Origin of the sequence: Halosegnis rubeus, from assembly GCF_009184545.1 — an archaeon.
GTDB classification, from domain to species: Archaea; Halobacteriota; Halobacteria; order Halobacteriales; family Haloarculaceae; genus Halosegnis; species Halosegnis rubeus.
In genome coordinates this window covers 662,348-714,775 of the sequence record NZ_QJOW01000001.1, presented here as the reverse complement: position 1 = coordinate 714,775, position 52,428 = coordinate 662,348, and the positions used below count along the sequence as shown (strand labels likewise).

Below are 52,428 nucleotides of genomic sequence, written 5' to 3'. Positions count from 1 at the left end.
CCGCTTGTCGACGACGAGGACGACCCCGTCTGCGGTGCGGACGCCGATGCTGGCGGAGCCGCGTTTGACTGCCTCACGTGCGTACTCGACTTGATAGAGGCGGCCGTCCGGCGAGAAGATGGTGATTCCCCGGTCGTACGCCTGCTGTTGAGATTGACCCTGCATAGTTACTCGCAATCGAGGTCGGTCGCGCCCACGTGGCCGTCGCCGACCCGCGCATCGACCCGCGGCGGACGGACGACCGCCCGACGGTCCACACCGTCGAGGGCGACCTGTCTCGTTGTCTGGTGTACCTGCGGACGTTGTATATACCTTTCCTCACAGGCTCGTACCGTCCCCGAGACGCCGGTCACGCGAACCCCGACCGGGTGGCCGTCGACGTCCGTCACGCAGGCGAGGGCTGCTCTGCCCCGCTCTACTTCGCCGCGGCGCACGCGGACGACCGCGTGGCCACGGCCGCCATCGAACTCGAAGCCGTACACCGTGAGGTCGGCGTCTGCACTCCCGGTGTCGCCGAGCAGGTTCTGGGCCGCATACCAGAGGTCACGCTGGAACGCGCCGCGGGACAGCTCCGCGTCAGGCCATCCCTCGACCGCGACGGCGAGATACCGCCACCGCTGGCGGAGGTGCTTCGGGAGGTGTTTCATATCCGACGGTCGGCGGGCGAGGGCTTCAATCTCCGGTCTCGGCTGTGAGCCTTACCGGCGTCGAAACCCCGAACACCGTGGGCACACGAGAGTGAGCTATGACCCGCGTCTCGGCCGGCGCGCGCATCCACGTCGGCTTCCAGAACCTCTCGCTGTCCCACGACCGGCTCTACGGCGGCGTCGGCTTCGCGCTCGACCGACCGCGAATCACCGTCGAGGCGACACCGGCAGACAGCGTCCGGTGTGCGGACACCCTGGTCGCCGAGTACGCGACTGCGGTGTGTGACCTACTCGACGTGTCTGGTGTCGACCTCACCGTCGAGGAGCGACTTCCTCGTCACGTCGGTCTCGGCTCTGGAACGCAGATTGCGCTCGCAACGCTGACGGCCGTGTCGGAGGCGTACGACCGCGAACCGCGCGTTCGCGAGCGCGCACCGTCGCTCGGGCGCGGCGGTCGGTCGGGCGTCGGGGTCGCCGCCTTCGAGCGCGGGGGCTTCGTCGTCGACGCCGGCCACCCGACCACGCGGTTCACGACTGACACGCCAGAAGACGGCTCCTGGACGGTACCGGTGGTGGTCGTGCGTCACGACCTGCCAGAGGCGTGGCGCGTCCTCCTGGTCTACCCGGACGCCGACGCCGGACGGTCGGGCGAGACGGAAGACGCCTCGATGCGCGCAGCGGTGGAGCGGGCCGACCCCGCCCTCGCCGACGAACTCGCCGGCATTCTCACTCGGCGACTCCTTCCCGCCGTTGCTGGGGGGGCGTGTGAACCGTTCGGAGAGGCCGTGACCGCCTTCGACCGGCGCAACGGGACGTGGTACACCGACGCGCAGGGAGGCGTCTATCGACCACCTGCGGGCGCTCTCGTCGACGAACTCGAAGCCAGCGCGGCGCTCAGCGGCGTCGGCCAGTCGTCGTGGGGCCCCGCAGTGTACGGTATCACCGACGCGAGCCGCGAACGTGCGGCCCGGGAAGCCGGAGAGGCGGCACTCGATGCCGTCGGCGTTGCGGGCAGCGTCGAGACGGTCGGTCTCGCCAACACCGGCGTACGAATCGGGTGAGTCGCGTAGGTTTATCAGTAGACGAACTGTACGCAACCCCATGAGACGTACCACGTTCGGCATCCGCCGGCTCGACACTACCATCGGCGGGGGTGCGCCGGCCGGCAGTCTCGTGTTACTCTCCGGCGAGGCAGGAGCGGGCGCACGGGAGTTCGCCTACACGGCAGCGGCGATGAACGCGCTCCAGTCGGTCGACGAGGACCTGTTCGACCTCTACTACGGCGACGTGACGCCGGGGGCAGAGCCGGCACCGAACGTCCACTACATCTCCTTCACTGCCGAGGGGCCGCGGCTCCGCCGCGAGATGGCGTTCGTGCTCGACGAGGAGATCACCGACGCCGCGACCGAGAACATCACCTTCCACGACCTCTCGACCGAGTACTTCCGCGTCTCGCCGGTCCCCCACGACTGGTACTCGAACCGGACAGCGAGCATCACGAGCCTCGGTGGGGACGAGGACCGCTCGACCGTACCCGAGGCGCTCGGCGACGTGTTGTCAGACCACGCGACCGATAACTTGGTCATCATCGACTCGCTGACCGACCTCATCAGCGCCGCCGGCGAAGATATGTCGTGGGCCGCCATCCCGAAACTGCTGAAGGGTATCACACGGGCCACCTACGAGTGGGGTGGGTTGGTGCTCGTGTTGTTGAACCACGAGACGCTGTCGAGTGAACGCCACGGTCAGCTGGTCGACGCCGCGGACGGGTCGTTTCTCTTCGAGTGGGAGTCGGGTGGCTCGACCCGGGCACGGACGCTCGTCGTCCGGCAGTTCCGCGGCATTCTCTCGGCCATCGAAGACGAGGACATCGTCCAGTTCGAAACGGAAATCGGCGATGCGGGCTTCGATATCAGCGACGTGCGCAAGATTCGGTAGCCGTCGCCACGGCGTGTCGGTTAGCCAAATCCTTTTTGATGGTGGGTTCTAAAAATAGTCGAGATGGCCACAGAGTCCGAAAGTAGCCGACTTTCCATCCGACTCCCCCCCGACCTCGAGTCGTGGCTGGAGGAGTTGGCCGACGAACGCGGGATGGACCGCGACCGGCTGCTGGAGCGACTGCTGGAGGCGAACCAACGTGCCCTCAAGCAGGGCGACGGCGGCGAACTCTCCGTCCGGGTCGACGAGTTGGAGTCCGAGTTCGACGAGAAAATCGACGATATCCGTTCGCGCGTCCTCCAGCTCAAGCGGCAGACGGAGGCGAAAGCGCCGGCCGACCACGAACACGACGAGTTCGACCAGTTCGACACGCTCGAAGACCAGCTCACACAGATTACACAGACGGTCTCGACGCTGGAAGCGGACATCGAGGAGCTCGCGAACGCCGTCGAGACCCACGACGAAGCGCTGGAGACGACACAACAACGGCTCCGCCGCGTCGCGGCCGCAGTCGTCCGTCTCCAACAGCAGGCAGGCCGTGACGACGACGACCGGCTGACGAAGCTACGCGATATCGCCGCCCAGCGCGGCTTCGAGACGGCGACCTGCCGCGCCTGCGGGAACTCCGTCAACATCAGTCTGCTCTCGGAGGCGGTCTGTCCACACTGTTCGACCGAGTTCGGCGACATCACGGGCAGTAACGGCTTCTTTTCGACGCCCAAGCTGGTCGCCGGGAGCAGCGACCAGTGAGTGACGACGCCGACGCTGACGACGAGGGATTCGACGTGGAGTTCGAGAACGCCGACGAGTTCGACGAGCAGTTCGACATCGACCCCGACGACGAGGCAGACCTCGACGTGGATGTCGAGGCGGAGCCGTTCCGGAGCAACGACCACACACCGGAGACGACACCGGCGGACGAAGAGGATCCACTCGCCGCGTTCGACACGCCCGGCGATGAGCCGCTTGGCGACGACGTGTTCGACGAGATGGACACCGGCTCCGAGTTCGACGACGCGGACGTGTTCGACCTCATCGAGGAAGAGCCCGAGTCGGACACGGACGGCGACCTGCTCGAGTTACAGGAGGTAGAGGCGGTCGACGACGGAGCAATCGTTCCGAAGAGCCAGTACTGCGAGCAGTGTGAACACTTCAGCGCGCCTCCCGAGATGGCGTGTGAAAACGCCGGCACGACGATCCACGAGCTGACCGACCTCGACCACGTGCGTGTGACGAACTGTCCGGTGGTGACCGAGCGGACGCAGATGCGGTCGCGCGACAGCGAGTGACGTGTCCGGGCACTTTTCGGCGTCCGTACCCCACGTCGGCGTATGCAGTTTTGTGACGAGTGCGGCTCGATGATGCACGTTGTCGAGCAAAGCTCGACAGGCAGTCGGAATCCACTGGATTCCGACGACGCTGACGGCGACCGGATGGTCTGTTCGTCGTGCGACCACGCGACCGCGAAGGACGCGTCGCTGGCCGACGACTACACCTCCACGGAGGCACAAGACGACAGCGACGTCATCGAGACGACCGAAGACGCCAACTTCGAGGGAAAGCCGACTGACGACACCGTCCGGTGTGACGAGTGTGGCCACGGGGTCGCGTGGTACACCATCAAACAGACCGGCAGCGCCGACGAACCGCCGACGCGCTTTTTTAAATGCAAAGAGTGTGGCCACCGCTGGCGCGAGTACAGCTAAAGATCGCGTGCAACCATCTCCCCCCAGCGCGTGAAGCCGTACCGGTCGTAAAACCCCTTCGCACGCTCGTTTTCTCCATCCACGTCGAGCACGAGTCTGTCCAGCGGGAGCGACTGCTCGCGGGCGCAGGCGAGTCCTCGCTCCATCAGGTCGTCGGCGACGCCCGTCCCGCGGTATTCGGGGACGACGTACACCTCGTTGAGGACGGCGGCGTCCCAGACGAATACGAGCCGTTCAGGGATCAAGAACAGGTAGCCGACGAGGTCGCCGTCGCGCTCGGCGACGAACAGACACTCCTCGTCGTCGGTACACCGGCGGACCCACGCGAGCCAGTCCGTGCGGTAATCGCCGGTGAGCTTCGCGTCGTAGGCTGCGGCCTTCGTCTCGTCGTCGGTGTCGCCCATGGCTGTCTCGAAGGCGCGCTTGAGTCGCCACAGCGCGTCGGCGTCGTCCGAGTCGTAGGGTCGAATCACACCGAATGGGGACTACGCGCTCGCTTCAGTGTCCCGGAGTCCGAGCCACGTCGCGAGACAGCCGGCGAGCGCGAGCGTGACGTGCCAGCCGCGGAAGACGACAGGGAAGATGCGCTCGGTTCCCGGCTCTTCTGCTCCCCGCGAAGGGTCGACGCCGCTGGCGACGTGGACCGTCTCGGTCGACCCGCGCTGACCGACGTTCACGCCGCCGCACGTTTCCGGTTCGGGGAACTCGACGAAACTCTGGAACAGGCCCCGACCGGTCTCGTAGCCGACGCGCCCGTCGACGGCGACGAACTGGTCGACGAGCGGGTAGAGCGGATTCACGCCGAGCGCGGTGAACATGTCGAGACCGATTCCGGCCGCGACGTACGCGAACAGCCCGGTCCAGAGTCGCGGGACGTCACCGGGGGCGAGTCGAACGCGGAGCCAGTCTGACCGTGCCGTCCCGTGCCAGAAGACGAGCGCGAGCAGTCCCGGCGCGAGCAGGCTGTGCAACATCGCCCGGTGGGTCGACGCCACGACGAGAGAAGTGAACGTATCGAGGTCGGGGAGGATACAGGCAGCGACGATCACAACGACAGCACGCCGGTCGAACCGTACACCGAGGAGTGCAGCGCCACACAGCAGACCGAACGCGACGTGGACGACGGTCGACGGCATCAGCTCTCACCCCGTGTCTGGTCCACGAGTCGAAGCCCGACCACGGCGACGGCGACGAGCGCGACCAGTAGCTCCCACCCGGCGTTAACGAGGACGGCACGCATCGTTCGGCCGTCGCCGGTGACGAACGGCGAGGGGACGACGTAGCCGCCGGCGACAGTTCCTCGGCCGGCCTTCGGGAGGAGTTCACCGCCGCCAAACTGCAGCTCGAAGAATGTGAAGCGTAGCCCCTCCGTCGTGCTGTACGCGAGCTGGCCGTAGACGGCGAAAAAGCGGTCGTGGAGCGGCCACAGCACGGCGGCGCTCTCGACGTTGAACAGGTCGAACGCCACGGCGACCGTGTACGCGAGCACCATCGCCCACGCGAGGCGTGTCTCGTCGTTACCGAGCCGTTCACGAAGACCGACGCGGCGGCTGGTGAGAAGCCCACCGGCGATGAATGGAAGCCAGACGTTGTGGAGGGCGGCGTTGTGGAGTCCGGGGTGGAGTACCGCGAGCACGGCATCGACATCCGGCAGCGCGGCGGCGACGGCGACGAGAGCGACCACACGGAGCGAGAAACGGTCGAGCACCGCCGCCGCCACCAGCAGTCCGGTCGCGACGGTGACGAGCGTGGTCACCATTGCCACGGCTGGGTGCGGAACCGCAATAAGCGTCCGGACGGAGAGGGAGGCATGGACGACACGACGCGCCAACGGCTCGCCACCCACATCGCCGGCGAGGTGACGATGAGCGACGAGCCGGGTGCGACCCTACGCAAGTGGCGCGAGGAGTTCGACGTGACCGGCTCGACGCTCGCCGACGAACTCGACGTGTCGCCGTCGGTCGTCTCCGACTACGAGTCCGGGCGGCGCGACTCCCCTGGCGTCGGCATCGTGCGCCGGTTCGTCGACGGCCTGCTCGATATCGACGCGGCGCGGGGCGGGGACAGACTCCGCCAGTTCGCTCGCGTGCTCTCTGCCGGGTTCGACTCCGATATCGTCCACGACCTCCGGGAGTATCCGACGACCGTCCCGCTGCGGCGGTTCTACTCGGCCATCGGCGCGACCGAGGTCGTGGGGGGAAGCGACCACACCGTCGCCGGCCACACCGTCATCAACTCCATCGCGGCCATCTCCCGGCTGTCGAGCGAGGAGTTCTATCGCCTCTACGGCCAGTCCACGAACCGAGCGCTCGTCTTCTCGGACGTGACGCGCGGCGAGGGACCGCTGGTCGCACAGCGGGTCGTCACGCCGACGCCGACGGCGGTCGTGCTCCACGGGCTGTCGGAGGAGGAACTGTGGGAGCACGCGCCGGCGCTGGCAAAGACCGACGGCTACTCGCTCGCGGTGACCGACGAACCGCTCGATGACGTGTTGGACACCCTCCGCGGGCTTCCCTAGGGTTTGTGCGTGAAGATGACGGCGTCGCCCTCGTGGGTGGTGACACACAGATCGAGTTCGAGTGAGAGTTCGAGGCTGTTGTACTCGTCCGTACAGACCACTGCGTCGTCGAACGGCTCGTCGCAGGCCGGACAGGCCATCGCGACGGTGTTTCGGTAGCTGTCGATGCCGTCGGCCGATTCGATCGGCGTGACCGACGAGATGAACTCCTCGTACTCTGCGTCGTCCATATCCGGCGATACAACCGAGGGAGTATAGTTCTACGCCTTGTGCTCACTCGACGTAGCGGTACTTGCGCTCGCCCATCCGTCCCCAGCCGTCGAAGACGAACTCCGCGTCCGGTGCCGTGAACTCCTCGTAATCGCGGTCCTTGGAGTGGTCGTGGGCGTCGTGGACCGTCTCGTACTCGGCGAAATCGAGGTCGTAGCGCGCCTCGACCTGCTCGTCGATGTTGAGCTGTGTGATTTCCTCTTTCCACCCCTCCTGGACGGTCTCGTGGTGAACCTCCGCCTGCGCGCCGGAGCCGTAGGAAGCGACGAACAACCGCTCGTCGGTCATGTCACGCCCCGCCTCGTGGGCGCGCTTGAGGGCCGCCAGCCGCGCGACGTGGACCGAGCCGGTGTACCAGTTCCCGACGTGGCGAGCGATGTCGAGCGTCGGGTCGATAGTCGCCTCGTACCACTCCTGATACCGAGTCGTCTCTTTCAGTTCGTCGGTGTAGTCGCTGACGGCATCGAGGAACGTCTCCTCGTCGTCGAACTCGGCTTCGCGGGGCTGCATGCCGATCTGTTCGGCCAACGCCTCCTCGATCTCCGTGTCGCGGGTGATGTGCCGGTACGCGAGCAGGGCGGCCTTCCGGACCATCCCCGGGAACGGGGTGTGGAACGGCGCGTACACAAAGTCGTCGGGGTGTATCTCGCCCGCGACGGACTCGTAATCCTCTACGGCCTCGCGCATCCGCGCGAGATACACCTGCACGGAGCGCTTGCCGTCGACGCTCGGGAACTGCTGGTTCGGCTTCAGGAAGTCCGTCTCGTCGGCACTGCCGTACCCCTGCTCGTCCGACAGCGTCACCAGCGACGGGTCCTCGGAGATGAGCATGGCGACCGCACCGGCACCCTGTGTCGCCTCGCCGGGGTCACCGCGCGCGTAGAGTGCCGTGTCCGTCGCGACGACGATGGCCGCCCGCCCGCGATTCCGACCCGCCCGAATCCAGTTGTACGCGTCGTCGATTGCCTGCGTCCCTGCGACACAGGCGAACTTCCGTTCGCCCTTGTTGGCGTGGTGGAAGTCGCCGTCGAAGGTCTGTTCGAGACAGCCTGCGATGTACGTCGAAATCGGCTTGGAGTTGTCGAACGACGACTCCGTCGCCACGTCGATACGCCCGATATCGTCGGGTTCGAGGTCGTTACGCTCCATCAGCCGCTTCGAGGCGTTCGCGCCCATCGTGACGATATCCTCGTACGTGTCCGGGAACGAGGACTCGTACAGCCCCAGTCCCTTGGTGTACTTGCCGGGGTCGTCGCCCTTCTCAGGCGCGAACGTCTCCGCTAAGTCGAGTTTGAGCTTGCCGGTCCAGATTTCCGCCGCGTCGATTCCGACATCGATCATACCTCTCGCTCGGAGAGCAGGTATAAGGGTCTGACGACGGCGAGTTCGTCAGTAGTCGAAAATGTATTCTTCCTCTTCTTCCTCTTCTTCCTCTTCTTCCTCTTCTTCCGTTGACGTAGACTCCGGCGTCGGAGTCGCTGTCGATGTCTCGCCGGGGACGTACGTATCCGGCGTGAGCGTCGGGACAACCTCCTCAATCGTCGATATCGACGCGAGCACGTCACCGCTGTCGGTGATGAATCGGACCGAGATGCTCGATTCCAACTGTTCAGGTGGGAACTCAGTCAAGGTAGCGAGGTCCCCGCGCCACACGTTGCCCGCGCTGAACGTCTCGTCCGTCTGTTCGGGCAGTTCTACCCCGTTTAGCGTTCCACTGGTGAGCTGAATCTCGGTCGTTGTGTTGGCCCGGACTAACAGTTGTAGTTCGTCAGCCTGTACGCTATCTCCACCCATGTGGGTGAGCGTAAGCTCGCCTCCCTCGATTTCGGCGTTGACGTTCGCCTCGGCGTCGAGACCTTGATCGACGACGTTCGTGACGACCGCGCCACCGGCGACTACCCCGACCGTGACGAACACCCCCATGAGGAGGATTGGACCGATGGTCGAGGACTGTGCACGAGAGTTCATACCCTCGCTATGCCTGCTCACTTTGATCAAGCCCTGCCGTGATCTCTTCTCTGTACCGATTCCCGTTGGACTCGAACTCGATAACGAGAGTTACTGTTCTACCTTCCAGATTGACGGGCGCTCCACCCGAGTCTTGGAATTCGTTCAGCTTGAGGACGACACCGCTATCCGAATCGATATCTCCTTTCTGATCGAACTCGACGGACTGACCGAGCTCGACAGGATTCTGGACGATTTTCCCAGCATTGTTATTACCGTCGAAGTACGCAACAATCCCGTAGCTATCGTCACCTTTGTTGACGTAGTCGGAGACATCTAATCGGCTCGCAGCGCTGGCACTGACGTCGGTGTTTAGTGAAACTATCTCGTCAATCTGCGTGTTTCCCCGGGTGTTTACTATGCCGATTTTCGCCGCTGCGTACTCACCGTCGTAACTGTCATCTATCTCAAGATCAATCGCAGTCGGCGCGGTGTTCGCATCACCGTCGTCGGTTTCGAGGAAGGTGTTGATGGTGCCGTCACTCGGGTTGAACTCCCGTGATAATGTCACCGTATCGCCATCAACCGCCGTTCCGGTGACGGTCACGATGTAGTCCTCTTTATTTGCGTAGTTGCCGCTATCCGGCTGAACCTCCAGGTTCGATCTGGAGAATGTCGTTTGTCCACCGAGGTCACCGGCGGAGAATGTCCCGGATTTCCCACTCCCATCGATTGGCTCGACGGTGATGTCAACGCTTTCCAATCCGCTATCGGTGTCAGTGACCTCCAAGTCACTGATAGTAAGCTTCGACCTGTCCGTTTGGCTGATATCAAGCTCGAACGTCGGAATGATCGGTCCAGAGCCGCCACTTCCGGGGTCACCACCACCGCCACCACCGCCGCCTCCACCACCACCGCCGCCACCCGGAATCGGTGCGATAGCGGCGAGCCCGCTCGGCGGCGTCGAATCCATCCCGACCTCCGTACAGACGATGTCGTAGTCGCCGGCGAGGTCGATTGTTACCTCGCCGCTCGCGACCGAGAGGCTGTCAACGCCGGGCGCACCTTCGAGGTCAGACACCGAATCGTAGCCGAGGGCTTCTGCCCACGTCGGTGCCTCCGCACTCGTCGGGAGCGTGACTACGGGGTCGGTGACGGTCTGGCTACTCGTCGTCCCGCTGTAGAGGTCAACGGAAATCGACTCGGTGCCCGACTGTTGGGTGTCACCGAACAGCGCGACGAGATTCACGACGCCGTTCTCATTATTGTTGGTAGTGCTAGGGCCGTCCTCACCGAACAGCAGTCGGGCACGCGTCTGAACGCGTTCGGTCCCGTCGTCGAACTCGTTGAACACAAACGTGTTCTCGTACTTCGTCGTCGGCGCGTTGTTGTAGTAGCTGTAGTTGGGCGTGTAGCTCGCGCGAACCGTCTGATCGGGACCGGGACAGACGTTGCCGTCGCTGTTGGTCACCGTGATATCGCCGCGGTCGGTCGTCGCGAACCGACCGTTCGCCGACGGAGCGTTGAGTGCGAAGATGCGGACGGGGAAGTTCTCGCCGAGTTGGATTGAGGATGCGCCGTTCTCGCCCGCGTTGGCGGCACGGACGATGGTGTTGCGCGTGTCGGCGATGTCGCGCTGGACTGCCTGATTGTGGTCGAGCTCGACCTGCTGGTTCTGCTGTGGGACGATGACTGCCTGATAGGAAGCGAAGGCGATAATCGCGAATGCGAACAGGATGATAACGCCGACCTGGACCGACTGGCCCCGTGTATCATCCCGGAACATACAGATGGTACTGGTTCGCGATACGGACGTATAAGCGTCGTGGGGTCAGTCGTCGGGGAACGGCGACCGGCTCAGGCTTCCTCGACGAGCTCGGGGTCCGAGAGCGCGTCCTGCAGGGAGTCGAGGCCGTTGACCCACTCGGCGACGTAGCCGTACTCGAGGTCGGCGGCGATGCTGCTCACGTCGGTGTCGGTGCCGTCGATGACGAGCGTGCCGGCCTGGGCACAGTAGTTGAACGCGGTGTCGAACTCCTCGTCGGCCTCGGCGTCGACGGCTGCTTGGATGTTGGCCGCGACGGTTCCCTCCTCTGGGGTGCCGCTGACGACGAACGCCTCGGCGGAGGCGGCGACGCAGTGGAGCGCCATCTGGACGGAGTCGACGAGCATCGCCTTGTCCTCATCGTCGATAGCCACGTCGTCGAGGACGACGGCGGCGAACGCTTCGAGCTCGTCGAGCGCCTCGTCCTCGTCGAGCAGGTCATCGCGGTAGGCCGTGATGATCTTCGCGACGGCGATGGCCGCGTCGTCCTGCAGGTTCAACAGGAGCCGGGCGGAGTCCTCGTTTTCGGGGTCGATATCCTCGTCTTCGAGTCGGGTGAGCCAGTTGTTCCACCGCTCCTCGCTGTAGAACTCCTCTGGTAACTCTCTGTCGCCCTCGGCGCTCTCGTCGGTGCTCATGTCTCCGCAGTCACACAGCCAGCGGTATAAGCGTTTCAAGCTACGGTCGCCAGAACGATGGAAAGACCCATACCACAGACTCCGAAGTATGGGTATGATTGCTGTCGTCGGCGGTGGTATCGCCGGGCTCGCCGCGGCGTACCGCCTCCAGCAGGCCGGCCACGACCCGACCGTCTTCGAGGCGTCCGACACCGTCGGCGGGTTGGCGGCCACCTACGAGACCGAGGGCGACCCCATCGAGGCGTACTATCACCACCTCTCTGCCACGGAGGAGACGATCGTCGAGTTGGCCGAAGAACTCGGCGTCGACGACCGACTGGACTGGCTGTGGGGCCACGACTCCTACTACGTCGACGGCGTCGTCCATCCCCTGAACACGGCGTGGGAGATCGCCGCCTACCCGCACCTGAGCTTCCACGACAAGTTCCGGCTCGGCATGCTCACGCTCGGGGTTGACGTACGTGGCGGCATTCCCAGTTTCGACAGCTACGACGACCTCGAAGCCTACGAGCACGTTCCCATCAAGGAGTTCCTGCTCGAACACACGACGCAGGGGGTCTACGATTTCTTCTTCGAACCACTCCTGCGTGCGAAGTTCGGCTCGCGCAAAGAGGACGTGTCTGCGGCGTGGCTGCTCGGCCGCATCCAGTTCCGCGGTGAGCGCGACCTGCTGAAAGGCGAGAAGCTCGGCTACTTCGACGGGAGCTTCGCCGTGCTCGTGGACGCGCTCGTGGAGGCGGTCGGCCGCGAGAACGTCGAGACCGGCGCGCGGGTCCAGGATATCGACTTCGGCGAGTCCGTCCAGTCACTCACCATCGAGCAGGGCGGGACGGCGACCGAACACGCCGTCGACGACGTGGTCGTCACGACGATGCCCCACCTGCTCGAACGCTGGACCGGCTACGAGTGTGACATCGAGTTCCAGGGATCGGTGTGTGCCGTCGTCGGGATGGACGAACCGGTGACGGACACCTACTGGCTCAACATCGCCGACGAGGCACCCTTCGGCGCGCTCATCGAGCACACGAACTTCGTCTCGCCAGAGCGCTACGGCGGCGAACGTCTGCTCTACTGTGCGAGCTACATCCAGAGTCAGGACGAAGAGCTGTGGCAGCTTTCGGACGACGAGATTCGTGACCGCTGGCTCGGCGGCATCGAGGACATGTTTCCGGAGTTCGACCGCGACTCCGTGAACTGGATGGAGATTGCTCGCAATCCCCGCACCGCACCCATCTACGAGCGTGGCTATCTCGATATGGTGGTCCCCTACGATTTGGCTGGCGACATCGCCGACAGCATCTACTACGCGGGGATGGCCTCGCGTGCACAGTACCCGGAACGGTCGCTCAACGGCGGAATCGAGGCTGGCTACGCGGCGGCTGACGCGCTGTTAGAAGAATAGAACGGAGCGTCGTCGGCTCAGTCGTCAGCAGGGGCGTCCTCGTCGGCGACGCCCGGCGACTGCTCCAGTGACACGTCTTCCGGCTCCTCGGTGTCGCCGCCCTTCTGAATCTGCTCGCCGTCGTCCAGATACACGTCGTCGGCGAAGCCGGCGACCGCGTTCTCGAAGGCACCGTCCTCCATCGCCTCGGGTGTGGCGGGTGCATCGGCGATGCCGCCGACGGGTCGGAAATTACCGAGCGGGTCGTCGATGGTGATGGTGTGTGCGGCGAAGAACGACTCGTAGCGGCGGTAGTGCTCCTCCAGTTCGTCGCCGGGGAACTCCATCATCTCCGCCCAGCCGTGATTGAAGAAGTCGAAGTTCGCCTGAATGTGGGTGACTTCACGCGCCTCGGCCTCGGTGAAGCCGGCTTCGAGGGCGGCGACGTAGGTGTCCATCGTGGCGGCGAAGAAGTCATCGAGGTGGGCTTCCCGCTCGTCGCGGTTGGACTCGTCCGTCTTATCGAGGAAGATGCGGGTGTGTAAATCGACGAGCTTCGCGCGTGCCTTCTCGCCGATGACGGGTGTCGTGAGTGCCTTCTTCGCGGCCCAGTGGCGGACGTTCTGTCGGAGTTTCATGCCTCCGTTTGGTCTCGCGTGTGTTTGAATCCAGCGGCGAGCCGCGACGACGCGCGTGACGCGCGAAGATAGCAATTCCCTTTAGTGGTGATACCGAATGTATGGTATGAGTTCGTCGTACGTCATCATCGGCGACGGTATCGCCGGCAGTTCCGCTGCGGAGACACTGCACGATGCGGAACCCGACGCCGACATCACCGTCATCACCGACGAGGGAGAGGCGCTGTACAACCGGATTCTCATCAAGGAATTCGCAAAGGGCCGGATGCCCGAGGCTCCCATCTCCATTCACAGCCCTGACTGGTACGGCGAGCGGGGTATCGACCTCCAGTTGAACACCCACGTCACGACCGTCGACACCGACGGCCACAGCGTCGAGACCCACTCCGGCGGGAGCTACGAGTACGACAAGCTGCTCGTCGCGACGGGCGGGACGCCGACACAACTTCCCGTCGACAACTCCGACGTCGAGGGGATCGAGCACTTCTGGACCTTCGAGGACGCCCGCGCCATCAAGGAGGGGGCACAAGCGGCAGAAAACGGCGTCATCGTCGGTGCCGGACTGCTTGGGATCGACCTCGCGGCCATCTGTGGTGCACAGGACGTGGAGGCGAACTACCTGATGCGCGGCGAGTGCTGGTGGCGCTACGCGCTCTCGCCGGAGGGGGCCGAAATCATCCACGACGCCCTGCGGGAGAAGAACGTCACGCCGGTCTTCGAGTCAGGCGTCGACCACTTCGAGACGGACGACGACGGGCACGTCACGGCCGCCGTTGACCCGAATGGCGAGCGCTTCAAGGCCGACTTCGTCGGCGCGGCCATCGGGCTGGATTTCAACACGGAGTTCCTGCGCGACACCGACATCGAACTCGACTGGGGCATCGTCACCGACGAGCACATGCAGACGAACGTCGAGGACGTGTACGCCGCGGGCGACATCACGCAGTTCCACGACGTGCTGCTCGGCGAGCGCGCACAGAACGGCGCGTGGGGGTCGGCAAAGGAGCAGGGCTCCGTCGCCGCCAAGAACATGCTCGGCGAGTGGGGCGAACCGTCCGAGACGTTCGAGTGGGTCTCCTCGTACTCGATTACCCACTTCGATTTCCCGTTCCTCTCCTTCGGTCACCCGACGCTCGGCGACGACGAGGTCGAGAAGAAATACTCCGACACGGAGTGGCGGCGCGTCGCCCTGAAGGACGGCAAGGTCGTCGGCGGCGTCCTCATCGGCGATCTCGCCCCGCAGTCGAAGCTCAAACAGCTCGCACGAGAGCAGGTCGACGTGTCCGACCAGAAGGACCTGCTCTTGGAGGAGACAATCGAGATAGAGAAGTTCGACGGCATCGAAGCGTAACGCGTCTCGCCGCCCCCTACTGCCGGAATTATAGCGACCACCAGTCTCGGACGCGAATCACACGAGGCGGCGCGAGTCGGTCAGTCGTCGCCGTCCTCGTCGACGATGACGACCTCGCCGTCCACCACGTCGACGTTGATGAGGGTCTTGACGTGGTACGGCGACTCGTCGACCTTGTTCTCGCCGCCGACCTTCTTGATGACGGCCACGACGTCCTGAATCTCGGCGTCGATGTCGTCGAGCGCACCGCAGATGGCCGCGAGCGTCCCGCCCGTCGAGAGTACGTCGTCCAGCACGAGCACGTTGTCGCCGGCGTCCACGTCGTTGATGTACATCTGTGACTCGGAGTAGCCGGTCTGTTGGAACAGTGGTTTCTCACCTTCCAGCCCGTACTCCCGTTTCCGGATGACGACGAGCGGGATGTCGGTCATCAGGGAGACGGCCGTGGAGATGTGGATACCCATCGCCGCGGGCGTGACGATCTTGTCGACGTCTTCGAGGTTCGCCTTCCGGATGATGCGGATGACGATCTCGCGCAGGAGCGACGGCTCCAACATCGGGACGCCGTCGGAGATGGGGTGGACGAAGTAGTGGTAGCCGTCCTTCTCGATAATCGGCGCGTCGTGGAGCGACTCGGCGAGTTGGTCCATGGTCCGCGTGAGAGAGCGGTGGGGTAAAAGGCTGTGAATCGGTGTAGTTCGACCGCGAGGCGGCCGCCGCGTGCCGACTGGACACTGATAGCGCGAACAGCCGAAACCGTGGGCGTTCGTTCAGTTTACGGCGGAAAATCGACGCCGGTAGCGCGGCGAAAGCAAGCGCTTTACCACGTGAGACTCAATCGCTCCACGAGAACGATGGCACTCACTACCGGCCGTTCCGACCTGCAGTCGTCCGGGTGGTACCGGTGACTGGGACGGGGTATCTCATCCCAGTCTCCGAGTCCCGCAGTGTCCGGAACACGGTCAGATACGCCGTCGAGCAGGCGACCGACCGCGCCGCCGAGACCGGCGAGTCTGTGACGCTTCGGTTCGTCTACCCGCTCTCGAAACGCCTCTCGTTCGACGAGGGCACTGGTGAGGCGGAACACGCCCGCTCGCTGCTCGACCGCGTCGAGGCGTGGGCGGACGAGGACCTCGGTGCCGACACCGAGTCGGCAGTCGAGGTGTACACCTCGCTCGTCGGGACCCGCGAGTATCTGTTCAGTCCGAGCGACTACGCCGACGTGCTCGCGGAGTACGCCCGGACGCACGGCATCGACGTCGTGGTGTTCGACCCCGACTTCGACCCGCTCGGAACGACGGCGCTGTTGCCGCCGATCGAGAACGAACTCCGCCGGGGCGACTTCGAGGTGGAGAAAGCGGCCGTCGCGCGAGCGCGCCGCGGGACCCTGCTCGTTCGGCGCGGCACCGTCGCGCAGTTCCTCGGGCTCGCGACTATCTCGACGCTGTTTTATCTGCTGTTGGCAGGCTCGCTCGCCCCCTTCGAACTCGCGACGGGGACCATCTCGGGGCTGGTCGTCGCCACGGCACTCTGGGGCATCTCGCTGACGACGCCGATACAGCCGGCCCAGATGGCCGGTCGCGTCGGTCGGCTGCTGTTGTACATCCCGTATCTCGTCTGGGAGGTCGTCGTGGCGAATTTGAAAATCGCCTACGTCGTGCTCCACCCGGACCTGCCAATCGACCCCGAGGTAGTGGAGTTCGACGCCGCCGTCTGGTCCGCGCTCCCGGTGACGACACTCGCCAACAGCATCACGCTGACGCCAGGCACCGTCACCGTCGACGTGACCCGGCGACACTTCACCGTCCACGCGCTCACGAAGGATTCGAAGGCCGGCCTGTTGGGCGGCTCACTCGAACGCGCGGTCCGGTTCGTCTTCTACGGGCGTTCCGCGGCCCGGATTCCGAGTCCCATAGAGCGGCGTGACACCGAAACGCAGTCCGACGGGGAGACCGAAGAGACCGAGGAGGCGGTCGACCGATGACGCTCACTACGGACATCCTGCTCGTGGCAGCTGCGGCGTTCACCGTCGCCTCGTTGGGTGGTCTCTACCGCATCGTCCGCGGCCCGACGATGCCCGACCGGGTCATCGCGGTCAACGTCCTCGGCTCGAACGTCGTCATCGTTATCGCCCTGCTCGCTGCGGCCATCGGTGAGCCGGGGGCACTCGACATCGCGCTCGTGTACGCGCTGCTCAACTTCCTGTTGAGCATCGCTATCTCGAAGTTCACCGTCGAGCGAGGTGGCGTGTTGTGACCCCCCGCGAGATCGCCATCCTCGTGATGACACTCGGCGGTGTCTTCTTCGCCGTCGTCGCCGTCGTCGGTCTCATCCGGCTCCCCGATCTCTACACCCGCGCACACAGCACCTCGAAGAGCGAGACGCTCGGGGCACTGCTGGCGCTGGGGGCGGTCGCGCTCGCGTTCGACGGAACCATGACGACGGTCAAGACCGTGCTGTTACTGCTGTTTATGTTCATCACCAATCCAACTGCCGCACACGCAATCGTGCGTGCGGCAGCCGAACAGGGTATCGAGCCGTGGACGACCGACGAGGAGGGGGATGAGGCGTGATTACGCCCGTCGAAGCCGCACTCCTGGTGTTCATCCTCTGTTGTGCGGTCGCGACCGCGCTGTTGCGCGACGTGCTCGCCGCGATTATCGCCTTCGGCGCGTACAGTCTCGGAATCGCCATCATCTGGGTGTTCCTGCGTGCCCCCGACGTGGGCCTCACCGAGGCGTCCGTCGGAGCAGGCGTCATGACCGTCCTGCTGTTGCTCACTATCGCGAAGACGACCCGACCGCCGGATGATCGCACCTTCGAGCAGGTGAACGTGCCCGCGCTCGCGGTGTCGGTCCTGCTCGTCGTTTCGCTGTCGGCGACGCTGTTTGCGCTGCCGGCCGTCGGAGCCAGCGACTCCGCCGTCGCCACCGACGAGGTGACGAACTACTATCTGGAAAATGCCTACGAGGAGTCACACGTCAAGAACGCCGTAACGGCGGTGCTCGCCTCCTACCGTGGCTTCGATACCTTCGGTGAGGCCGTCGTGGTCTACTCGGCCGGCATCGGGCTTATGATCGTCCTCAGACGGGAGGTGTTAGGATGAGCGCCGACCCAGTCGAAGAGCCGCAGGCCCCCTACGTCGAGAGTCCCATCATCATGACGACCGTCCGGGTCATCACGCCGTTCGTGTTCACGCTCGGGCTGTTCGTGATGTTCCACGGAGCCGACTCCTCGGGCGGCGGGTTCCAGGGCGGCGTCATCGTCGGCACCGTCGTCCTCATGCTCGGTATCGCCTTCGGTATCGAGACGACGCGCGACTGGATCGGGACGACCATCCCGGTCGGACTCGTCGGGCTGGGCGTGGTAGCCTTCTTGCTCGCCGGCATTGGCTCGATTCTGCTCGGCGGGGCATTCCTCCAGTACGACGTGTACCCAATCTACCACGCCGCCAAGTACGGCATGGAGTTCGTCGAGCTGGCGATCGGACTCATCGTCGCTGGCGTGGTGACGGGGCTGTTCTTCGTTATCGCCTCCGAAACGACGGACGACAAGGAGGTGGATCAATGACGGGACTGGAGGCGCTCGCCGACCGACTCTACTACCTGGCGGCGTTCCTGCTGTTGGGTATCGGCACCTACACCCTCATCGGGAGCCAGAACCTCGTGAAGAAGGTCATCGGGATGAACGTCTTCCAGACGGGTATCTTCCTGTTTTTCATCGCGGCTGCGTTCATCACCGGCGCGAGTCCGCCGCTATTGACCGCCCCGGCGCCGTACGTCTCGCCGCTTCCGCACGTCCTCATCCTGACCGCAATCGTCGTCGGGGTGAGTCTCACCGCAGTCGCGCTGGGACTCATCGTGCGCATCTACGACGAGTACGGGACGCTCAACGAGGAGACCCTCCGGGAGGTGCAGGCTGATGAGTGACCTCGCGCCGCTGCTCGTCGCGCTGCCGGTCTTCGGCTCCGTCGTCGCGCTGCTCGCGGGGCTCGCCCGCGACCGCGTCGGCTGGGCCGTCGCAGTGCTCACGCTCGTCGTCCAGACCGCCGTCGCGGGAACGCTGATGGCAGACGTGCTCGGGAGCGAGGCAATTCGCTACGTCGTCGGTGGCTTCACCGTCCCCATCGGCATCGAACTCGTCGTGGACGGGCTCTCGGCGACGATAGCGCTGCTCGTGGCCGTCGTCTCGCTCGGCGTGCTCGCGTACGCGCGACGGGCCGGACCGCGCTCGAACGCGTTCTACGTCATCTATCTCCTCCTCGTCGCGGGGCTGTCGGGGATGTCCATCACCGGCGACATCTTCAACATGTATGTCTTCCTCGAAATCACGGGACTGACCGCCTACGCGCTCGTCGCAAGCGGCGACGGCGGGCGCTCTGCGATTGCCGGCTTGAAGTACCTGCTCGTCGGGACTGTCGGGGCGTCGCTGTTCCTGCTCGGCATCGGCTTCGCGTACATCGCGACCGGGACCCTCAACATGGGCGACCTCGCGACGCAGCTTGCCGAGGTGGGCTACGGTTCGCCGCTCGTGCTCGCCGCGTTCGGCCTGCTCGTCGTCGGCTTGTTCGTCAAGATCGCCGTCTTCCCGCTGCACACGTGGCAGCCGGCCGCCTACGCCGGTGCGCCCGACTCGGTGAGCGCGTTCATCTCCGCGCTCGTCTCGACGGTCGCCGCCTACGCGCTGATTCGCATCGTGTTCACCGTCTTCGGGACGGAGTTCCTCGCGGCGACGCCGCTCGCGAGTACGGTGCTCGCGGCCGGTGCGGTCGTCAGTATCGTCGTCGGGAGTCTGCTCGCCGTCTCACAGAGCGAGCTGAAACGGATGCTCGCGTACTCGTCCGTCTCGCAGTTCGGTCTCATCGTCGGTGCCGTCGCCGTCGGCAACGTCGTCGCGCTCACCGGCGCGGCAATCCATCTCGTCGGCCACGCCATCATGAAGGGCGGGCTGTTCCTGGCCGTCGGGCTCGTGAACGACGTGACGGGCGCACGCACCGTCGACGAGTACGCCGGCCTCGCGAAGCGGTCGCCGGTCGGCGCAGCAGCGTTCAGCGTGCTCGCCGTCGCGATGGTCGGCGTGCCGCCGGCCGTCGGCTTCGTCGGCAAGTGGTACATCGCGCTTGGCGCGGTCGAGGCCGGCGCGTGGCCGCTCGTCGTCGTCATCTTCGCGAGCACCTTGCTGACGCTCGCGTACTTCGCCCGAGTGGTCGAACGCATCTACTTCCGTGACTCGACGGAGACGAGCGGCCTCGCCCCGACGGCGACCGACGGCGGCGAAGACGACGCGCCCGAGCCGGTCGTCTCGGTCGGGATGCGGGCGACGGTAGTCGCGGCGGCCGTCGTCGCCGTCGCACTCGGTGCCGTCGCCGCCGGCTACGGCGACTTGCTCGAACCAACGATAGAGGGGCTTCTCTCATGACCGAAATCATATCGCTCAGACCGCTGCTTGCAGTGCTCGTCTCGGCCGTCGCCGTCGCGCCGATTCTCGCCTCCCGCGGCCGGCCGAACCTCCGGGAAGCGTGGACCATCCTCGCGGCCGTGACGAAGTTCGGACTCGTCGCCAGCATGGTGCCGGCCGTCCTCGCCGGCGACGTGTACGTCACCGACCTCGGAGCGTTCGTCCCGGGCGTGAACTTCGCGCTCGAGGCCGACGCGCTCGGCCTGCTCTTCGGGCTGCTCGCGAGCCTGCTGTGGGTCGTAACCAGCTTCTACAGCATGGGCTACATGCGCGGACTCGACGAGGACCACCAGACCCGCTACTTCGCCTCCTTCGCGGGGAGCGTCTCCGCGGCCATCGGCATCGCCTTCGCTGGGAACCTGCTCGTGTTGTTCGTGTTCTACGAGCTGTTGACCGTCGCGACGTACCCGCTCGTCACGCACGACCAGACGACGGAGGCCCGTGCTGCCGGCCGCAAGTACCTCACCTACACCTTCGGGGGTGGCGTGGCGGTTCTCGCGGGGACCGTACTCGTGTACGTGCTCGCCGGGACGACCACGTTCACTCCCGGCGGCATCGCCGACCTCGCGACGACCGACCCGACGCTCGCGAGCGCCGCCTTCGGCCTGCTCATCCTCGGATTCGGCGTGAAGGCCGCGCTGATGCCGCTGCACTCGTGGCTGCCCGATGCGATGGTCGCTCCGACGCCCGTCTCGGGTCTGCTCCACGCGGTCGCGGTCGTCAAGTCCGGCGTGTTCGGTATCGCTCGCGTCACGCTCGACGTGTTCGGACCGGATGCCGTCGCCGACCTGGGTCTCGGAATCGCGCTCGCGTTCGTCGCCGCGGCGACGCTCCTGATTTCGAGCGTTATCGCACTTCGTCAGGACAACCTCAAGCGTCGACTCGCCTTCTCGACGGTGAGCCAGCTCTCGTACATCGTGCTCGGAGTGGCTGTGGGGGTGAGCGTCGCCCCCGACCGCGCCGCCGCGTACGCGCTCGCGGGCGGACTGCTCCACATCCCCGCACACGCGTTCATGAAACTTACCCTGTTCTTCTGTGCGGGAGCCATCCACGTCGAGACTCACACCGACGACATCAGCGACATGGCCGGCATCGGCCGGCGGATGCCACTCACGATGACGGCATTCGGGGTTGCCTCCCTCGGGATGGCCGGCATCCCGCTCATCGCCGGCTTCGTCAGCAAGTACTTCATCCTCGTCGGGACGGTCTCGTCCGGGCAACTGCTGTTTACCGGCGCGCTGCTCATCTCTGGCGTCCTCAACATCGCGTACTTCTGGCCGGTGGTTTACACGGCCTTCTTCGAATCGCCCGACGACGGAAACTCGAAGCCATTGCTCGAATCGCCGTTCGGCGGCGACCGCGACGTGGCGACCGACGGTGGACACGAAGCCGAACACGGTGAGCACGGTCACGGCGACGGCTGGACCACAGCCGGCTGGCGCGGCGGCGAGTCCACGTGGCTCATGGTCGCGCCCATTCTCTTTGCCGCGGCCGGTTCCGTCGTGCTCGGAATCGTCCCCGACGCGGCAGTGTTCCTCCAGATCGTCCGTGCTGTCGTGGAAGGTGTGACGGGGGTGGTGCTCTGATGGAGCCGATTGTCCCACCGTTCGTCCCGGTCATTCTCGCGGCGCTGCTGTTGCCGCTGCTCGGTCAGAAATTCGGTCACGCAGTCGCCGGCGTTGCGACGTTCGCCGTCGTGCCGTACGTCTGGCTCGTCGACTCCGGTGCACACTTCACGAGCTTCGATTTGTTCGGCTTCGAGACGGTCATCTTCAACGTGGACCCGTTCTCGACGCTGATGGGGCTCATCTTCGCGTTCATCGGTGCTGTCGGCGTCCTCTACTCGTACTACAGCGACGCAGAGGCCATCCAGACTGCCTTCGCACTCAGCTACGTGGCGAGCAGCCTCGGAGCCGTCTTCGGCGGCGACTGGCTCACGCTCATCTTCTTCTGGGAGCTGATGGCCGTCACCAGCACCCTGCTGGTCTGGCACTACGGCGGGAAAGCCGTCCGTGCCGGCTTCCGGTACGCGATTCTCCACGGAATCGGCGGCACCCTGTTCCTCGGGGCGGTCATCTGGCACTTCGCCGAGACGGGGTCCTTCCTGTTCGCGAGCGTGCCCGGTGGCCCGGAGACGGCCGGTCTCGCCGGTCCCGTCGCGCCCGTGCTCGCCGCGCTCGGTGTCGGTGTCAACGTCGGCTTCATCGGGCTGCACGCGTGGCTGCCGGACACCTACCCGCGCCCGCACATCGCGGCCAGCGTCTTCCTGTGTGTCTACACGACCAAGACCGGCGTCTACGGGATGTACCGCGTCTTCCCCGACGACGGGAACGTCGCCGTCGCGTACATGGGTGGACTGATGGCCGTCTTCGGCGCGACGATGGCGCTGTTCCAAAACGACATGCGCCGGCTCCTCTCGTATCACATCCAGTCGCAGGTCGGCTACATGGTCGCGGGCGTCGGCATCGGCTCCGCGCTCGCACAGGCCGGCGCGTTCGCCCACGTGTTCAACCACATCCTCTACAAGGGGCTGCTATTCATGACCGCGGGCGTCGTCATCTACCGCACCGGCGAGGAGAGTCTGAAGAAGCTCGGCGGACTGGCCCGACAGATGCCCCTCACCGCCGGCGCGTTTAGCGTCGCCGCGCTGTCTATCGCCGGTTTCCCTGGTTTCAACGGATTCGTGAGCAAGGGCATCGTCATCTCCGGGAGTCACTACACCTTCCAGAAAGGACCGCTCGTGATTGGTGACTTCTACACCCTCGAGCTACTGCTGCTCGTCGGTGGCGTCGGCACCTTCATGTCGTTCATCAAGTTCGGCTACTACGCCTTCTTCCACGGCGAGTACGACGGCGAGGTGAAAGACGCCAACCGCGGCCAATCGGTCGCGCTGGTGACCGTGGCCGCGCTCTGTGTGTTCTTCGGTCTCTCCGACGGCTCGCTGTTCAGCATCCTCCCGTTCGACGTGACAGACGGGGCCGTCGTCGACCACGTCTACGTGACCTACACCACCGATCACATCATCGAGGGCGTCGCGCTCGCCGTGGCGGGCCTCGTCGGCTTCGCCCTCGTGAAGAAGCCGCTGTCGAAGCTCGGCCGCGTCCCTGACGTGGACAAGCTGTACAACCCGCTCAGCTTCTACGGGACGCGTGCGCTCGTCGTCGGCGTGACGGAACTGTACGCCGCGACCGACCGCGCCGTCGTCCGAGTCGCCGGCGGCGTCCAGCGTGCCGTCGCCGCACCCGACCGCGCCGTGGGCCGAGCCGTCGGCCGCGACCGCGTCCCGCTGGCGGCGGGAATTAGCTCGGGAATCGTGCTCGTCGTGTTGGTGGCGGCGGTCGTCGTCCTCGCGGCGGTCCTCTAATCAGAGTTCGACCGCGAGCTCGTCTGCGATGTCGTTCGCGACGGCCGTTTTCGGCCCCGTGTAACTCGTCGTCTCGGCCTCGCGGACGATGATGACACGCGTCTCGTCGCCGGCGAGCGCGTCCGCACGGTTCGCGACGACGAAGGAGAGACCGACCCGCGCCAGTTGCTCGCGCGCCGTCGCGACGAGACGCTCGTCGTCGCCTTCGGTTTCGAGCTTGAACCCGACCATCGTGAGGTCGGGAGCGCTCGCGCGGACCGTATCGAGCAGCTTCGGCGTCGGCTCCAGTTCGAGGGTGAGTTCGCCTCCCGAGCGAATCTTCTCGTCGCTCGCCTCGATGGTGTAATCTGAAATCGCAGCCGCGGACACGAGCGCGTCGGCGCCGCCACCGACCACCTCGACCGCCGTCTCGGTCATTTCGGCAGCCGACTCGACGCGTTCGACGCTCGCGTACGGTACGTCGGTCCCGTCGTGGAGCAGGGTCACGTCCGCGCCGCGAACGTAACAGGCCCGCGCCAGTGCGCGACCGGTCTTTCCCGAAGCGCGGTTCGTCAACACGCGGACGGGGTCGATTGTCTCGCTCGTCGGCCCGCTCGTGACGACGACGTGTTGGCCGGCGAGCGGGGAGTCGCCGGCGACTCGGGCCGTCGTGGTCACGATTGCCTCCTCGGTCGCGATCTTCGCTTTCCCCTCTTCGAGCCGCGGGTTGACGAAGGTGACGCCCCACGATTCCAGGGTGTCGAGCGAGTCGAGCACGCCCGGGTGGTCGTACATCGGCTCGTGCATCGCGGGCGCGACGACAAGGGGAACGCCCTGTCCGAGCGCGGTCGTCGCACACGTCGTGACGGTCGTATCGTCGATGCCGGCGGCGATTTTTCCGACGGTGTTCGCGGTCGCCGGGGCGAGCAGAAACACGTCCGCCCAGCCGTCCGCGCCGAACAGGTCGACGTGTTCGACCTTGCCGGTGATTTCGGTGACGACCTCGTTTTCCGTCGCGAACTCCAGTGCCCACGGGTGGATGATGCCCCGGGCGCTGTCGGTCATGACTGGCGTGACGTTTGCGCCCTCGCGTCGCAGTTCGTGGGCCAGTTCCACCGTCTTGACGGCGGCAATCGACCCCGAGACGCCGAGGACGACGTTCGTGTCGGCGAGTACGCTCATATCTCGGCTCCGTGGGGCGGGCTAATCAGTGTTCGCCGTCGTCCTCGCGGGCGGCGACGACAGACGGGTGCATCGTCGGCCCGTCAGGCTGTGGCTCCTCGAACGCCTCGCGCATCCGCTCGTTCGCGCGCGCCTCGCGGTCGCGCCGCTCGTCGGCAGGAATCTCCACGCAGCCTGGCGGTACATCGCGACCGCGCTCGGTGAAGTACCCCTCGGGCGTGACCCAGTCGTGGTAGTAGGGGATATCGGCATCGTGGATGAGCGCGAGCGCGGCCGTCGCGCCGTGGCCGGCACAGATAATCGTCTGGTGTGGCTGTTCAGCGAGTCGACCAGCCGCGTACAGTCCGTCCATGCCAGTTCGACCGGTCTCGTCGGCGTCGATGAACGTCTTCGATCCGCGGTCGAGAAAGCCGACCCCGTCGATGTCGGCGAGGTACGAGGCATCCGACCATGAGGCCGCGACGACAGCGTCGGCCGTGAACGACGTTCCGTCGGCGGTTTCGACGGCGAAGCCGTCGGCGGTCGGTTCGACCCGTGCAACTCGTCCTTCTGTGAACGCCGCGCCGGCCTCCTGTGCCCCCTCGACACAGAGTTCGAGAAATGTGCGGGCGTTCACTCCACGCGGGAAGCCGAGGACGTTCTCTAAGTGTGCGTTGCGGGCGAGCGTCGACTCGCCGTCCGTGACGACCGTCGTGTCGACGCCGGCGCGGGCGGTGTAGGTAGCCGCTGTCAGCCCCGCGACTCCGCCGCCGACGATGACCGCGTCGGTGCTCATACGCGAGGGTACGAGCCGACGGGCCTGAAGCTCACGGTCGCGCCGCCCCGGAGTGTTTAGGGGGCTGTGTCTGCTATCTCACCCGTGGACGCCGTCGAACTCCAGACCGTCGTGTACGCGCCCAGAACAGAGGTGTTCGACTTCCTCGTCGACTTCACGCACTACGCCCGCTACTCCAAACATCTCGACAGCGTCGAAGGGTTCGGCGACGGCAGCGAGGGGACGGAGTACGAGCTTACGTTCTCGTGGTGGAAGCTCTCGTACACGGCCCGCTCGCGGGTCACTGACATCGACTCGCTAAATCGCATCGCGTGGGAGCTGACGAAGGACCTCGACGCCAACGGTTACTGGGAACTGGGAGACGCGACCCCGCCGGAGGACCGCGAGCACGCGACGCGTGTCACCTTCCGGGCGGCGTTCGCGCCCGAGTCGGCGGATACGAGCGTCATCCCACTGCCGTCGCTCGTCTCGTGGGACTGGGTCATCGAGAAGGCGAAACCGAAGATACAGTCAGAGGCGGAACGCGTCGTTCGCCGCGCGGTGAAGGACCTGGAAGGAACGAGCCGATCTGTCGAGTTGGAGATTACCACCAGACCCGACTCCGTGTAGCTACTCCTCGTCGTAGCCGCCGCCAAAGCGCATCAGGAAGTACCCGAGTCCGAGCGTCGCGCCGATACCGATAGTGCCGGCGAGCCCGAGCACCTTCGCCGGGTCCGGAATCTCCGGTGGCCCCTGTGCCGGTTCCGGCGTCGAGATCTCCTCGACGACCTCGATGGAGCCGACCATGCCGACGCTCTCGTGTGGCGTACAGACGTACTCGTAGGTGCCGAGCGTCTCGAAGGTGTGACTGTACTCGGTGCCGGAATCGAAGAGGACGCCGGCCTCGCCTTTCCCCTCCCACGTTGCACCCTCGGGAGTGGAGCCTGGAACGACGTTGTGGCCGTCGCCTTCCCACACGAAGTTCACCGTCGTCCCCGGGAGAATCTGGAGCTCCGCCGGCTCGTAGACGAACTCACCGCCCGGCGCGACGACGACGGTTTCGGTCGTGCCGGCGCCCGGGAGGTCGCCCCCGCTACCGGAGCCACTGTCCGTCTCGTTGCCATCCTCCTGTGCCGCCGCGGTACCGACAAGCCCGCTCGCGGCCGCCGCGCCGGTCGAGGCACGCAGGAAGCCACGTCGACTGACGGAACGCTCGTCGCTGCTCATACACCGCGTTAGAATCACTCACTCCTGAAGGTTCCGCTTCGATTCGCCGCGGCTACAGCCGGTAGTCGGTGGAGCCGTCTTCCGTTTCCACCGCGGCGACCAGCAGGTCGATTCCGGCTTCGATGTCGTCGACGTGGATGCTTTCGGTCACGGTGTGGAGATACCGCGTCGGGAACGAGATGGCACCGGCGGGCGTCGCACCACCGGCGAACTGGAGTCCCGCTGTGTCCGTCCCGCCGGTGGGGAGAATCTCGGGCTGGTGTGGAATCTCTCGCTCCTCGGCGAGGGCCGTCAGTCGGCGGTGGACCGTCGGATTTGTGATTGCGGAGCTATCCTTCAGCTTGATACCCGCACCGTCACCGAGTGCCGTCACACGGTCCTCAGCGGAGAAGTTCGGCCCGTCGTTCGCGACTGTCGTGTCCAGCCCGTAGGCCACGTCGGCGTCGATGTCGACACCAATCGCTTGTGCGCCGCGCAGGCCGACCTCCTCCTGAACCGTCGCCGCAAGGTGTATCGTCGCAGTTGGCGAGTCGAGACGGCGTGCAGCCTCGATAAGCGCGAACACCGATACGCGGTTGTCGAGCGCCTTGCCAGTGACGTGCTCGCCCATCAGCGCCGTCAACTGCTGGGTCGTCACGAAATCGCCGATGTTCACGAGTTCTGTCACCTCGTCGCCGTCGCGCCCGAGGTCGACGTACACGTCCGCCACCTCGTCGTCGCCTTCGAGGTCGCTCTCGTCGAGGGTGTGGGGCGGCGGACTACCGATGACGCCCGTGAGGTCCTCATCGTCCGTGTGGACGGTGACGCGCTGGGCCTTCAGCACACGCGCGTCCCACCCGCCGAGCGCGTCGAGCTTGAGGTAGCCGTCATCAGTGATATGACGAACCATGAACCCGATTTCGTCCATGTGGGCCGCAACGACGACGTGTTGATCGCCGGTCCCCTCGATGGTGCCCACGAGATTCCCCATCCCGTCGCTCTCTATCGTGTCGACCTCGTCGGTCAGCTCTCGGCGGACGATGTCACGAACTCGGCCTTCGTAGCCGGGGACGCCGTTGGTTTCCGTCAGTTCGCGCAGTAGCCCGAAGTCGAAGGGCAGCTCGTCGTGTACCATACTCCATGGTGGGCGAGAGCCTCCTAAGCGATGCTGGTTCACGAGCGATGGGAACTACTAACGCCTCGGGCGACGGCGGTGTGGTATGACACAGTGGATTGGTGAGACGTTCACCTCCGAGGTCGGCTGGAGCCATCTCGAATCGCTCGTCGGCGTCGGCAACCGGATGGCCGGGTCCGACGGCGAGGCGACGGCCGCCCGCGAGACGCGCGACGCGCTTGCGGAGTTCGCCGACGACGCGCGGACAGATGAATTCGACATCCAAGGGTGGATACGCGGCGACTCCCGCGTCCAGGCCGGCGATACCGAGTTCGACTGTCTCGCGCTCCCTCGGTCGCCAACCGGAGAGACGACGGGCGAACTCGTCGATATGGGCTACGGACTGCCGGAGGATTTCGAGCAGGCGGACGTCGATGGGAAGGTCGTCGTTTGTGCGAGCAACGTTCCCTCGTGGTACGACCGGCTCATCCACCGCCGGGAGAAGTACTACGACGCCGTCGAACACGGAGCGGCCGCGTTCCTGTTCCGGAACCACGTTGAGGGGTGTCTCGCACCGACCGGAAGCGTCGGAACGGCCGACGCGCCGCTGGGCGAGATACCGGCCGTCGGTATCTCGAAGGAGGCCGGGAGCCGTCTCGTCCGCGAACACGAGGGCGAACAGGTCACCGTCGCCACGCGCGCCGAGACGGGCGACGCGACGAGTCAGAACGTCCACGCGACGCTCGGTCCCGACATGGAGCAGACGCTGCTCGTCACCAGCCACGTCGACGCCCACGACATCGCCGAGGGAGCGATGGACAACGGCGCGGGGACGGCGATGGTGGTCGAACTCGCACGGACGCTCGCCGACCGCGAGACCGACCTCGACACGCGCGTCGAGTTCGTCTGCTTCGGCGCGGAGGAGGTCGGACTGGTCGGCTCCAGTCATCTCGCCGCCGAGCGCGACCCCGAGACGGTGAAGGCAGTGCTCAATCTCGACGGCGTCATTCAGGGGCGGGACCTCGCCGCCTACACCCACGGCTTCGACGCGCTCGGTTCGGCCATCGACCGAGTGAGCGACCGACTCGACCAGCCGTTCACCACGAATCCGAACCACGGTCCACACAGCGACCACTGGCCGTTCGTCGAGCGCGGCGTCCCCGGACTCCACGTCTACGCGGAGACGGGCGACGAGGGGCGAGGGTGGGGCCACACCCGGGCCGACACGCTCGACAAGCTCGCTCTCCGCGATTTCCGCGAACAGGCTATCGTCCTCACGGAGTTGGCCGTCGAACTGGCGAGCAACGCGACGACGACAGAGCGGCGTGACACGGCCGACATCGCCGCGGAACTCGAAGCCCAGGACCTCGCGACCGGGATGAAACGCACCGGCGACTGGCCGTTCGACGACGACTGAAGAGAGCGTGAGAGTGCGACGGTCGGCAAAAAATTGCAGGGGGTTAGACGACCTGACTCCAGAACGGCGCAACAGCGAAGAAGAACGTCTGGAAGAGGATGTACGCGAGCATGAGGATGGACGCCGTCACGGCACCCTTCGGCGGCGTGAGGTCGCGGTCGTTGCGGACCTCCACCTGGCGGGACTCGAACTCGAAGAGGTCGGTCACGAACACCGTCGCGACGAGCATCGAGAACACGAGCCCGCCGTGGTGTGCGATGGTCATGTAGTAGAACGCACCGACCACGAGCAGGAAGTTCGTCCCGACGCGCAGCGGATGTCGCGTCACGTCCTGCCAGTCGCCCGACGCTGCCTGTGACTGGTGTTGTCTGTACTCCAGTGCGCGACCCAGCATGTTGAGCACGACCAGCCCGAGCAGCAGATAGGCAATCAGCGGTGCAGAAAGCACGTTCTGTGCCAGAATTTGGTCCACCGGCCCGAACCACGCCACGAAGTTCTCCATACGCGAGGGTCGGTACGGGCTACATTAAGCCCTTTCCAATCGGGGAGCCGTCAGCGGAACCGACCGCTCGACTCGGGGACGACGGCGACGGAAAGCGAGGTCTCGACGCCGACGCGCACCGACTCGCCGGGCACGACCGAGCCGGTCGTGCGGTCGTCAGCGAGCAGTTCGACCGGCGTCTCGTCGCGTTCCACGCGGAGCTCCAGCCCATCCATCGGCACGACCCACATGTCCTCGTCTGTCGAGAACGGGGCGACCGGAACGACGGCGAACGCGTCGACGCCTCCGGCGACTACGGGACCGTCCGCCCGCCGCGTGTACCCGGTGGAGCCGGCCGGCGTCGCGACCACGACACCGTCGGCCCGGAACGTTGCGACCCGCTCTGCTCGACTCACGACCGTGTACTCGGAGATGCGTGCCGGTTCACCAGTTACCAACATGAGCTCCGCGAGTGCCCGCGTCTCCCCGAGTGGGGTTCGCGCGGTCGCGACCGGTAACTCGACCGTCTCGTGTCGCTGTTCGAACACCGCAGCGAGTGCACGCTCCAGTGCGCTGCGTTCGACCGACCGGTACGCGTAGCCGGCGTCGACGGGAACGAGGGGCGACTCGATGCCAGCGTCGGCAGCGGTCAACATTCCCGCCTCGCCGACGGCGACGACGACATCCGTCTCGGCTACGGCATCCTCGGTCGGGTCGACCGCGAGCGGCTCACCGCCGGCGGCGGTCACCGCTGTCGCTACCGTCTGGTCACCGAGGATGCCGACCGTCGGTCGCTGCATACGCCCTGGTCTCACGGCGACGAGAAAAAGCCGTCCGGTTGCCGGATTACTCGGGGATTTCCGGTGTGCCCGTGTAGGCGTCGCGCGCCTTCCGGGCAATCGGAATCACGACGACGAACGTGAGGAACCCGAGGACGGCAAACCACAACATCGCCTCCTTCACGACTAGCCCAACCTGCGTGTACACCGTCAGCCCGGAGGTCGGGTTGGGCGCGAGCAGCTGCGTTCCCTCGAAGCTCGGCGTGTTGTACCAGCCGGCGAGTGTCATCCACGCAAGCCCGGCGCTGATGAATATCGTGAACCCCTTTGCAAATTCGTCGGCCATTATCTACGTTTCGTCCGCCTCGTTTTTAGCATTTCCCATCTCCTCGGCGCGGAACCGCGACCCGACGATGTAGATTCCAGAGCCGGTGGTGAGGAACGCGAACCCAACAAGCGCGAACGCGATAGTCAACGGTTGGCCACCGACGCCGAGACCGACAGCGCCGAAGGCGTCCTGCACCAGCCCGCGGACGAAACTCCGGTCGAGCGTCGCCGCGTCGAACATCACGAACGCGAGCAGGACGAACACGACGGCAAACAGCGTCGAAAACACCGTGATGGACTTGTACAGCTCCATCGGCACGGCGATATCGCGCCCGCCGCCGGCGGCGTCGCTGTCGGGGTCCTCAGACATGTACGCAAGAAGGGGGCGAAGCGGTTTGAGTCTTGTCTACTTCGGGGGGCGAAGCCGGTAGTAGCGACGGTTCAGCTCGAACATGTACCCTTCCCGCATCGACTTCAGCACGGCGTACGAGATACACGTCGCCGCGATGGGGAGCAGGAACGCCAGATCGAACAGCAGGGTACTGCTCATCGAGATGAGGTTCTTGACGGCCAGCGCCGAGATGGTGAACGCGAACACGACGCCACCGACGCCGAGTGCCGCCCAGAACGGCTGTTCGACCGGTCGCCGTGCCGCGCCCTTGTTGAGGAACGGCACGATGGAGATGAACCCAACCACGACGATGTTCGCGACGACGCCGTACGCGCGGTCGGCCATCAGCTTCGAGCCACCCAAAAGCGACAGCTCGGGGTTGAGCGGTCCCAGCTTGAGCAGACCGAACGACCAGTAGAGATACCAGTCGGGTAGAATCACGGCCGGCGTCTGCGTCGAGTTCGCCGGCGCGCCGATGTGGGGCGGGAGCGCCGCCGCCAGGAAGATTATCATCCCGACAAAGAAGCTCGTCAGGGCGAGGTTCCGCACCATCTCGTGTGGCCACGTCGGGAACGCGAGCACGTCGCGCTCGACGTAGTCAGACTCGATGCGCAGGTCCTGGTCCTCTCGGCGTGCACGCTCGAAGTACTCGTACGTGAGCCGCGAGAGTCCCTCGGTTCGCTCCTTCCGCTCGCGCCACGTCGGCGTCTCGTCGTCGGGAGCGACGATACCAGTGCCGTCTGCGGCTACGTCTTTGTCGTCGTTTGTGTCGCTCATGTTAGTGTGGCTCCGCGATTCCCTGCATCCAGACGATGCCGATGTGAATCGCAATCACGGTGGTCGCGATGAACGGGAGGAAGAACACGTGCAGGATGTACATCCGCTGCAGCGTGGACTGCGTGAGCGTGAATCCCCCGAACACCAACTGTGCCGCCCACTCGCCGGCGACCGGGACCGACAGCGCCATCTCGACGCCGATCTGTCCCGCCCAGAAGGCGAGCTGGTCCCACGGGAGCAGGTACCCGGTGTACCCGAAGACCATCGTCAGCGAGATGAGCACGATGCCGATGATCCAGTTGAGCTCTCGTGGCTCCTTGTACGCGCCCGTGAAGTAGACACGGAGCATGTGGAGGAACACCGCCGCCACCATCACCTGTGCCGACCAGCGGTGGAGACTCCGGAGGAAGAATCCGAGGTTTAGGTCGGTCATGATGAAGGTGATCTGTTCGTACGCGACGGTCGGTGAGCCGGACGCCCCTGCGGCAGCAGGGCTGTAGTAGAAGCCGAGCAGCGCACCGGAGACTGCTGCGACAACGTACGCGATGGTACTGAAGCTCCCTAACGCGTACAGCGGGTACCAGTACCAGAACTTGTTGTCGAGGTTGTACTGTTCCGTGTGGCTCTTCGGCATCTGCATGTTGACTTTGTAGTAGAGATTCTCCAGAATCTCCAGATAATCAACGATGCGCAGCCGCTTGTCCAGCCACATCAGAACCGTCAGGTAGATCGACTCGACGGGAGTGAGATCCCGCTCTTGCATCCACCCTTTGTGGTCGTGTTCGTCTTTTCGTTCTAAGCTCATTGTCGCCCCTTTGGCTGTGTGTTCATAAACTCATCCCAGCTACGTTACTCCTCCGGTCGTGGAAGTGCCACGAACGTCGTCTGGACCGGACTGAACGGGTCGTACACCGACTGGTGGCACTGACAGTACACCCGGTCTTCCGCGCCGAAGTTCGCCGAGCCTTCGAGCTGTTTGAACCCCGGGACACAACAGAAGTGGGTACACTTGTTGAGCCACGCGATGAACCCCTGGTCGGTCGCGGCGCTCAGGAACTCGTCGTCCTGTGCCATCTCCTCGATACGAGTAGAACGGAGCACCTGAATCGGCATCGTCTGATCGACGTCCTCGGACCGCCAGCGCCCTGTCGCCGGCTTTCCGACGCCGCTTTGTCCGATGCCGTTGCCCCACTCTTCGTAGTCATCGAACATATCGACGGTGAGCGGCTCGCCGGGTTCGAGATCGCTCATCCAGTCGTAGCCGGCGCTGGCACCGACACGGAAGGTGTTGTCCTGGTCTGCGGTCGGCTGTGTGCCCGGATACGTCTGGACCCCGCAGTACTGGAACCACTGCGAGGAGTAGGTTACGCCGCCCAACTCCGTCTCTGCAACGTTCACCGTCTGTCCGCCCTTGGTGACCTCGCTGACCTCCGGCCAGACGCCCTGTAGCTCACCGTCTTCGATGGTGAGCGGGATAATCGGCATCCCGCGCGGCGCTGGACCGTCGGTGTTCTCGATGGCCATCGCCATCGTCGTCCCGCCCCCGATACCGCTGGAGCTTGTCGTCGCACCGATCGCCATCGCCGAGCCGGTCCCGACGCCGGCGAGCGCGGCCGAGCCGACGACGCCTTTCACGAACCGTCGCCGCCCGGATTCCATCGGATATTTGTCTTCGTCAAGTGGCATTGTTATTTCTTGTAGTAGGGGTACACTGCGCGTTTGATGCTGTCCCATGCGTCACCGCCGAGCTGCTCGCCGTCCATGTCCTCCTCCCGGATGTAGAGGTCCTCCCACTTGCGGCGGCGCTTCTTCACGATCATCACGTCCGGGAGGAACTCCTTGCGGTACAACAAGAGGATGAACGCCAGGTCAATGAGCGTGAGCGTCAACAGCCCACCGAGGAACATGTTCCCGAACTCCGAACGGCCCCACCCGCCGGCCGTGAGACCGTAGGTGAACAGACCGATGAACAGCACTTCGAGCACCGTCAGCAGGACGATCGCAATCGCCGCTGCCGTCGACTCGCGTGCTGGCTCGTACCGGTGGATGTCGCCGTATGTGTTGTTGCCCGAGCTCATGGTTAGGTCCCTCCGCTCGCGTTCGGTGATTCACCGTACTTCAGCTGGAAGAACGTGAACATGATGGACACGAGGATGGCGAGAATCGTCGCAATGCCGACGTAGTGGGCCTGAATCGCCACGCCCATGTGTTCGGGGTCTGCCTCGCCGCCGCCGCCGGTCGACACCGTCGGCACGTCGCCGCCCACGGCGACCGCACCGACCATTCCCAGCGACTGGTGTGGCGCACACGCGTAGTTCGTGATTCCACCCTCCTCGAACGTGTACTCGTAGGTGTAACCGGCTTCGCCGACGGTTTCGCCGCTGTCGAGCGCCGCCGGGCCTTCCTGTGCGACTACGTTGTGGTTGCCACCCTCGCCGGTCCACTCGAAGATGACGGTCGTGCCTGGGTCGACCCACAGCCCGGCCGGCGAGAAGGCGAGACTGCCGCCGTTACCGGATGCACCGACCTCCACGGTCACCTCGCTTTCGCCACGGGCGTCTGTGTACCCACCGTCGACACCGCCCAGCCACCCGCCGAAGTCCGGTTGTTGTGACTGCGCCGCTGCGGTCCCGGACGCGGCGACCGCTCCCGCTGCGGCCGTCGCACCCCCCGCAGTTCGCAGAAACTGCCGTCTATTCATGAACGTCGAAGTCTCGGGCCTGTCCGCGTATAAATTCTCCGAAGGTCCGCCTCATCCGGCGGCTTTCCTGCGTTCAGCCCTTACCGTTCAGACTCCGTTTCCGGAGTCTCATCGGCCGACGGCCCGTCGTCCGTCTCCCCGTCGCTCGCCGCTTCGCCGCCTGCCTGCTCGGCGTCGGCTTCGAGCGAGGCTGTTTCCCGTGCACTCTCGGGCAGGAACTCCGGCCGTTCGTCCTCTCCGACACCGACCGCGCGCAGTCGGTTCCGATACTCCTCCGCGCGGAACCGGTCGGAGAGCCGGGCGTTCGCCACCGTGAAGAAGAGCAGGAAGCCACCGACGAGGAACAACAGCCCGATGGTACCGCTGATGATACCGAGTCCGCCCGAGAGGGCCGCTCCACCCGCGAGGATGAGCCCCGAGAGGAACATCGCGCCGGCGATGAGCTGCATCATCAGATTACCGAACTCGCCGGAGCCTTCGGGGACCGTCGTCGGCTCAGGTAGCTCGGCGTCTTCGGGCGGCTCCGTGACGGTGTAGTCGTCCATCGAACACAGCGCGACCGACGGCTTCACGTCTCGGAGTACGGTCCCTTCCCCCTCGATGCTCCCGTCGGCGTAGACGACCGCGTACCCCTCGTCGGAGTAGGCGACCAGCCGGTCGGGGTTGTCGAGTCGCTCGATGCGCGCGAACACGTCCCGGGAGGCGATGCGGCTCTTCAGGTCGGCCTCCAGCCGTTCGAGCAGTTCATCGCCCGTAATCCACGAGTCGGGGTCGAAGACGGCGTCCCACTCCTCGGGAGACATCCGCGCCATGTCGCTCGGCGTGAAGTCATCGAAGTCGTACTCGGCTTCGACCTGTGCGCGCAGTTCCTCGGTCGAGAGCGAGTCGTCCGACTCCGCCTCGTCGACCTGCCGGACAGCCGACTCGACCGTGTCGTCGCCCGAGTCGGTACGGGCGTCACTCATTGCCCCAACGTTCGGCCTTGGTTGGTAAACTCTTGTCGGGATTTCGAACGCGACCGCTTAAGCGCGGCCCGCCCCTCATGTCGGTTATGGTCGCGACCGGGACTATCGCCACTGTCGTCGCGCTCGCCGTGACTGTGAGCCTCCCGTGTTTCCTCTACGGCGCGTGGATTATGATCGACAACGACCCGATAACGTGGGGCGTATTGACGTGGCATCTGAAATACATCGTCACCGGACTCACTCTCACGACGGTCCCGCTACTCCTCTGGATGGCTCCCCGCCTGTTCGGACTCGGCGACAACAGCACGCAGTTCAGCGGCTACGCCGTCGTCCACGCGTTCGTCGGGCTCACCGCTTACGCCTTCCTCGCGTTCGGGTTCACCGGCATCGTCCGTATCTTCCGCGCCAAGTGGGAACACGACCTCTATCACGACTACGACGAGGACGTGCTCCTCGGTGAGATCGGCGGCGACCGGATGGACCACTGGCGCACCCGTCTCCGCATCGGCGTCTTCGGCTACACCTTCTTCTGGATTCTCGCGTGGCTCACCGGACTCACTCGCTACGCGATTCGGTATCTGTAGCCGGCGAGACGACGTGCGTCTCTTCACCCTGCAGTAGTCGCTCGATACCGGCAGGCAGGAGCGGCGTCTCATCGTCGAAGGACTCCAGTCGTTCCCACGTCGCCGGCCGACGCGACCCGTCCGTCTCCGTGACGGTGAGTTGTTCGCGCTCGTAGACCGCCTCGTCCCGAAACGATACCGCACGCACGACTGCCAGTTCGTGGAACGACTCGCCGTCCCATCGAAACTGATTTTCTATCGTGCCGAGCACCTCACCCGGCTCAACTGCGTTTCCAAGTTCTTCATCGAACTCCCGGACGACAGCCTCGGCGCTCGATTCGTTGAACTCGATACCGCCGCCGAGAGGTCGGTGAAACTGCTCGTCGGGTCCCTCGTAGTACTCGACCAGTAGCTCCTCGCCCCGGCGCGCAACGCCGAGCACCTGGGGGCGAACGTCGCGCCAGTTCTTCACCACGGCTCGCCGCTCGCGAGGTCGGTCTCCGAATCGCCCTGCTCGGATGGACAGATATCGGCGAGCAGACAGCCGTCACACGCCGGACTGCGGGCCGTACACGTGTCGCGACCGAACTCGATGAACAGGTGGGTACACTCCTTCCAGTCGGACTCGGGAATCAACTCCATCAGCTCCCGTTCGATTTTCGCCGGCGTCTCCTCCTCGGTGAGACCGAGCCGTCGGGAGATGCGCTGGACGTGTGTGTCGACGACGATTCCCTCCGTCAGGTCGTGGCCGTGCTGGAGCACGACGTTCGCGGTCTTGCGACCGACCCCCGGCAGGTCCGTCAGCGCCGACATCGTGTCCGGCACCTCGCCGTCGTGGTTCTCGACCAACTGCTCGCCGATGCCCTTCAGGTAGCCGCCCTTGCTGTTGTGGAAGGTGATACCGTAGATGTCCTCCGCCAACTGCTCTTCACTCGCCGCGGCGAACTCCTCGGCCGACTCGTACTTCTCGAACAGGTCTTCGGTCACCTGATTCACGCGCTCGTCGGTGCACTGCGCCGAGAGCACGACCGCGATGAGCAGTTCGAGCCGGGACTCGAAGTTGAGCGAAATCGTCGGCTCGGGGTATTCGGCGTAGAGCCGGTCTACAACCTCGCGTGCCTGTTCGGTTCGCGTGTCGAGCGGTGTTCCCATACCCGACGGTCGGCGGTCGAAAAGTAAGTCCCGTCGGTCCTACAGGCCGAGTTCGCGACCGATGACGAGATGCTGAATCTCGCTCGTTCCCTCGCCGATCTCCATCAGCTTCGCGTCGCGGTAGAACCGCTGTGGCGCGAAGTCGGTTGTGTAGCCGTAGCCGCCGTGGACCTGCACGGCGTCTTCTGCGACCTCGCGGGCCGCCTCGGACGCGTCGAGTTTCGCGAGGGCAGACATCCGGGTCACGTCTTCGCCGGCGTCGTACATCGTCGCCGCCTTGTGGGTGAGCAGCCGCGAGCGCTCGATCTTCCGGTCCATGTCGACCACCATGTCGCGGACGGCGTCGAACTTCGAGATGGGCGAGCCGAACTGCTCGCGGTCGGTCGAGTAGTCGCGGGCCGCCTCGAAGGCTCCCTGTGCCAGCCCCGTCGACAGGGCGGCAATGGAGATGCGGCCACCGTCGAGGGTCGCCTTCGTCTGCTCCCAGCCGTCGCCCTCCTCGCCGAGCAGTCGGTCCTCGGGCACGCGGAGGTCGTCGAACTTCAGTTCGCAGGTCGGCGAGGCGTTCAGCCCCATCTTGTCCCACACCTCGACGACCTCGAAGCCGTCGTCCTCCTCGGGGTCGACGATGAACGTCGAGATACCGCCGTAACCGGCGTCGGGGTCGGTGACCGCCTTCACGAGCACGGAGTTCGCGACGTTCGCGTTCGTGATGAACTGTTTCGTCCCGTTGATGACGTACTCGTCGCCATCCTTCTCGGCCATCGTATCCATGTCGCTGGCGTCGGACCCTGACGACGGCTCGGTGAGCGCCCACGCACCCATCCCCTCGCCGCGGGCGAGCGGCTTGGCCCACCTCTCCTTCTGAGTCTCCGTCCCGAACTTCACGATTGGCATCAGCCCCAGCGAGGTGTGAGCAACGTAGGAAAGTCCGATTGCCCCCGAGACTCGGCCAAGTTCCTCGGCGACGGCCGCGTACATCAGGTAGTCGCCGCCAGCGCCGCCGTACTCCTCGGGGACGGGGACGCCCATCAGGTCGAGGTCGGCGAGCTGGTCGAAGATTTCCCGCGGGAACCGATGCTCGTCCTCGATCTCCTGTGCAATCGGCTCGATTTCGGCCTCGCAGAAGTCCCGGACGGTGTCGCGAATCATCCGGTGTTCGCTCGGCAGGTCGAACTCCATGCTCGGGCGCTCGATTGTGCCAGACATACCCGTACGTTCGACCGTGGAAAGATAAACAGTTCGAGATATTCGCCGCAACCGAAAGGCGACTCCGAACTGATTAAGACGGCCGGAGTCGTTGGCCCGGTTATGTTTACACTGCTTCAGGAGTCGGTCAACACCGGCATCATCGACGTGGCTGGCTGGATTGTCGCCCTCGGCGGGCTGGCGCTCGTCGGCGGCTGGTACTACAAGCTCGTCAACTGACGACGGCGTTCGCCTCCAGCCACGCAGCGGCCTCCCGAACGACCGACTCGTCTTCGTGTTCGATCTTCACCCGGACCGTCTCGCCGGGATACGAACCGACCTTCACGCCGAACTGCTCGCGCAGCTGCGCGAATCGCTCGATGAGCGCGCTCTCGGCTTCGTCTATCGTGACGTGTTCGACGTGGCGTATCGTGCCGGCAAAGCGGTCGGCGACCGACTCGAACATCGCCTTCATCTCGTCGGGGACGCCCGGGAAGACGTAGACGTTCTCCAGGATACATCCCGGAGCGACGCCGGCCTCATTATGGAGCGGGTCGCTTCCCTCGGGCAAGTCCGCGGTCCCGGTTGCGAGGTCGCCCCGGCTGTAGCCGTCTGCTTCGAGCCACTCGAGCGCCTGCTCGTCGGTCCGGAGTTCACGGCCGAACGCGGCGGCGACGCCGTCCATGGTCACGTCGTCGTGTGTCGGTCCCAGCCCACCGGTGACGATGACCACGTCGTAGCGGTCGCTGTACTCGGCGACGAGTTCGGCAATCGCCTCCGTGCGATCGGGAACGGTACTGATTCGCTCGACGGTGACGCCCCGATCCGTCAACCGCTCAGCGAGCCACGTCGCGTTCGTGTCGACGGTGTCGCCGGCGAGCAGCTCATCGCCGACGGTTAAAATTCCAGCGCGCATGCCCGCCTTTCGGCAGCCCGCGGCTTCAGTCTTCGCCGCTACCCCATCCCGGGCGGCGGTCGATTCCGGTCGTCGTCCTCGATATCCATGTCGAGGCCCACCTCCTCGCGTTTCTTCTGGGTCGCGCGGAGTTGGCGGTAGTAGTAGAGCGCACCGCCGAGCCCGATGAGGGTCGCACCGACTGCGAGACCGCCGAACAACAGCAGGTCACGCTGGAGGTAGTAGCGCACGACGAGCGTCGGCGCGTCCACGCCCTCCCACGAGAGGAGGAGCCGGTCGTTCGCCACGGTTCGGTCGCTCGTCCCGGGCCGCACCTGTGAGAGGAGTGGGACGCCGACGCGGGCGCTCTCGGGGAGTCGCATCTGGTAGCTTCCCTCGACGTAGTCGGGAAACGATACCTGTTTGCCGTCTTTCGGGAGCGTGACGCCCAACTGTCCGCTCTCGTTCGTCGGTAGGTGAACGACGGTCCGGTCGTTCGTTCGCTCGACCGACAACACCGGGAGCTGTGCCGTCGTGCCGTTGGTGTAGGTGACGACCGAGCGCGCCTCGCCGTCGACGCTCTCGAAGGCGACCTGTGTCCCGTTCGCGTACCGGAACTGGACCGCCGTGAGTCGCTGGGGCTGTTCGGTCGCGAGCGTGCCGCGACCGTAGAACCGGAACGTCGGGTCCGAGTCGTCGAGCCCGTCCGTGCGGTTCCGAACGTCGAAGACGGCAGTCACGTTCCGCTTGTTCACGTCGAGGTCTGCGTCGACGCCGGCGTCCCAGTCGTACGTCTCGTTTGCGGTCAGGTCACCGGGGTCCGGCTCGCCCGGGCCGAGAAAGCTCGTACACCCGGCGGTGAGCGCGAGGAGACCGAGACCGAGGATTCCGAGTGCGAGCCGTCGGTTCATGGGATGATACAGAGCATCTCCGCGGGGAGATGCGGACCGATGTCGGACAACAGCCCCGGCGGGTCCGTCGCCGGTCGACAGACGATACTCTGTTCGAGCAGGCCGAGTCGCTCGACCGTGATGATATCCTCGGCGTGGCCCGAACGGTTGACCGTTGCACGCACCTCCGCACGCGTCGCAGAGTTCACGTTCACGCGGCCGTTGTCGGCGCGCGTCCAGTCGTAGAGGCGGTCCCGCTCCGAGTCGGCGAGTCGTGCCGGCTCCCCCTCCTCACCCTCGACGAATCGCAACGGCACGTGTTGGACGAGACCGTATCGAGTCCGAATCTGTGAGGGCGTTCCGGCTCCGAGTCCGAGTTCGTCCGTCGGGATGTACACCGGCTCGCCGGCGTCGAGAACGAACCCGTCCTCGTCCCACGAGTCGAGCGTGCCGACGTACGTCTCGCCGGCGTCGCGGTGGGGCGTAATCGCGCCCCACTCCTCGGTGAGGACGTTTCTGGCCACGGGCGCGTCGTCGCCGGTGAGCGTCACCGACGGGAAGTCGTCGTCGCGCAGGCCAGTCGTCCACTCCACGTCGAGGTCACCGAGGTCGTTGGCCACGAGCGAGTCGAGCGAGTCGAGCGCGCGGTCGCCGGCATCGCCGCCGACGTAGAGTTTCGTCGCGAGAACGACCATCAGGCGTCCGCCTCTTGCTTCGGATGGCGGTGGAGTTCATCGCGCAGCGAGTCGATGCGTTCGTCCATCGTGTCCACGAGCCGTGCGTTGCTCATGTCGACGAGCTGTTCGCCGCAGTTGGGACACTCGAAGCCGTACTCCATCGCCTCGCCGAACTCGAAGCGAATCGAGTCCTGTTCACAGAGATAAAACTCGTTTTCGAGTTCGTACTCGCGCCGTTCGATGAGCGCGTCGAGCAGCCGGTGCATCTCCTCTTCGAGCTGTTCGGGGATGTTCTCGTACTCGAAGGTCCACAGGTAGGTGAGCCACCCCGAATCCTCGTCGCGGAGCCGTCGGTAGCTCGCGAGGTCGTTCTCGTAGAGAATGAACAGCGCGCGCCGCACCGCGTTCAGCTCCAGATTCAACTCCTCGGCCAACTCCTCGTCGGTCACTTCCCCCTCGGGTGGTGCCGCCGCGACCGGCATACCCGTCGGACCGACGAGCTCGTGGAGATACTTTTGGATGACTGGATTCTCCAGAAGGTCATCGTACGCCATTACCTAAAATAGGGTGAGGAAGTTGTTTAAAGCCTCCGGGAAGACCCCGCGTTTATGACCGATGGCGCACCACCGGCCCCGTGCGCTGTGGCCTGCCCCGGCCGACCCAGATGACTGCGTGACACACCGGTCGGGGACCTGCGGGTGTCACCTGTTTGCCCTACTCGTCCGGCTCGACGACTTTCTTCCCGGTCTCTTTCGGCACGACGACTCGGTCTGCATTCGCCCACGGCTGTTCCAGCTCCGCGCCGTCGAACACTCTATCGAGGAACACGGCCAGCCCCGCAATCTCGGAGTGGGGTTGGTTCGTCACGGCCACGTTGTAGTCAGCGCGGTCGTACACCTCGAACGGGACCTTCTCGCCACCGACGACGACCAGCAGCGGTTCGGACGCGACTGCCTCGCGTAGCTCCGTCTCCACGTCCTGCACCGGGAGCCCGTACATCGTCAGGTGTGCGACCGTCCCATCCCAGCCGCGGACGAGCGCCTTCGTCTCGCCGCTGAGTTCGACCTCGAAGGGACCGCCGAAGCGGTCGGTGATGTCTCGGACCGTCTCGGCTGACCCGGTGGCGTTGTCGGGGAGGACGACGCGGTCGGCACCCAGTGCCCGCGCCGTCAGCCCTACGTGTGTCGTCATGCGGTCGTCCCGGCCCGGCCGGTGGCTGAGCCGACAGACGACGACATCGGAGTCGTTCATACGTACACTCGTGAGCGCCCGGGCTTCCTGCTTTCGGAACGTCTACGGGAGCGCGCTCGCGAGGGTCGGTATGGACCTCCAGAACAAGCGTATCGTCATCACGGGCGGCGCGGGCTTCGTCGGCTCGCACCTCACCGAGCGACTCGTCGCCGACAACGAGGTCGTCGTCGTAGACGACTTCCGCAACAGCGAGCGCGACTGGGTGCACGAGGACGCAACCGTCGTCGAAGGGGACCTCATCGACGACGAGACAGTCGTCGAGGCCATCACGCCGGAGACTGACATCGTCTTCCACTTCGCTGCCGACAAGGACGCGGCACGCGATGACATCGAACAGTACCGCGTCAACAACGAACTCACCGAGACGGTCGTCGAACGGATGCACGCGGTCGGCGTCGAGCACATCGCGTTCACCTCATCGTCGGTCGTCTACGGGGAAGCGCCGCGTCCGACGCCGGAGGACTTCGCCCCCCTCGAACCCATCTCCATCTACGGTGCCTCGAAGCTCGGTGAGGAGGGGCTGCTCTCGGTGTTCGCCCACAGCCACGGCTTCACGGTGTGGAACTTCCGATTTGCCAACATCGTCGGACCGCGGCTCCAACTCGGCTCTGTCATTCCCGACTTTATCCAGAAGCTGGAGGAGTCACCAGACGAGTTGGAGATTCTCGGCGACGGGCGACAGGAGAAGTCGTATCTCCACATCGGCGACTGCGTCGACGCGATGTGTCACGTCGTCGAACACGCCGACGCGCCGGTCAACACCTACAACCTCGGCACGCGCACGACGACGAGCGTGACGACCATCGCCGACATCGTCGCCGACGAGATGGGACTCGACCCTGAGTACAGCTTCACCGGCGGCGACCGCGGCTGGACCGGGGACGTGCCCCGGATGCGTCTGTCCGTCGAGAAGCTCTCGGCGCTCGGCTGGGAACCGGAGGAGTCGAGCGACGACGCCGTCCGGCGGTGCGTGCAGGAACTGCTCGCCGAGTAGCGACCGGCAGACACTTGCGCGTCTCGCCGAAGTGGGACACATGCAGGTCGTCGGATATCGTCCCGTGCCGGAGTCGGCTCTCTTGCTCGCGGGCGGCGGCCCCGTCGAACGGCTGACGCTCACAGCCGGGACGGAACTCACGCACGGACTCGGCGAGCGCCACTGCGCCGGGACGATACAGAACGACCACCACATCCCGTGTCAGGAGCCGCGGACGCCCTACTGTCGACGACACGAATCCCAGTTCGACGAATCGACGCTCCGGGAGCGCACCGGCGAGCACGCCGTCTATCTCGCCGCCTTCGCGCCCGACGTGTTCAAAGTCGGTATCACGCGCCGCGACCGGCTGGAGACCCGGCTCCGCGAGCAGGGTGCAGACCGCGGCGCACACCTCCAAACGGTCCCGGATGGCGACACTGCCAGAGACGTGGAAGAACGGCTCGGTCGAGACCTGACACAGCGCGTCCGTACGCGGCGCAAGCTCGCGAGTCTCGCCCGGTCGGTCGACGCTGCTGCGTGGGACGAACTGCTCGAGGAGTACGACCCGCTCGCGACGTTCCGGTTCGATTACGCTCTCGACCTCGCGACCCAGCCGGTCCACGAGACGCTGGCGTCCGGGACGGTCCGTGGCGTGCAGGGTCGGATTCTCGTCCTCGACCGCGACGGCACGACCTACGCGGTCGACATGCGCGATCTCGTCGGCCACGAACTCACCGACTGCGACGAGCGACCGCTTCAGTCGTCGCTCGGGTCGTTCGAGTAGCCGGCGCATCCAGCATCCTTATCCGGGGCGCGAAGCAAGGCCGTGGTATGTCCGACGACGAACAGCCCGAGGAGTCCGGCGAAGGAGACGAGGAGAAATCGTTCCGCGAGCGCGTCGAGGAGATTCGCCAACAGCGCGCCGACGAGCGCGAGGAAGGCGACGACGACCGCTCGCGCGAGGAGCGACTCGAAGAGATGATGGGCGGTGACGGTCCCGGCGGCATGGGCGGGAATCCGTTCGCTCAGATGATGGGCGGCATGATGGGCGGCGGCCCGGGCGGTGCAATGGGCGGTGGCGGCGGTCCCGGCGGCATGGGCGGCATGGGTGGCGGTCCCGGAGGTGCACCCGGCGCTGGCGAAGAGAGTGGCGGCTCCTCGAAGGCCGACGAGGAACTCGTTCGCGAGGTCCGGAAGGTTCGCGACGAACTCCACGACATCCGGCGCGAACTGGAGCGTATCGGCGAGGCGCTGGAGTAGCTACCGGACAGAGTCGTAGACGGCGGCCAACGCATCGACGGCCGCGTCGACGCCAACGTTCTCACGACGTGCGAGACACGTATCGCGGAGCGTCTCGCTCGCAGCGAGTGCACGCTCCGTCGCCTGTCGGAACCCGCTGGTGTCGCCGCGTTGGAAGTGATACCCCGTCTCGCCGTCGACGATCGTTTCGGCGAGCGCACCGGCGTCGACGCCGACGACCGGCGTGCCACAGGCGTTCGCCTCCAGCGCGACAAGCCCCTGGGTCTCGACGGGACTCGGGAAGGCGAACACGTCGAGTGACGCGTAGAACGCGGGAAGCTCGTCGCGGTCGAGGAAGCCGAGAAAGCGCACGTCGGCGCCGGTATCGCGAGCACGGCTTTCGAGCGATTCCCGGGCCGGCCCGTCACCGCCGAAGACGACCGTCGCGTCGATGTCGGGGGCGATATCCAAAATCGCGTCGAGTTCCTTCTCGTAGCCGTGGCGACCCGTGTAGCCGACGAGCGGCCCGCTCGGGAGTCCGTGGCGGGCGCGGAACGCGGCTCGCTCGTCCTCCCCGACCGGGCGGAACCGCTCGGTGTCGATACCGTTCGGGACGACCGTGATCGGGGTGTCGACATCGAGGTCACGGAGGTGGTCGCGTGTGGGTTCCGACGGGACGGTGACGGCGTCGGCGCGGTCGAGATACCGGCGCTCGTAGCCCGACGCGATCGAGGCGAGTGAATCCGAGAGGACGCCGGCGGGCAGATACTCGACGTACTCGCTCGTCGGCGTGTGGTAGGAGGCGACGAGGGGCACGTCGTGTCTGCGGGCGTACCGGTAGCCCGCGATGCCGAGCGAGAAGGGCGTGTGCGCGTGGACGATGTCGATGTCGTAGAGACCACGCGGAACGCGCGGCGTGCTGACGTAGAGACCCTCGTAAAACGGGAACGAGAGGCTCTCGACGGGATGCTCGCGAGCCGTCGGCTCGTGGTCGCTGGCTGGGTAGATGACGTGCATTCGGCCCCCGCGTCGCTCCCAGCGGTCGCGCCACGACTCGATGGTGTAGGTCGCCCCGTTCACCGTCGGGAGGTACGTGTCGGTGAAGGCCGCGACGGCCGGGAGGTCGCCGGTCATGCGTCGGTGAGGTCGCGGTACAGTGCGACGAGCTGGTCACCGACAGTGTCGAGGGTAAACCGCTCGGTTTCGGTCCGGGCGTTCTGCCCGATGCGAGCGCGCTCCTCTGGGTCGTCGATGAGGGCACGGAGCGCGGTCTCGAAGCCGGCGACGGAGTCGGCCTTCAGACACGTCTCCCCGTCGTCGAGCCAGTCGTAAGTGTCGATGCCACGGATGACGGGCGGAACGCCGGTCGACATCGCCTCCAACAGCGCCATCCCCTCGTTCTCGTTGTGGGTCGGGAAGTAGAAGATGTCGCCCGCGGCGAACGCGCCGGCGATGTCGTCCACGTAGCCGGTGAAGATGCAGTTGTCCGGCGCACTCTCGACGAGCCGCTTGGACTCGCTCGACTGGAGGAACTGCCCCAAGAAGCCACCGGTCGGATTCAGATAGCCGAACCAGACGAAGTCGGTGTCGGGCATCGCGCGAGCCGTCTCGATGAACGTCTCCAGTCCCTTCCGTTCGAGGACGTGCGCGACGTTGAAGACGACCGGCGGGTCGAGGTCGTATCGGTCGAGATACTCGGCGCGAAGGTCGGGGTCGTCGTAGCCGTCGAGTTTGTTCGGGTCGAACCCGTTGGAGATGACGCGCTTCGGGACGCCGGTGTAGCGGTCGACGACCGCGCGATTGTGCTCGGAGGGACAGACGAGCACGTCCGCCAACCCGTAGGCATACTCCAGATACGGACCCATCGGCTTGGCCAGCACGTTCGAGAAGGCGAAGCTGTCCTCGAAGTCGGCGGCAGTCTGGTGGGTGTGGACCACGACCGGCGTGCCCGCCTGTCGCGCCCGACGCGCGTAATACACCGACCGCGGCCCCATGTTGTTGAGATGGAGGATATCAGCCGACACGTCGGGTGTGGTCGTGTAGGCGATGCCGTGGTCGTCGAGTATCTGTCGTTGGTTTGCCACCGACTGGGCCTGCCCGCCGGTGATGGCCCGCTCCCACTCGAAGTAGTGGCTGACGCGCATCGCCATTTGTCGGAACTGTCCCGGGCGTCGGCTTGAAACTGCCGGAACACCGGAACCGACAAGCCGCGGGCGTCCATTCTCCGGATATGGCAACGCTCGCGGCCGACCGCATTGACCGGCTCTGTGACCTCGCCCGCACGGCCGCACGCGACGGTAACGACGAGCGCGCCCGGTCGTACGTTCGCCGCGCTCGCCGCGTGGCGGAGCGTCACCGACTCGACTTGCCGACGCGACTGAAGCGGTTCTCCTGTGGCGACTGCGACCGGTATCTGATACCCGGGCGCAACGCTCGCGTCCGGACGCGTAACGGCCACGTCACGATTAGGTGTGACTGTGGCTCGCACGCTCGCTATCCGTACCAGTAAGCGCCGGCGGCAAGTTTCAAACCATCCGGCCTTGAAGTCGTGGTATGTCGAAGGACCTGCAAGCGCGCGCACACGACGTCGAGACGACAGTCCGCGTCGGAAAAGGCGGCATCGAATCGGTCGCCGACGAACTCACCTCCCAGCTGCAGGAGCGTGAGCTGGTGAAGGTGAAGTTCCTCCGGTCTGCACGGGGCGGAACGACCACGGAAGAACTGGCCGAGGAGTTGGCCGAGACCGTCGACGCCGAACTCGTCGAGACGCGTGGACACACCGGGGTGTTCCACTGATGTTCCCGCTCCAGCAGGCGACGCCGGACCCCACTGAGGCTCCAGCTGCGGTGGCAAATTTCCTCGCCGAACTTGGCGTTCCCGCGTCTATCGCGAACCCGCTGGGTGCAGTGGTCATCTTCATCGTCGTCTTCGTGGCGGTGTATCTGCTCGGACGACTGCTGGCGCGGCCCTTCACCGACCGTCTGCTCGACCGCCGCGACCTCGACGCCCACGCGAAACGACCGATCAAGAAGCTCGTCGGGGGCGTGGTCGTCTTCATCGCTATCGCGGTGGCCTTCGGGCTGGCCGGCTTCGGGAACTTCCTCCAGTCGCTCGCCACCATCGCGGCGGCCGCGACGCTCGCTATCGGGTTCGCGATGCAGGACGTGCTCGCGAACTTTGTCGCCGGGCTGTTCATCTACACGGACAAGCCGTTCCGCATCGGCGACTGGATCGAGTGGGACGACAACCGCGGTATCGTCGAGGACATCTCGCTGCGCGTCACGCGCGTCCGCACGTTCGACAACGAACTGCTGACCGTGCCGAACAGCCAGCTCACCGACGGCGTCATCAAGAACCCCGTCGCGAAGGACAAGCTCCGCCTCAAGTTCGTCTTCGGTATCGACTACGAGGACGACATCGACAAGGCAACCGAGATTATCATCGACGAGGCCGAAAAGCACCCCGAGATTCTTGACGACCCGGAGCCGTCCGTCCGGCTCACCGAACTCGCCGACTCGTACGTCGGACTCCAGTCGCGCATCTGGATTTCTCAGCCGTCGCGTGCTGACTTCGTCCGCACGCGCGGGGAGTACGTGACAAAGGTGAAACAGGCGTTCGACGACGCCGGCATCTCCATCCCGTATCCACAGCGCGTGGTGTCGGGCCGCGGCAAGGCCGCCGACGCGCTGGCGACCCGTCAGTTGGTCGAGAGCGACGACTGACGGTGAACGAAAGGCCCTTATGGGCCACTGTACTTCTTCCAAGTGGACTAGGTCGGGCGGTTAGGCCCCGCTCGCCACCTGCAGTATGGTCTTCAGCAGGGACCGAAGCCCGGTCGCGTCTGGCCCGCCCAGTGTGGGCCCCGGGAGCCAACGTAGAAACCTCGTCCCACGAGGGCAGCGGTTCGCGTTCCAGCCTCTGCAGGGAGGTATGCGGCGCGATTGACCGCAGGTAATCCGTCAGGCACGGAAGTGAGCAGCGGGCCTGCAGACAGCTGTCGCCCGTGGGGCCGCGGGGTGGAGGAGGCAACCGGGATTCCCCATGCTGGAACGGCCAGGCAACGCCGGGGTCCACCCATTCATTCCGTCATCGACCGCCGAGTCACAACAGTCCGAGCTCGCGCGCGAACCAGCCGCCACACGCAGCGATACCCGTCGTCGCTAAGAACACCAGATAGCGGTGGTACTCGAGGAAGGTCGCCCCGGCCCCACGCACACTGCCGAGCGAGCCGACGAGCGAGGCGGGATCGGGGATAGTGACGGTCCACACGAGCGCGACGAGCGTGGCGAATCCGCCGAAGACAATCGCGACGCCGGCCGCGGTCGGAGGGTCGGTGCGACCCTCCCGCCCGGCGGCGAAGACGACGACGGTGACGAGCGCGAACAGCCCGGCGACCAGGGGCGTCACCGCTCCAGCGTTGTAGTACGTGCCGACCGCCGAGGCCTCGGGGATGAGGAGATACGGCGCGGCGAGCAGTCCGAGCACGACCAGCGCGGCACCGATACCCACCGTGGGCGGCGTGCGAAGAGAGACCATGCGTGAACTCGAACCGGCCGACAGTTAACCGTGCCGAGAGTCGAAGGGAAACAGTCACCACCCTCGCCACACAGGTGACGGTATGGTTGGACTCGGAAACGCGGCAAAGAAGATACAACAGCTCTCTGACCTCGCCGAGAAGCTCTACGCCCGGATGAACGAGGTGCGCGAGAAGGTCGACGAGACACAGGAACGGGTGGACGACACCCACCAGCGCGTCGGCCGGCTCGAACACAAAGTGGACGAACAGCGCGCGCTCATCGAGGCAATCGCCGACGAACACGATATCGACGTGGAGCAGGTCGCGGCGACGGCAGCGATCGAAGAGGCCGAAGGCGACAGCGAGAGCGAGACGACGAGCGGAGAGTCGACGGACGACACGACGAACAGCGAGTAGAGGAGACAGCGGTACTTTTCGGCGTCGCGCCCCAACTGCGGGTATGCGACCCAGAACGCTCGCGCTTGGCGCAGCCGGCGCTGTCGGCGGACTCCTGCTCGGGAACCGAACGCTGCGTGCCGACGAGTTCGAACCACCGCTAGGCCAAGAACAGACCACGTTCCGCTGGCGCGGCTTCGACATCGCCTACACCGAACTCGGCGACCCGGAGAATCGTGACCTCGTCCTGTTGCACGGGCTGAACGCCGCCGGCTCCTCTCACGAGTTCGTCCACGTCGCCGAGACGCTCGCCGAGGAGTACCACGTCATCGCACCCGACCTCCCGGGGTTCGGTGGCTCCGAGCGCCCACCGCTCCTCTACTCGGGGTCGCTGTACACCGCCTTCGTCACGGACTTCCTGCGGGAACAGAGCGACGAGCCGGTCGTGGTCGGCTCCTCGCTCACGGCCGCGTACGCAACCCGCGCCGCGAGTGAGGTTTCGGTCGCGGAGCTGGTGCTCGTCTGTCCGACTCCGACGACGATACCCGGCGAACACCCGTTCGTGCGGTCGCTGTTTCGCTCACCCGTCCTGGGCGAGGGGCTGTACAATCTGCTCACCTCGAAGCCGTCCATCCGGTGGTTTCTCGCGGACCACGGCTTTTCGGACGCCGACGCCGTCACCGACGAGTGGGTCGAGTACGACTGGCAGACGGCCCACCAGCCGAACGCGCGGTTCGCACCGGCGTCGTTTATCGCTGGTTTCCTCGACATCGACGCCGACCTCGGCGTCGAACTGGAGACAGTCGGCGTGCCCGTCACCATCATCTGGGGAAGCGAGGCGGAGATGCCCGAACCGGAGGTCGGGCGGGCGATGGCTGACACTGCCGGGGCGTCGTTCACGAGTATCGACGGGACGGACCTCCTCCCGCACGCAGAACAGCCGACCGCGTTTCTCGACGCGTTCGCGTCGCGTTAGAAGTCGCGCCGCATCGCGATCTCGAACCACGGACACAGTCGGAGCTGACGGTACCAGCGCGGATGCTCGTGGAGCCGCTCGTACGGGACCCACATCGTGCCGGCAATCTCTTCGGGGTCGGGGTCGAGGGTCCGGTCGTCGAGCGTACACTTGAGGACCGCACACACCTCCCACTCGAGCCCCTCTTCGAGGTAGTAACGCTTGTACTCGAACCTGTCCGTCACGCGGAGGTCGTCGTACTGGTCGGGGGTGACCCCGAGTTCCTCTTCGAGCCGCTGTCGGGTGGCTTCCTTCTGCGTCTGGCCCTGGACCGGGTGGGAGGCGACGGTGCCGTCCCAGTGGGTGTCCCAGAGCCGCTTACCCGGCGCGCGCTGGCCGAGCAGGACGTGGCCGTCGCCGTCGAAGACGAGACAGGTGAACGCGCGGTGGCGAATCCCGTCGCCGGTGTGGGCATCAAGTCGGTTGACGAGTCGCTCCTCGTTGTCGTCGGCGTCGACCGCGATGACGTCCTGGCCGGCGTTCTCGTGGGCGGCGTCTTCGTTGACCGCGCCGGTCGGGTCGGAGTCCGTACTCATACGCGTGGGGACGGCAACAGCGGTTAATTACCCTTCGACTGCCCACGGCGTTCAGACGGACTCGACGCGACCGAACAGCCACGCGCCGACGGCGACCATCACGGCGGCCGACACACCGAGCGCGAGTACATCAAGGGCGAGCGGATACGTCGAGGCTCCGACGAGTGCACCACGGAGCGCGTCGACGCCGTAGGTGAGGGGGTTCACGCGGCCGAGATACTGCGCCACGGCGGGCAGTTCGCTCAGCGGAAACAGCGCCCCCGAGAGGAAGAAAATCGGGAAGACGATGAACTGGATGAGCAGTCCGAATCCCTGCGTGTCGGAAAACTGCGAGGCGAGCGCGACGCCGAAGCCGACGAACGTCACCGCGAGCAACAGCAGGACGACGGCGACGACGGGCAATAACAGCGGGTTCGCCACCCGGAAGCCGAGCGGAATCGCGATGAGGAAGACGAGCGACCCCTGAATCAGCGCCGTCGTCGCGCCGCCGGCGATCCAGCCGAGGACGATGGAGGTACGGCTCACCGGCGCGACCAGAATCTCCTTCAGGAAGCCCGTGTCCTGTGCGCCGAGGATGGCGAGTCCGGCAAAGGAGGCACCAAACAGCATGGTGAATCCGACGATGCCGGGGACGAGATACTGGATATACTCGACGCCCGCCGGAATCCCCGGGAGGGCCGCGTCGCTGAACCCCGTCCCGAGGAAGACCAGAAACATCAGCGGGAAGACGAGTGTCCCGGCTACCTGCGAGGGCGTTCGGACGAACCGCTTCACGTCGCGCAGCCATAGCGCGTACACGGCCTGTGGGTCGAGGAGACTCACTGTTTTCCCTCTGCTGCGGCCTCGGCAATCGTGTTCCCGGTCAATGCGAGGAAGACGGTTTCCAGGCTCGGCCGGTGGACCTCGACCGCCGTGATGGTGACCCCGGTCTCGTCTGCCAACCGCACCACGTCCGGGACGCGCGTCCGGTCGCCCGCGAGCGCGACCTGTACGCCCGCGTCCGTGGCGGTGACGGATTCGACCCACGGCGTGTCCTCGAGTCGGGCTGTGAGTGTCACCACGTCGCCCTCCAGCCCGAGTTCGAGCATGTCACCTCCCTGCTGAGCCTTCAGCGTCGTCGGGGTGTCGAGTGCGATGACGTTTCCGTCGTCGACGATGGCGACCCGGTCACAGAGGTGGTCGGCCTCCTCCATGTAGTGGGTCGTCAAGACAACGGTGACGCCGCGCTCGTCGTTCATGCGCTCGATGTAGCGCCACGTCGCGCGTCTGGTCTGTGCATCGAGCCCGAGCGTCGGTTCGTCTAAGAACAGCACCTCCGGCTCGTGAATCAGCCCGCGGGCGATTTCGAGGCGGCGTTTCATCCCGCCTGAGTACTCCCCGACGG

General features: G+C 65.4%; 68 protein-coding genes and 1 other RNA gene (2 of these 69 only partly in view). 29 read left to right on the top strand and 40 right to left on the bottom strand.

The genetic code is table 11. The annotated features are described in order from the left end of the window. A protein-coding gene (gene psmA, locus DMP03_RS03865) for an archaeal proteasome endopeptidase complex subunit alpha (protein WP_152119387.1) crosses the window boundary here: on the bottom strand, window positions 1-165 show its beginning. It extends 588 nt beyond the left edge of the window; only the first 165 of its 753 coding nucleotides appear in the window; it begins with the start codon at window positions 163-165; its stop codon lies beyond the left edge, outside the window. 2 nt (window positions 166-167) lie between these two features. Beyond that, window positions 168-647, bottom strand: coding sequence for an Rpp14/Pop5 family protein (locus tag DMP03_RS03860; RefSeq protein WP_152119386.1), 480 nt, complete (start codon window positions 645-647; stop codon window positions 168-170). 98 nt (window positions 648-745) lie between these two features. Here DMP03_RS03860 and DMP03_RS03855 point away from each other — a divergent pair, with 98 nt between their 5' ends. The 5 genes from DMP03_RS03855 to DMP03_RS03835 all read left to right on the top strand — a co-directional run bounded on the left by DMP03_RS03855 (window position 746) and on the right by DMP03_RS03835 (window position 4,291). Next, window positions 746-1,708 carry a beta-ribofuranosylaminobenzene 5'-phosphate synthase family protein gene (locus tag DMP03_RS03855; RefSeq protein ID WP_152119385.1) on the top strand — a complete coding sequence of 321 codons (963 nt, stop codon included), beginning with the start codon at window positions 746-748 and terminating at the stop codon, window positions 1,706-1,708. Window positions 1,709-1,748: 40 nt separating this feature from the next. Continuing rightward, window positions 1,749-2,585 carry an RAD55 family ATPase gene (locus tag DMP03_RS03850; RefSeq protein ID WP_152119384.1) on the top strand — a complete coding sequence of 279 codons (837 nt, stop codon included), beginning with the start codon at window positions 1,749-1,751 and terminating at the stop codon, window positions 2,583-2,585. 63 nt (window positions 2,586-2,648) lie between these two features. After that, the gene (locus DMP03_RS03845) at window positions 2,649-3,335 is read left to right on the top strand and encodes a hypothetical protein (protein ID WP_152119383.1); all 687 of its coding nucleotides are present in this window, start codon (window positions 2,649-2,651) and stop codon (window positions 3,333-3,335) included. Next, entirely contained in the window at window positions 3,332-3,874 is a 543-nt protein-coding gene (locus DMP03_RS03840; RefSeq protein ID WP_152119382.1) for a hypothetical protein, read from the top strand. Before DMP03_RS03845 ends, DMP03_RS03840 begins: the two co-directional genes overlap by 4 nt. 42 nt (window positions 3,875-3,916) lie before the next feature. Further along, a complete protein-coding gene (locus tag DMP03_RS03835; protein WP_152119381.1) occupies window positions 3,917-4,291 on the top strand; it encodes an RPA12/RPB9/RPC11 RNA polymerase family protein in 375 nt (124 codons plus the stop codon). On the opposite strand, the gene DMP03_RS03830 is transcribed toward DMP03_RS03835, so the two are convergent. Genes DMP03_RS03830 through DMP03_RS03820 form a run of 3 tightly spaced genes read right to left on the bottom strand, consistent with a single transcriptional unit; the run spans window position 4,288 to window position 6,050 of the window. Further along, window positions 4,288-4,764: a GNAT family N-acetyltransferase gene (locus DMP03_RS03830; protein ID WP_152119380.1), complete on the bottom strand. Its 477-nt coding sequence runs from the start codon at window positions 4,762-4,764 to the stop codon at window positions 4,288-4,290. The genes DMP03_RS03835 and DMP03_RS03830 overlap by 4 nt on opposite strands. A 12-nt stretch (window positions 4,765-4,776) precedes the next feature. Continuing rightward, a complete protein-coding gene (locus DMP03_RS03825; protein ID WP_152119379.1) occupies window positions 4,777-5,427 on the bottom strand; it encodes a metal-dependent hydrolase in 651 nt (216 codons plus the stop codon). Continuing rightward, the gene (locus DMP03_RS03820) at window positions 5,427-6,050 is read right to left on the bottom strand and encodes a hypothetical protein (protein WP_152119378.1); all 624 of its coding nucleotides are present in this window, start codon (window positions 6,048-6,050) and stop codon (window positions 5,427-5,429) included. The genes DMP03_RS03825 and DMP03_RS03820 overlap by 1 nt, the downstream gene beginning before the upstream one ends. 51 nt (window positions 6,051-6,101) lie before the next feature. Here DMP03_RS03820 and DMP03_RS03815 point away from each other — a divergent pair, with 51 nt between their 5' ends. Then, window positions 6,102-6,809 (top strand): helix-turn-helix domain-containing protein, encoded by a 708-nt coding sequence (locus DMP03_RS03815; protein WP_152119377.1) that lies wholly within the window; start codon window positions 6,102-6,104, stop codon window positions 6,807-6,809. On the opposite strand, the gene DMP03_RS03810 is transcribed toward DMP03_RS03815, so the two are convergent. The 5 genes from DMP03_RS03810 to DMP03_RS03790 form a co-directional block, all read right to left on the bottom strand. Further along, window positions 6,806-7,039 (bottom strand): DUF7385 family protein, encoded by a 234-nt coding sequence (locus tag DMP03_RS03810; RefSeq protein ID WP_152119376.1) that lies wholly within the window; start codon window positions 7,037-7,039, stop codon window positions 6,806-6,808. The genes DMP03_RS03815 and DMP03_RS03810 overlap by 4 nt on opposite strands. A gap of 43 nt (window positions 7,040-7,082) precedes the next feature. Beyond that, complete coding sequence (gene hmgB / locus DMP03_RS03805) at window positions 7,083-8,420, bottom strand: hydroxymethylglutaryl-CoA synthase (RefSeq protein WP_152119375.1); 1,338 nt, start codon at window positions 8,418-8,420, stop codon at window positions 7,083-7,085. Between the two features lie 48 nt (window positions 8,421-8,468). Further along, a complete protein-coding gene (locus DMP03_RS03800) occupies window positions 8,469-9,047 on the bottom strand; it encodes a hypothetical protein (protein WP_152119374.1) in 579 nt (192 codons plus the stop codon). 7 nt (window positions 9,048-9,054) lie between these two features. Continuing rightward, entirely contained in the window at window positions 9,055-10,812 is a 1,758-nt protein-coding gene (locus DMP03_RS14175; protein ID WP_172967059.1) for a hypothetical protein, read from the bottom strand. Window positions 10,813-10,883: 71 nt separating this feature from the next. Next, entirely contained in the window at window positions 10,884-11,489 is a 606-nt protein-coding gene (locus DMP03_RS03790; RefSeq protein ID WP_075936633.1) for a DUF2150 family protein, read from the bottom strand. Window positions 11,490-11,583: 94 nt separating this feature from the next. Between DMP03_RS03790 and DMP03_RS03785 the strand changes: the two genes are divergently transcribed. Next, a complete protein-coding gene (locus DMP03_RS03785) occupies window positions 11,584-12,891 on the top strand; it encodes an NAD(P)/FAD-dependent oxidoreductase (protein ID WP_152119372.1) in 1,308 nt (435 codons plus the stop codon). Between the two features lie 17 nt (window positions 12,892-12,908). On the opposite strand, the gene DMP03_RS03780 is transcribed toward DMP03_RS03785, so the two are convergent. After that, window positions 12,909-13,508, bottom strand: coding sequence for a DUF6149 family protein (locus tag DMP03_RS03780; RefSeq protein WP_152119371.1), 600 nt, complete (start codon window positions 13,506-13,508; stop codon window positions 12,909-12,911). 106 nt (window positions 13,509-13,614) lie between these two features. Here DMP03_RS03780 and DMP03_RS03775 point away from each other — a divergent pair, with 106 nt between their 5' ends. Next, the gene (locus tag DMP03_RS03775; protein ID WP_152119370.1) at window positions 13,615-14,859 is read left to right on the top strand and encodes an NAD(P)/FAD-dependent oxidoreductase; all 1,245 of its coding nucleotides are present in this window, start codon (window positions 13,615-13,617) and stop codon (window positions 14,857-14,859) included. Window positions 14,860-14,939: 80 nt separating this feature from the next. Here DMP03_RS03775 and hpt read toward each other — a convergent pair whose 3' ends face one another. Beyond that, window positions 14,940-15,509, bottom strand: a complete 570-nt coding sequence (gene hpt / locus DMP03_RS03770; protein WP_152119369.1) for a hypoxanthine/guanine phosphoribosyltransferase — start codon at window positions 15,507-15,509, stop codon at window positions 14,940-14,942. A 245-nt stretch (window positions 15,510-15,754) separates the two neighbouring features. Between hpt and DMP03_RS03765 the strand changes: the two genes are divergently transcribed. Genes DMP03_RS03765 through DMP03_RS03725 form a run of 9 tightly spaced genes read left to right on the top strand, consistent with a single transcriptional unit; the run spans window position 15,755 to window position 23,680 of the window. Continuing rightward, a complete protein-coding gene (locus tag DMP03_RS03765) occupies window positions 15,755-16,843 on the top strand; it encodes a monovalent cation/H+ antiporter subunit E (protein WP_225870809.1) in 1,089 nt (362 codons plus the stop codon). Further along, window positions 16,840-17,115 (top strand): cation:proton antiporter, encoded by a 276-nt coding sequence (locus DMP03_RS03760; RefSeq protein ID WP_152119368.1) that lies wholly within the window; start codon window positions 16,840-16,842, stop codon window positions 17,113-17,115. Before DMP03_RS03765 ends, DMP03_RS03760 begins: the two co-directional genes overlap by 4 nt. Beyond that, window positions 17,112-17,432 carry a monovalent cation/H(+) antiporter subunit G gene (mnhG, locus tag DMP03_RS03755; RefSeq protein ID WP_152119367.1) on the top strand — a complete coding sequence of 107 codons (321 nt, stop codon included), beginning with the start codon at window positions 17,112-17,114 and terminating at the stop codon, window positions 17,430-17,432. The genes DMP03_RS03760 and mnhG overlap by 4 nt, the downstream gene beginning before the upstream one ends. Continuing rightward, window positions 17,429-17,965 carry a DUF4040 domain-containing protein gene (locus DMP03_RS03750; protein WP_152119366.1) on the top strand — a complete coding sequence of 179 codons (537 nt, stop codon included), beginning with the start codon at window positions 17,429-17,431 and terminating at the stop codon, window positions 17,963-17,965. Before mnhG ends, DMP03_RS03750 begins: the two co-directional genes overlap by 4 nt. Next, window positions 17,962-18,429 (top strand): MnhB domain-containing protein, encoded by a 468-nt coding sequence (locus DMP03_RS03745; protein ID WP_152119365.1) that lies wholly within the window; start codon window positions 17,962-17,964, stop codon window positions 18,427-18,429. The genes DMP03_RS03750 and DMP03_RS03745 overlap by 4 nt, the downstream gene beginning before the upstream one ends. Then, the gene (locus tag DMP03_RS03740) at window positions 18,426-18,788 is read left to right on the top strand and encodes a cation:proton antiporter subunit C (RefSeq protein WP_152119364.1); all 363 of its coding nucleotides are present in this window, start codon (window positions 18,426-18,428) and stop codon (window positions 18,786-18,788) included. Before DMP03_RS03745 ends, DMP03_RS03740 begins: the two co-directional genes overlap by 4 nt. Further along, entirely contained in the window at window positions 18,781-20,277 is a 1,497-nt protein-coding gene (locus tag DMP03_RS03735; RefSeq protein WP_152119363.1) for a monovalent cation/H+ antiporter subunit D family protein, read from the top strand. The genes DMP03_RS03740 and DMP03_RS03735 overlap by 8 nt, the downstream gene beginning before the upstream one ends. Continuing rightward, window positions 20,274-21,902 (top strand): proton-conducting transporter transmembrane domain-containing protein, encoded by a 1,629-nt coding sequence (locus DMP03_RS03730; protein ID WP_152119362.1) that lies wholly within the window; start codon window positions 20,274-20,276, stop codon window positions 21,900-21,902. The genes DMP03_RS03735 and DMP03_RS03730 overlap by 4 nt, the downstream gene beginning before the upstream one ends. Beyond that, entirely contained in the window at window positions 21,902-23,680 is a 1,779-nt protein-coding gene (locus tag DMP03_RS03725; protein ID WP_152119361.1) for a Na(+)/H(+) antiporter subunit D, read from the top strand. The genes DMP03_RS03730 and DMP03_RS03725 overlap by 1 nt, the downstream gene beginning before the upstream one ends. On the opposite strand, the gene coaBC is transcribed toward DMP03_RS03725, so the two are convergent. Beyond that, entirely contained in the window at window positions 23,681-24,841 is a 1,161-nt protein-coding gene (gene coaBC, locus DMP03_RS03720; RefSeq protein ID WP_152119360.1) for a bifunctional phosphopantothenoylcysteine decarboxylase/phosphopantothenate--cysteine ligase CoaBC, read from the bottom strand. Between the two features lie 25 nt (window positions 24,842-24,866). Beyond that, on the bottom strand, window positions 24,867-25,616 hold the full coding sequence (locus DMP03_RS03715; protein WP_152119359.1) for an FAD-binding protein: 750 nt from the start codon (window positions 25,614-25,616) through the stop codon (window positions 24,867-24,869). A gap of 84 nt (window positions 25,617-25,700) precedes the next feature. Between DMP03_RS03715 and DMP03_RS03710 the strand changes: the two genes are divergently transcribed. Beyond that, window positions 25,701-26,225 carry an SRPBCC family protein gene (locus DMP03_RS03710; RefSeq protein WP_152119358.1) on the top strand — a complete coding sequence of 175 codons (525 nt, stop codon included), beginning with the start codon at window positions 25,701-25,703 and terminating at the stop codon, window positions 26,223-26,225. Here DMP03_RS03710 and DMP03_RS03705 read toward each other — a convergent pair whose 3' ends face one another. Both DMP03_RS03705 and DMP03_RS03700 read right to left on the bottom strand, forming a co-directional pair. Further along, window positions 26,226-26,822 carry a plastocyanin/azurin family copper-binding protein gene (locus DMP03_RS03705; RefSeq protein ID WP_152119357.1) on the bottom strand — a complete coding sequence of 199 codons (597 nt, stop codon included), beginning with the start codon at window positions 26,820-26,822 and terminating at the stop codon, window positions 26,226-26,228. Window positions 26,823-26,874: 52 nt separating this feature from the next. Beyond that, window positions 26,875-27,921 (bottom strand): M42 family metallopeptidase, encoded by a 1,047-nt coding sequence (locus tag DMP03_RS03700; RefSeq protein ID WP_152119516.1) that lies wholly within the window; start codon window positions 27,919-27,921, stop codon window positions 26,875-26,877. 100 nt (window positions 27,922-28,021) lie between these two features. Between DMP03_RS03700 and DMP03_RS03695 the strand changes: the two genes are divergently transcribed. Then, window positions 28,022-29,332: a M28 family peptidase gene (locus DMP03_RS03695; protein ID WP_152119356.1), complete on the top strand. Its 1,311-nt coding sequence runs from the start codon at window positions 28,022-28,024 to the stop codon at window positions 29,330-29,332. A 43-nt stretch (window positions 29,333-29,375) separates the two neighbouring features. Here DMP03_RS03695 and DMP03_RS03690 read toward each other — a convergent pair whose 3' ends face one another. From DMP03_RS03690 to DMP03_RS03645, 10 genes are all read right to left on the bottom strand, one after another. Next, the gene (locus tag DMP03_RS03690) at window positions 29,376-29,834 is read right to left on the bottom strand and encodes a DUF7313 family protein (protein WP_152119355.1); all 459 of its coding nucleotides are present in this window, start codon (window positions 29,832-29,834) and stop codon (window positions 29,376-29,378) included. A gap of 50 nt (window positions 29,835-29,884) precedes the next feature. Beyond that, complete coding sequence (locus DMP03_RS03685; RefSeq protein WP_152119354.1) at window positions 29,885-30,613, bottom strand: NAD(+)/NADH kinase; 729 nt, start codon at window positions 30,611-30,613, stop codon at window positions 29,885-29,887. Between the two features lie 46 nt (window positions 30,614-30,659). Continuing rightward, complete coding sequence (locus tag DMP03_RS03680) at window positions 30,660-30,938, bottom strand: DUF7314 family protein (protein WP_152119353.1); 279 nt, start codon at window positions 30,936-30,938, stop codon at window positions 30,660-30,662. 3 nt (window positions 30,939-30,941) lie between these two features. Continuing rightward, entirely contained in the window at window positions 30,942-31,289 is a 348-nt protein-coding gene (locus DMP03_RS03675) for a DUF7315 family membrane protein (RefSeq protein ID WP_152119352.1), read from the bottom strand. Between the two features lie 36 nt (window positions 31,290-31,325). Then, window positions 31,326-32,087, bottom strand: a complete 762-nt coding sequence (locus DMP03_RS03670) for a cytochrome bc complex cytochrome b subunit (protein ID WP_152119351.1) — start codon at window positions 32,085-32,087, stop codon at window positions 31,326-31,328. Between the two features lies 1 nt (window position 32,088). Next, window positions 32,089-32,892 carry a cytochrome b gene (locus DMP03_RS03665; RefSeq protein ID WP_075936658.1) on the bottom strand — a complete coding sequence of 268 codons (804 nt, stop codon included), beginning with the start codon at window positions 32,890-32,892 and terminating at the stop codon, window positions 32,089-32,091. A gap of 44 nt (window positions 32,893-32,936) precedes the next feature. Further along, window positions 32,937-33,773: a ubiquinol-cytochrome c reductase iron-sulfur subunit gene (locus tag DMP03_RS03660; protein WP_152119350.1), complete on the bottom strand. Its 837-nt coding sequence runs from the start codon at window positions 33,771-33,773 to the stop codon at window positions 32,937-32,939. Between the two features lie 2 nt (window positions 33,774-33,775). Beyond that, complete coding sequence (locus DMP03_RS03655; protein WP_075936660.1) at window positions 33,776-34,165, bottom strand: DUF7318 family protein; 390 nt, start codon at window positions 34,163-34,165, stop codon at window positions 33,776-33,778. A gap of 2 nt (window positions 34,166-34,167) precedes the next feature. After that, on the bottom strand, window positions 34,168-34,788 hold the full coding sequence (locus DMP03_RS03650) for a halocyanin domain-containing protein (RefSeq protein ID WP_152119349.1): 621 nt from the start codon (window positions 34,786-34,788) through the stop codon (window positions 34,168-34,170). A gap of 80 nt (window positions 34,789-34,868) precedes the next feature. Then, window positions 34,869-35,753, bottom strand: a complete 885-nt coding sequence (locus tag DMP03_RS03645) for a DUF7319 domain-containing protein (protein WP_193221852.1) — start codon at window positions 35,751-35,753, stop codon at window positions 34,869-34,871. 86 nt (window positions 35,754-35,839) lie between these two features. Here DMP03_RS03645 and DMP03_RS03640 point away from each other — a divergent pair, with 86 nt between their 5' ends. Continuing rightward, window positions 35,840-36,337, top strand: coding sequence for a DUF7321 family protein (locus tag DMP03_RS03640; RefSeq protein WP_152119348.1), 498 nt, complete (start codon window positions 35,840-35,842; stop codon window positions 36,335-36,337). Here DMP03_RS03640 and DMP03_RS03635 read toward each other — a convergent pair. The 8 genes from DMP03_RS03635 to DMP03_RS03600 form a co-directional block, all read right to left on the bottom strand. Continuing rightward, the gene (locus tag DMP03_RS03635) at window positions 36,309-36,788 is read right to left on the bottom strand and encodes an NUDIX hydrolase (protein ID WP_172967058.1); all 480 of its coding nucleotides are present in this window, start codon (window positions 36,786-36,788) and stop codon (window positions 36,309-36,311) included. The genes DMP03_RS03640 and DMP03_RS03635 overlap by 29 nt on opposite strands. Next, a complete protein-coding gene (gene nth / locus DMP03_RS03630) occupies window positions 36,785-37,468 on the bottom strand; it encodes an endonuclease III (RefSeq protein WP_152119346.1) in 684 nt (227 codons plus the stop codon). Before nth ends, DMP03_RS03635 begins: the two co-directional genes overlap by 4 nt. A 39-nt stretch (window positions 37,469-37,507) precedes the next feature. Continuing rightward, window positions 37,508-38,650, bottom strand: a complete 1,143-nt coding sequence (locus DMP03_RS03625) for an acyl-CoA dehydrogenase family protein (RefSeq protein ID WP_152119515.1) — start codon at window positions 38,648-38,650, stop codon at window positions 37,508-37,510. 238 nt (window positions 38,651-38,888) lie between these two features. Next, window positions 38,889-39,572 (bottom strand): competence/damage-inducible protein A, encoded by a 684-nt coding sequence (locus DMP03_RS03620; RefSeq protein ID WP_152119345.1) that lies wholly within the window; start codon window positions 39,570-39,572, stop codon window positions 38,889-38,891. A gap of 38 nt (window positions 39,573-39,610) precedes the next feature. Further along, entirely contained in the window at window positions 39,611-40,462 is an 852-nt protein-coding gene (locus tag DMP03_RS03615) for a DUF5803 family protein (RefSeq protein ID WP_152119344.1), read from the bottom strand. Next, the gene (locus DMP03_RS03610) at window positions 40,459-41,136 is read right to left on the bottom strand and encodes a DUF2110 family protein (protein ID WP_152119343.1); all 678 of its coding nucleotides are present in this window, start codon (window positions 41,134-41,136) and stop codon (window positions 40,459-40,461) included. Before DMP03_RS03610 ends, DMP03_RS03615 begins: the two co-directional genes overlap by 4 nt. Then, window positions 41,136-41,672, bottom strand: a complete 537-nt coding sequence (locus tag DMP03_RS03605) for a transcription factor (protein WP_152119342.1) — start codon at window positions 41,670-41,672, stop codon at window positions 41,136-41,138. Before DMP03_RS03605 ends, DMP03_RS03610 begins: the two co-directional genes overlap by 1 nt. A 160-nt stretch (window positions 41,673-41,832) precedes the next feature. Further along, the gene (locus DMP03_RS03600; protein ID WP_152119341.1) at window positions 41,833-42,369 is read right to left on the bottom strand and encodes a tRNA (cytidine(56)-2'-O)-methyltransferase; all 537 of its coding nucleotides are present in this window, start codon (window positions 42,367-42,369) and stop codon (window positions 41,833-41,835) included. Window positions 42,370-42,439: 70 nt separating this feature from the next. Here DMP03_RS03600 and DMP03_RS03595 point away from each other — a divergent pair, with 70 nt between their 5' ends. The 3 genes from DMP03_RS03595 to DMP03_RS03585 are packed head-to-tail and all read left to right on the top strand — an operon-like array spanning window position 42,440 to window position 44,602. Continuing rightward, window positions 42,440-43,363, top strand: a complete 924-nt coding sequence (locus tag DMP03_RS03595; RefSeq protein ID WP_152119340.1) for an NAD-dependent epimerase/dehydratase family protein — start codon at window positions 42,440-42,442, stop codon at window positions 43,361-43,363. Window positions 43,364-43,403: 40 nt separating this feature from the next. Beyond that, window positions 43,404-44,126, top strand: a complete 723-nt coding sequence (locus DMP03_RS03590) for a DUF2797 domain-containing protein (RefSeq protein ID WP_152119339.1) — start codon at window positions 43,404-43,406, stop codon at window positions 44,124-44,126. 47 nt (window positions 44,127-44,173) lie between these two features. Beyond that, window positions 44,174-44,602 carry a hypothetical protein gene (locus tag DMP03_RS03585; RefSeq protein ID WP_152119338.1) on the top strand — a complete coding sequence of 143 codons (429 nt, stop codon included), beginning with the start codon at window positions 44,174-44,176 and terminating at the stop codon, window positions 44,600-44,602. Here DMP03_RS03585 and DMP03_RS03580 read toward each other — a convergent pair whose 3' ends face one another. Beyond that, window positions 44,603-45,715 carry a glycosyltransferase gene (locus DMP03_RS03580; RefSeq protein WP_152119337.1) on the bottom strand — a complete coding sequence of 371 codons (1,113 nt, stop codon included), beginning with the start codon at window positions 45,713-45,715 and terminating at the stop codon, window positions 44,603-44,605. Then, window positions 45,712-46,725 (bottom strand): glycosyltransferase family 4 protein, encoded by a 1,014-nt coding sequence (locus DMP03_RS03575; protein WP_152119514.1) that lies wholly within the window; start codon window positions 46,723-46,725, stop codon window positions 45,712-45,714. The genes DMP03_RS03580 and DMP03_RS03575 overlap by 4 nt, the downstream gene beginning before the upstream one ends. Window positions 46,726-46,811: 86 nt before the next feature. Here DMP03_RS03575 and DMP03_RS03570 point away from each other — a divergent pair, with 86 nt between their 5' ends. From DMP03_RS03570 to ffs, 4 genes are all read left to right on the top strand, one after another. Then, window positions 46,812-47,090, top strand: a complete 279-nt coding sequence (locus tag DMP03_RS03570; RefSeq protein WP_152119336.1) for a ribonuclease P protein component 4 — start codon at window positions 46,812-46,814, stop codon at window positions 47,088-47,090. 44 nt (window positions 47,091-47,134) lie between these two features. Then, on the top strand, window positions 47,135-47,377 hold the full coding sequence (locus DMP03_RS03565; protein WP_152119335.1) for a YhbY family RNA-binding protein: 243 nt from the start codon (window positions 47,135-47,137) through the stop codon (window positions 47,375-47,377). Continuing rightward, window positions 47,377-48,303 carry a mechanosensitive ion channel family protein gene (locus tag DMP03_RS03560; RefSeq protein WP_152119334.1) on the top strand — a complete coding sequence of 309 codons (927 nt, stop codon included), beginning with the start codon at window positions 47,377-47,379 and terminating at the stop codon, window positions 48,301-48,303. The genes DMP03_RS03565 and DMP03_RS03560 overlap by 1 nt, the downstream gene beginning before the upstream one ends. A 40-nt stretch (window positions 48,304-48,343) precedes the next feature. Next, window positions 48,344-48,657: signal recognition particle sRNA (gene ffs, locus DMP03_RS03555), an RNA gene on the top strand. A gap of 25 nt (window positions 48,658-48,682) precedes the next feature. Here the strand turns inward: ffs and DMP03_RS03550 are convergent. Further along, window positions 48,683-49,117, bottom strand: a complete 435-nt coding sequence (locus tag DMP03_RS03550) for a DUF7548 family protein (protein WP_152119333.1) — start codon at window positions 49,115-49,117, stop codon at window positions 48,683-48,685. Between the two features lie 82 nt (window positions 49,118-49,199). On the opposite strand from DMP03_RS03550, the gene DMP03_RS03545 reads away from it, so the two are divergent. Together DMP03_RS03545 and DMP03_RS03540 are read left to right on the top strand one after the other, a co-directional pair. Beyond that, a complete protein-coding gene (locus DMP03_RS03545) occupies window positions 49,200-49,514 on the top strand; it encodes a DUF5798 family protein (RefSeq protein ID WP_152119332.1) in 315 nt (104 codons plus the stop codon). Window positions 49,515-49,557: 43 nt separating this feature from the next. Further along, window positions 49,558-50,469: an alpha/beta fold hydrolase gene (locus tag DMP03_RS03540; RefSeq protein ID WP_152119331.1), complete on the top strand. Its 912-nt coding sequence runs from the start codon at window positions 49,558-49,560 to the stop codon at window positions 50,467-50,469. Here DMP03_RS03540 and DMP03_RS03535 read toward each other — a convergent pair. The 3 genes in view from DMP03_RS03535 to DMP03_RS03525 are tightly spaced (at most 51 nt apart) and all read right to left on the bottom strand, a layout consistent with a single transcriptional unit that may run on beyond the window. Then, window positions 50,466-51,044: an NUDIX hydrolase gene (locus tag DMP03_RS03535; RefSeq protein ID WP_152119330.1), complete on the bottom strand. Its 579-nt coding sequence runs from the start codon at window positions 51,042-51,044 to the stop codon at window positions 50,466-50,468. The two genes, DMP03_RS03540 and DMP03_RS03535, sit on opposite strands and share 4 nt — an antisense overlap. Window positions 51,045-51,095: 51 nt before the next feature. Further along, complete coding sequence (locus tag DMP03_RS03530; RefSeq protein WP_152119329.1) at window positions 51,096-51,866, bottom strand: ABC transporter permease; 771 nt, start codon at window positions 51,864-51,866, stop codon at window positions 51,096-51,098. Continuing rightward, window positions 51,863-52,428 carry the 3' portion of an ATP-binding cassette domain-containing protein gene (locus DMP03_RS03525; RefSeq protein WP_152119328.1) on the bottom strand. 391 nt of this gene lie beyond the right edge of the window, so 566 of the gene's 957 nt are visible here — the last part of the coding sequence; its start codon lies off the right edge, out of view — the gene reads right to left on this strand; its stop codon occupies window positions 51,863-51,865. Before DMP03_RS03525 ends, DMP03_RS03530 begins: the two co-directional genes overlap by 4 nt.

Bases quoted from the DNA above. Each gene is read 5' to 3' on its own strand.
- DMP03_RS03725 (WP_152119361.1), top strand. From the start codon at position 21,902: ATGGAGCCGATTGTCCCACCGTTCGTCCCGGTCATTCTCGCGGCGCTG.
- DMP03_RS03680 (WP_152119353.1), bottom strand. From the start codon at position 30,938: ATGGCCGACGAATTTGCAAAGGGGTTCACGATATTCATCAGCGCCGGG.
- DMP03_RS03820 (WP_152119378.1), bottom strand. From the start codon at position 6,050: ATGGTGACCACGCTCGTCACCGTCGCGACCGGACTGCTGGTGGCGGCG.
- DMP03_RS03675 (WP_152119352.1), bottom strand. From the start codon at position 31,289: ATGTCTGAGGACCCCGACAGCGACGCCGCCGGCGGCGGGCGCGATATC.
- DMP03_RS03855 (WP_152119385.1), top strand. From the start codon at position 746: ATGACCCGCGTCTCGGCCGGCGCGCGCATCCACGTCGGCTTCCAGAAC.
- DMP03_RS03570 (WP_152119336.1), top strand. From the start codon at position 46,812: ATGGCAACGCTCGCGGCCGACCGCATTGACCGGCTCTGTGACCTCGCC.
- DMP03_RS03605 (WP_152119342.1), bottom strand. From the start codon at position 41,672: ATGGCGTACGATGACCTTCTGGAGAATCCAGTCATCCAAAAGTATCTC.
- coaBC (WP_152119360.1), bottom strand. From the start codon at position 24,841: ATGAGCGTACTCGCCGACACGAACGTCGTCCTCGGCGTCTCGGGGTCG.
- DMP03_RS03745 (WP_152119365.1), top strand. From the start codon at position 17,962: ATGAGCGCCGACCCAGTCGAAGAGCCGCAGGCCCCCTACGTCGAGAGT.
- DMP03_RS03660 (WP_152119350.1), bottom strand. From the start codon at position 33,773: ATGCCACTTGACGAAGACAAATATCCGATGGAATCCGGGCGGCGACGG.
- DMP03_RS03595 (WP_152119340.1), top strand. From the start codon at position 42,440: ATGGACCTCCAGAACAAGCGTATCGTCATCACGGGCGGCGCGGGCTTC.
- DMP03_RS03575 (WP_152119514.1), bottom strand. From the start codon at position 46,725: ATGCGCGTCAGCCACTACTTCGAGTGGGAGCGGGCCATCACCGGCGGG.
- DMP03_RS03695 (WP_152119356.1), top strand. From the start codon at position 28,022: ATGACACAGTGGATTGGTGAGACGTTCACCTCCGAGGTCGGCTGGAGC.
- DMP03_RS03690 (WP_152119355.1), bottom strand. From the start codon at position 29,834: ATGGAGAACTTCGTGGCGTGGTTCGGGCCGGTGGACCAAATTCTGGCA.
- DMP03_RS03780 (WP_152119371.1), bottom strand. From the start codon at position 13,508: ATGAAACTCCGACAGAACGTCCGCCACTGGGCCGCGAAGAAGGCACTC.
- nth (WP_152119346.1), bottom strand. From the start codon at position 37,468: ATGGGAACACCGCTCGACACGCGAACCGAACAGGCACGCGAGGTTGTA.
- DMP03_RS03645 (WP_193221852.1), bottom strand. From the start codon at position 35,753: ATGAGTGACGCCCGTACCGACTCGGGCGACGACACGGTCGAGTCGGCT.
- DMP03_RS03580 (WP_152119337.1), bottom strand. From the start codon at position 45,715: ATGACCGGCGACCTCCCGGCCGTCGCGGCCTTCACCGACACGTACCTC.
- DMP03_RS03665 (WP_075936658.1), bottom strand. From the start codon at position 32,892: ATGAGCTTAGAACGAAAAGACGAACACGACCACAAAGGGTGGATGCAA.
- DMP03_RS03545 (WP_152119332.1), top strand. From the start codon at position 49,200: ATGGTTGGACTCGGAAACGCGGCAAAGAAGATACAACAGCTCTCTGAC.
- DMP03_RS14175 (WP_172967059.1), bottom strand. From the start codon at position 10,812: ATGTTCCGGGATGATACACGGGGCCAGTCGGTCCAGGTCGGCGTTATC.
- hpt (WP_152119369.1), bottom strand. From the start codon at position 15,509: ATGGACCAACTCGCCGAGTCGCTCCACGACGCGCCGATTATCGAGAAG.
- DMP03_RS03785 (WP_152119372.1), top strand. From the start codon at position 11,584: ATGATTGCTGTCGTCGGCGGTGGTATCGCCGGGCTCGCCGCGGCGTAC.
- DMP03_RS03565 (WP_152119335.1), top strand. From the start codon at position 47,135: ATGTCGAAGGACCTGCAAGCGCGCGCACACGACGTCGAGACGACAGTC.
- hmgB (WP_152119375.1), bottom strand. From the start codon at position 8,420: ATGATCGATGTCGGAATCGACGCGGCGGAAATCTGGACCGGCAAGCTC.
- DMP03_RS03850 (WP_152119384.1), top strand. From the start codon at position 1,749: ATGAGACGTACCACGTTCGGCATCCGCCGGCTCGACACTACCATCGGC.
- DMP03_RS03860 (WP_152119386.1), bottom strand. From the start codon at position 647: ATGAAACACCTCCCGAAGCACCTCCGCCAGCGGTGGCGGTATCTCGCC.
- DMP03_RS03735 (WP_152119363.1), top strand. From the start codon at position 18,781: ATGAGTGACCTCGCGCCGCTGCTCGTCGCGCTGCCGGTCTTCGGCTCC.
- DMP03_RS03620 (WP_152119345.1), bottom strand. From the start codon at position 39,572: ATGCGCGCTGGAATTTTAACCGTCGGCGATGAGCTGCTCGCCGGCGAC.
- DMP03_RS03540 (WP_152119331.1), top strand. From the start codon at position 49,558: ATGCGACCCAGAACGCTCGCGCTTGGCGCAGCCGGCGCTGTCGGCGGA.
- DMP03_RS03760 (WP_152119368.1), top strand. From the start codon at position 16,840: ATGACGCTCACTACGGACATCCTGCTCGTGGCAGCTGCGGCGTTCACC.
- DMP03_RS03640 (WP_152119348.1), top strand. From the start codon at position 35,840: ATGGTCGCGACCGGGACTATCGCCACTGTCGTCGCGCTCGCCGTGACT.
- DMP03_RS03585 (WP_152119338.1), top strand. From the start codon at position 44,174: ATGTCCGACGACGAACAGCCCGAGGAGTCCGGCGAAGGAGACGAGGAG.
- DMP03_RS03550 (WP_152119333.1), bottom strand. From the start codon at position 49,117: ATGGTCTCTCTTCGCACGCCGCCCACGGTGGGTATCGGTGCCGCGCTG.
- DMP03_RS03590 (WP_152119339.1), top strand. From the start codon at position 43,404: ATGCAGGTCGTCGGATATCGTCCCGTGCCGGAGTCGGCTCTCTTGCTC.
- DMP03_RS03740 (WP_152119364.1), top strand. From the start codon at position 18,426: ATGACGGGACTGGAGGCGCTCGCCGACCGACTCTACTACCTGGCGGCG.
- DMP03_RS03670 (WP_152119351.1), bottom strand. From the start codon at position 32,087: ATGAGCGACACAAACGACGACAAAGACGTAGCCGCAGACGGCACTGGT.
- DMP03_RS03600 (WP_152119341.1), bottom strand. From the start codon at position 42,369: ATGAACGACTCCGATGTCGTCGTCTGTCGGCTCAGCCACCGGCCGGGC.
- DMP03_RS03730 (WP_152119362.1), top strand. From the start codon at position 20,274: ATGACCGAAATCATATCGCTCAGACCGCTGCTTGCAGTGCTCGTCTCG.
- DMP03_RS03655 (WP_075936660.1), bottom strand. From the start codon at position 34,165: ATGAGCTCGGGCAACAACACATACGGCGACATCCACCGGTACGAGCCA.
- DMP03_RS03705 (WP_152119357.1), bottom strand. From the start codon at position 26,822: ATGAGCAGCGACGAGCGTTCCGTCAGTCGACGTGGCTTCCTGCGTGCC.
- DMP03_RS03845 (WP_152119383.1), top strand. From the start codon at position 2,649: ATGGCCACAGAGTCCGAAAGTAGCCGACTTTCCATCCGACTCCCCCCC.
- DMP03_RS03825 (WP_152119379.1), bottom strand. From the start codon at position 5,427: ATGCCGTCGACCGTCGTCCACGTCGCGTTCGGTCTGCTGTGTGGCGCT.
- DMP03_RS03715 (WP_152119359.1), bottom strand. From the start codon at position 25,616: ATGAGCACCGACGCGGTCATCGTCGGCGGCGGAGTCGCGGGGCTGACA.
- DMP03_RS03615 (WP_152119344.1), bottom strand. From the start codon at position 40,462: ATGAACCGACGGCTCGCACTCGGAATCCTCGGTCTCGGTCTCCTCGCG.
- DMP03_RS03610 (WP_152119343.1), bottom strand. From the start codon at position 41,136: ATGGTCGTTCTCGCGACGAAACTCTACGTCGGCGGCGATGCCGGCGAC.
- DMP03_RS03835 (WP_152119381.1), top strand. From the start codon at position 3,917: ATGCAGTTTTGTGACGAGTGCGGCTCGATGATGCACGTTGTCGAGCAA.
- DMP03_RS03560 (WP_152119334.1), top strand. From the start codon at position 47,377: ATGTTCCCGCTCCAGCAGGCGACGCCGGACCCCACTGAGGCTCCAGCT.
- DMP03_RS03535 (WP_152119330.1), bottom strand. From the start codon at position 51,044: ATGAGTACGGACTCCGACCCGACCGGCGCGGTCAACGAAGACGCCGCC.
- DMP03_RS03815 (WP_152119377.1), top strand. From the start codon at position 6,102: ATGGACGACACGACGCGCCAACGGCTCGCCACCCACATCGCCGGCGAG.
- DMP03_RS03775 (WP_152119370.1), top strand. From the start codon at position 13,615: ATGAGTTCGTCGTACGTCATCATCGGCGACGGTATCGCCGGCAGTTCC.
- DMP03_RS03650 (WP_152119349.1), bottom strand. From the start codon at position 34,788: ATGAATAGACGGCAGTTTCTGCGAACTGCGGGGGGTGCGACGGCCGCA.
- DMP03_RS03810 (WP_152119376.1), bottom strand. From the start codon at position 7,039: ATGGACGACGCAGAGTACGAGGAGTTCATCTCGTCGGTCACGCCGATC.
- DMP03_RS03685 (WP_152119354.1), bottom strand. From the start codon at position 30,613: ATGCAGCGACCGACGGTCGGCATCCTCGGTGACCAGACGGTAGCGACA.
- DMP03_RS03790 (WP_075936633.1), bottom strand. From the start codon at position 11,489: ATGAGCACCGACGAGAGCGCCGAGGGCGACAGAGAGTTACCAGAGGAG.
- DMP03_RS03625 (WP_152119515.1), bottom strand. From the start codon at position 38,650: ATGGAGTTCGACCTGCCGAGCGAACACCGGATGATTCGCGACACCGTC.
- DMP03_RS03800 (WP_152119374.1), bottom strand. From the start codon at position 9,047: ATGAACTCTCGTGCACAGTCCTCGACCATCGGTCCAATCCTCCTCATG.